Here is a 57,384-nt window from a genome sequence, read left to right as displayed (position 1 = left end):
TTCGAGGATGCGGTCCTGCTCCGCCGGGGTGGCCGCGATCAGGGTCGGGGCTGCGGCGATGACGGCGTCGGGGATGGTGAACTTGGCGATGGCGGCCTTCTGGTAGGAGTAGTAAGCACCTGAGAGCGGTGAGCTGGTCTGCTCGATGTAGTAGTGGAGCAGGCCGGAGTTCAGGACGGCGCTGAGCAAGTCAGTGGTGACCCGTTCATCGGTGGACACGATCGAGCAGCCGTTGAGGAAGAGCCGCTCGGGGTCGGCGTCGAGCAGGAATCGCGGCCGGGCACCGTAGAGCGGGGTGAGCAACTTCGGACCGGTCGGTGCCAGGCCCTGGGTTCGGCCGTAGGCATACCACTGTGGGTAGGTCTTGTTGCCTTTGTCGCGTCGGGCGAGCTCGTCCTTGATGGCGGCCAGGTAGCGGGCGCACTTGGGAAACTCGGCGAGGCGTTCGGTCGACCAGATCACGGCGCGGCCGTCGATGATGTCGTAGGGGTAGATGATCCGGCCGGCGTAGCGGTTCATGTCGGCCTGGTTGGTCACCGAGGATACTCGGACTGCGCGGCGGGTGGCGACTTCCTCGACGGTGTAACGCTTGCCTTCGTGTTCGCGGAGCCACTCCCCTCCCAGGTCGTCGGCGGGGTTGAGGAGGAACAGGTTGTCGCGCAGGGTCGCCGCCCCGAACCGGACACTGGCGAGAGTCTCGAGGGCGGGCCCGGACGTTTCGAGTCTGCGGATGTTGCGCTGGTGTCGATGACTGACCAGCGGCCACGGGTTCGATCCGTAAGTGCGTACGTCGTACAGCGCTGCCGCCTTCGGAAGGCGACGCAGACCTGCTGCTCCAGCCGGGCATTCCTGGTAGGCAGTCTGACCGGCAGGTTCAGCAAGGTCCCCGATGGTGATTGCGGTGTAGGTCGCTGCCGTCGGGAACACCGCCGCGTGGCCGAAGTCGACGATCTTGGTTGCCATCTGGTTGAGAGACATGGCCATCCGCAGCGGTGCGGCGGAAGACGCCCGGAGATAGTTGCTGGGCGTGATGTAGGCGATCGCCCCGCCGGGGGCGCGAAGCTGTGCTGCGAGCTCGAAGAACGCGAAGTACAGGTTGAAGTTGCCCTTGGACGCAGTGACGTAGCTGCGAGCGATGCTCGTGCGTTCGTAATCGCCCAGCTTCTGGAAGCGGACGTACGGCGGGTTGCCGATGACGACGTCGAACGTCCTGGCGGCCGGGAAGAACGTCTCGAAGTCGTCGAGGATGCTGTCGCGACAGACCAGGTTGAAGGAAATGACCTTCGTGTCGTCACCGAGTTCGAGAGCGACGAGTGAGAGCAGGACCTTGACGCGCTCGATGCTGCCGGCGTCGATGTCCGAGCCGTACAACTGTTCGGCGATGATGCGAGAGGCACGGCGGCCGGTGAGCGCGTGCAGGCGCCGCAGTGCAGCGACGAGAAGTGCGCCGCAGCCGCACGACGGGTCCACAACGGTGGCGCGCCCTCGTGCGGGGGTGATGGCCTCGGCCGCCATGAAGTCTGCGACGGACTGGGGCGTGAACACGCTGCCGGTCTCCTTGACGTCGCCGGACGCGAGCTTCTCGAAGGCGAGGACCAGGGTGTCGATGGTGCGCAGCTGAATCTTGGAGACAGCTGCGTCGGCCTCAGGGGTCGACCCAGCGATCTTGGCGAGGATCAGCTTGTTGTTGCGGGGCAGGCAGGCGTTGAGGGTGCAGAACCGTCGGATGAGTGCTCCTTCGACTGCTGCAACGCCACCTAGCTGGTCGCTCTTGGCGACGAGGGTGTCGAGTGCGCTGGCAAGGGCTCGGGCGGCGTGGAGTGTCATGCCGCGGACCGTGTGAGCGGACCGGTCTGCAGCAATAGGGTCAGCTACAGCCGGACGGTCATTTCTGGTCGGTCCTACGGCGGGCCCGGCTAGTCACTTCGGCTCAAGAGCCCTGGCATCTCTGCCGTACTGCCAGTTCCGCGGACCGTCCTGCTACCCGGGCCGAGGCCTAGTTGACGTGACGGAGCGCTTCCGGACGGTGACGGCCATGAATGCCTCTACGCACGCCGGCGACCTCGACGACCCCGCGGAGCTCCAGCGGTTCCTGACCTCCTACCGTCCTTCCGCAGCTTCGGAGTCGACGTGGGTACTGATCGCGCCCGCGGTGGTTGACCTGGTCACCCGCGCCGGCCCGCTGACTCGCCTTCGGGTCGAAAAGGACATCCAGTGCGTGGGTCACGTCGTTGCTCACCTGATCAGCACCGGGCGGCCGGTGACCCTCGAAGAGGTCTTGGACGACCGCACGCTGCTCTCCTACGACCTCGTACTGCAGCGCCGCTCGCCCGGCGGGCGAACCCGGGAGAATCAGCGCGGGATCCTGCGCCGCCTGCAGGCAGTCCACCGCGACCTGCCGTGGCGACAGCCCCGACGGGCCGACGGCGCCCGCGTCGCAGCCATGATCCAGCCCGCGACCCTGGATGCCCTTCGGCACACCGAGGCCAGCGCCCTGCGGCACGCGTCCGACCCGACCTCGACGTTGCACCAGGAGGCTGCAGCCTTCTTGACCGTGCTGGCCCAGGCCCGCACGGAACAAGACATCACGGCGGCGACCACGGCCGCGGGCGGAGACACGACGACGCAGGCGAACGCCCGCTGGCGGGCAGCCCGCAGCTTCGCCGCGTCGCGCTCGATGAACCTGACCAAGCCCGTCCTGGCCGCCGCAATCACCTACGAGGTCCTCGAACAGGACGAGCCGGTCGCCGTACTCATCTCGAACCACGGCCTGACCAGGCGCGACCTCGACCTTGCTCTGACCCGGGCCCAGGGTCTCCCCCTCCACCCCGAGCCCGAGAACTGTCGAATCCTGCGCGGAACTCTGCCCGCCGAAGCACGGGATTCCCGAAGCTCCTAGACCGCCGCCGCAACCAGCTGAAAAAAGTTCCGCGGAATGCCCGCCACCTGATTGCGCCGCAGCCCTCACCCGTCACGTTCCAGTCCGGATCGGCACGCACCCAGCGCGCCGACCGACCACCGAAAGCCAGACAATGCCCACCAAGAAGTCCAAGCGCCCCAACCGGGCCGCGTTCGCGCGCGCCATGGCCGAGGTGCAGGCCCAGCCCCAGGGCCGCGACCTCCCCGACGAGCTCGCCGCGGTGATCGACTCGCACAACCCGGTCGACAAGACCGGCCGGCCGATGGAACTCATCCGCCCGTTCCTGACCGACGTCATCACCGCTTCGACCCTCGTCGGGAAGGACAGCGTCCGCAAGCACTGCACCCACCTGACTGAGCTCGCCCGCTTCGCTCTTTCCCGGGGCTTGGAGCTCACCGTCGAGAACGTCATGACCACCCACGTCATAGACGAGTTCACCCGCATCGACCAGGCCGACAAGGACGAGCACCACCGCGCCGAGCGGCGCCGCCGCCTCCTCGCTCTCGCCGCGAGCACCAACCCCGGCCCCCAGACTCCCGCGAAGCTCACCCCGATCGCGCACGCAGCCATCAAGGCCTGCTACACCCCGGCGGAGAAGGCCGCCATCATTCAGGCCAGCCGCATCCAGCCCACCGAAGCGCGCCGCCGCGACCTGTCCACCGTCGTGGCATGCGGCCTCGGCGCAGGCATGGACAGCATCGACCTGCGACACGCCCACGTCAGCGACATCGAGGACCACGGCCCCGACGGGCTCCTGATCCACATCCACGGCCCCCGTCCCCGCATCGTCCCGGTCCGCGCCGACCTCGAGACCCTCCTGCGGGAGGCCGCCGCCGGTCGCAAGCCTTCCGAGCAGCTGCTCGTCGGGAAGATCGACCGCCGCAACACGGCCGCACGCGCCACCGAACGCGCCGCACTCGTGGGCGTCCCCCACATTGAACCCGCCCGGTTGCGCGCCACCTGGCTCGCCGACCTTATGACCGACACCGTTCCCCTCGCCCTCATCCTTCAGGCCGCGGGCCTGAAGTCGGCACGCACCATCTCCGAGCTCCAACCGCACATCGGCCCCTGGCTCGAGCACAAGGGCCTCAACACCCTCGCCTCGACCGGACTGCGCGGTGAGTCCTGATGGCTGACGTCCAGATCACCCGTTCGATGTTCGAGCGGTCGGTGCACATCATCGAGGCCAGCGGAATCCTCGACCTCATCTGCCCCGAACCTCCGCCGTCTCAGAAGGGCCGTCGCGGCAGCCTGCGGCAGAACACCCACATCTGGCTGGTCGGGGTCATCCTCTGCACCCGCATCGGTCAGGAGACCACCACCGCGAAGATCCACCAGACCCTCACCCAGAACCTGCCTCGCGAGTTCCAGCTCGAGCTCGGAGTGATCCGGCCGCTGACCACCACCGCCCCGCGGCTGCCCGCGGACTACGACCCCGAGAAGCCGCGCCTGACCAGGAACGGCAAGCAGCGCAAGGAGATCTGGGTCGAGGACGGCTACGAGCGAGTCGGATACGACGACCTGGCCAAGGTCGTCACCGCGTTCCGCAAGAAGCTCGACTACGGCCACGGCACGGCACCCGACCTCACCGACCAGGAACGCGAGCAGCGCCGCACGAAGGTCGAGAGCATCGTCGACGCCCTCATCGGTACCACCGTCCTCACCCGTTCCGGGTCGACCGTCGCCATCGACGGGACCGGTATCTGGGCCTGGAACCGCGGCCCCAGCAAGGACCGCGCCGCCGTGGTGAAGAAGCTCAAGGACGGCACCGCCAGGCACGCCAGCGAAGACGGCGAATCCGACGACTCTGGCGTCGCCGACCCCGACCTCCAGGTCGCCGGGATCGGCATCGACGAGGACGGCAACACCGCCCCCGTCGAGGTCCCGGTCGCGCTGCGCGCGGCCGCCGGACGCGCGGACGACGCCGAGTGGGGCTACAAGACCGGCAAGGACGGCAAGTCCGAGGCCGGGTACGGGTTCCACCAGCACACCATCGTCCGCACCGCCGACCCCAACCAGCCCAAGGACTCCGAGCCGCTGCAGGTCGAGGGCCTGATCTGCGTGCCCGCCAACGAGGACGTCGTCACCGCCTCCCTGCGCATGATCGACCGCGCCTCCGAGCGCTCGAAGATCACCCGCGTCATCGGCGACCTCCTGTACACGAACCTCAAGGCCGACCGCTGGGCCGCTCCTCTGGCCGAGCGCGGCATCGAGCAGGTACTCGCCATGCGCTCGGACTCCGCCGGCCTGGTCCTCGTGCACGGCGCGATCATGCAGTTCGGCTGGATGCACTGCCCCTCGGCACCGATGGACCAGCGGCCCCTGCCGGCCACGTTCGCCCGCGACGAGACCGAGGACCACTACGAGGCCGTCGAAGCCTTCCAGGACCACTGGGCTTTCGACCGCAAGGAGACCGGACTGCTCAAGAACCTCGCCTCCAAGTGGATGTGCCCGGCCATGGTCGGCAAGGCCGTCTGCTTCGCCCGCGACCCCGAGCAGTTCGAGGCCAACAAGCTCATGGAGAACCCGCTGCCCTCCATCGTCCCTCCCGACGACTGGAAGACCCGCAAGTGCTGCACCAACAAGACCATCGACTTCACCCCCGACCCCGGCAACTCCCACCACCAGCGCAAGCTCATGCAGCGCTGGTACTACGGAAGCCGCGCCTGGCGCCGCGCCTTCAACCTCCGCAGCTACGTCGAGGGCGCCTTCGGGATCCTGAAGAACCCCAGCCGGCTTCGCATCCGCCGCGGCCACAACCGCATCCCCGGCCTCGCGACCATCAACATCCTCAACAGCCTCAAGGTCGCGCTGTTCAACGAGGAGCAGGCCCGCGCCTGGTACGAGCGGCAGCTCATCAACCCCAAGGGCGTCGACGTCACCCACCTGACCGACCACCCGCTCCTGCAGGCCGACCCCTACGACTGGGGCGTCACCACCCTCAGCAAGGACGAGGCCAAGGCCATGGACCGCAACTACCTGTTCGGCACCCAGGACACCGGCCACGTCCTGCCGAACCAGCCCACCAACCCGGACGCGGGCCAGGAGGGCAACCTCGCTGCCTGACCAGCCGGAAACGGCATCAGGCAGCACTCGCCACTTGAAAACTCAACAGAGAAACGCTGACCCGGATGGTTCACGGTGATCGATGTGCGACGTCGCACATCGACCGCCGGGGGCCGACAGCGGGCTACTGCAGCGCGTGGAATCGCTCGAAGAATGCGACCAGTTTGGTCAGCACGGTCTGCTTCTTCGCGGCGTGGTTGTTGCCGGCTGCGAAGCGTGAGACCGGCGGCAGGATGCCTGTGATTGCTGTTCCGGCCGTCGGGATGGCGCCGTCGCGGAACGCGTTCTCGACGAATGCTCTCGTCTCGTCGGGTTTGAGCCCTTCGGCAGTGATGAGTTCTTCGAGTTCCTGGGCCCGCTTTGTCTCGACGAAGAGACGCCAGTCGGCGCCAGTGTCTGAGCTGACGTTGACCGAGTCGACGAACGCCAGGATCAGGTCGCGCTTGTTGCGCAGAGTGATGCTCGAGTCGATGGCGCGCTGGATGTTCATGAGCGCTTCCATCTCGACATCCGACCCGTTGCCACGCGCTTCGCGCCACTGTTCGACGAGCAGCAAGATGTAGTCGACGTTGACTTCGACCTGCTTGATGAGCTCGATCTCGAAGACGACGTCGTCGTTGATGGATTCCTTCTCAGCAGCGTCGGATGCTCGGAAGTCTGCGTACAGGTTGAGGTAGATGCTGCGGTAGTCCTGGAGGTCTCGCTCGCTGAGAATCTCGTGGCCTGCGAAGTCGTCGAAGGAGACGAGGATGTTTCTCAGCCGCAGTATGGCGCCGAAGAGTGCGATGAAGTCCTTCTGGTTCTGTTCCCCGACGATGACTTCGGTGAGTGGGAACCGAGCGAGCAGGTCGGCGACGAGTTTGGAGTACTCCGTGTAGTAGTCGCCGTACGGCTTGAGGAGCACGATGCCCTTGGCGTCCTTGTTGCCGAACAGCGAGAGCGCGTCGTTGGTTGCCTTCTCTAGGTTTCGGAAGCTGACGATGTTGCCGTAGGTCTTGACCGAGTTGAGGATGCGGTTGGTGCGGGAGTAGGCCTGGATGAGTCCGTGCTGGCGGAGGTTCTTATCGACCCAGAGGGTGTTGAGCGTGGTGGCGTCGAAGCCGGTGAGGAACATGTTCACCACGATGACTAGGTCGAGCTCGCGGTTCTTCAGGCGCTGCGACAGGTCCTTGTAGTAGTTCTGGAACCGCTCGGCGGAGGTGTCGAAGCTGGTGTTGAAGAGCTTGTTGTAGTCCTGGATGGCGGCTTCGAGGAAGTCGCGTGAGCTCTGATCGAGGTCGCTGGTTTCAAACTCTTCCTCGCCGAGGATCCCTCCTTCGAGGTCCTCGTTGGCTGCGTAGCTGAAGATGATGCCGACCTTGAGCCGTTGATAGCTCGGATTGGATTCTGCCAGGGCCTGCTGCTGGGAGTTGAACTCCGCGTAGTACCGCTTGGCTGCGTCGATGGACGCCGTCGCGAACATCGAGTTGAACCCAGCGACGCGCTTCTCGCCTAGCCGGTAGGTGGAGTTTCGTCGGGTCTTCTGATCGAAGTGTTCGAGGATGTACGAGGTCACGGCGCCGACGCGCTCTGTACTAAGAAGTGCTGCCTCCGTGTTGATGGCTGCCACCTGCTTGTCGGTCAGGTGTTCCGGGGTCTTGATGGTGTTGACGTAGTCGATACGGAACGGAAGGACGTTCTTGTCGTTGATGGCGTCGACGATGGTGTAGGTGTGCAGCTTGTCTCCGAACGCCTGCTCGGTCGTTCGGAGCTGGGGGTTGCCGCTGAAACCGGCGTTCTCCGCGAAGATTGGCGTGCCGGTAAACCCGAAGAGGTTGTAGCGCTTGAAGACGTTGGTGATGGCCAGGTGCATGTCGCCGAACTGGCTGCGGTGGCACTCGTCGAAAATGACTACGACGTGCGCGTTGAAAACGTTGTGGCCTCGCTCGTAGCTGACGAAGCGAGCCAACTTCTGGATCGTCGTCACGATGATTCGTGATGAGGGCTCTTCGAGACGCCTCTTCAAGTGAGCGGTGTTGTTGGTGCCGTCGACGGCGCCCTTCTCGAACCGGTCGTACTCTCGTTGGGTTTGGTAGTCGAGGTCCTTGCGGTCCACGACGAAGAGCACCTTGTCGACTGACGGCATCTTGCTTGCCAGCTGTGCGGCTTTGAAGCTTGTGAGGGTCTTTCCAGAACCGGTGGTGTGCCAGACGTAGCCGCCGGCGCCGACCGTTCCGAGCTTCCTGGAGTTCGTGGATGTCTCGATGCGCTGCAGGATTCGTTCGGCGGCGACTATTTGATAGGGACGCATGACTAGCAGGTTGCGGTCGACGTCGAAGACGCAGTACTTCGTCAGAATGTTGAGAAGTGTGTGCTTGGCGAAGAAGGTCTTGGTGAAGCCTGTGAGGTCGGCGATGGGACGGTTGTTGCCGTCTGCCCACCAGCTGGTGAACTCGAAGGTGTTCGACGACTGCTTCTTCCCACGGCGGCCACCTGTCGTCTCGCTGACGTGTCGGTCACGGGTGGTGTTGGAGTAGTACTTCGTCAGGGTGCCGTTGCTGATGACGAAGAGCTGGACGTACTCGAAGAGTCCGGAATCAGCCCAGAAGCTCTCGCGTTGGTACCGGTTGATCTGGTTGAACGCCTCACGGATGTCGACTCCGCGGCGTTTGAGTTCGATGTGAACCATCGGCAGGCCGTTGACGAGGACGGTCACGTCGTAGCGGTTCGACCTTGTCCCATCGGCCTCGTACTGGTTGATGACCTGGAGACGGTTGTTGTGGATGTTGGCCTTGTCGATGAGGTAGATGTTCTTGAAGGTGCCATCGTCGCGCGTCAGGACCTGGACGTGATCCTCCTGAATGCGAGCGGTCTTCTCCGTGATGCCGTCGGCGTTGCCACAAATCGCAGACGAGAAGAAGCGCTGCCACTCGTCATCGGTGAAGACGAACTTGTTCAGTTCGCCCAATCGAGTGCGCAGATTTCGCTCGAGGCCTGCACCTTCTGTGATCGGCAAGTACTCGAACGCCTGACTCTGCAGTAGCCGGACGAGTTCCTGCTCGAGTTCTAACTCGCTCTGGAATCCTGTGTCCTTGACGCTATCCGGCTCGTACGCGGCAACGACTGTGCTCTCTTCGCTAACCGAGATTGTCTCGAAGCGTTTCGCAGTCCCGGGAGCGCCGAGTTCATCGAAGTCCGTCACGCCGCCGGCACCTCGAAACTGAGTAGACGATCGAGGTAGTACTCGAACTGGATGCGGCGTGCCTCAATCTCCGCGGGGATGCCGTCCTGTCGGTCGCCGATGAGCGCGTCCATCCGGTCGAGAACAGCTACGACCTGCTCTTGCACATCAAGCGACGGAACTGGCACCTCTACCTTTGAGAGCCCAGGCATGGACAGGGTCATCACCTTGGTTCGCGCGACATGCTTCGCCTTGTCGGCGTGAAACCTTGCTGTCTGCAAGTAGTAAGCCAGGAACGCTGGGTTCAGAGAGTGTTTGTAGGCAAAGCAGTGGTCATGGATGGCGACGTCCTCGTTTCCGAGCCACGCAACTGCCTTGCCGACGTCGGCCACCGTCTCCCCGACGTCGACTATCACTAGGTCCCCAGGCTTCGCGTACCTAAGCGTGCCGGAAAAGTCTTGTCGAATCCGCGATCGCACGGATGTAGCCGTCGCTCCGTACACCGTGTAGATCTCACCGTAGTGAATGCACGGGGTTCCAACTTCGGCGTAATCCGCCTTCGTGAAACGTCGCCCCCGGGTGAATGTCCCTACGTCACCCATCATTTGCCACCTGACGCTCTCCGAGAGAGAGAGAGAGAGGAGTCGAAGGCAAACAGCGAATCCCTGTAGTGGACGAACTGCTCCCTCCGAGCGCGCAGTTCCGCTTCCAGTTCCGCTTGAAGGGCGCCGAACGCGTTGAGGATTCTGACGATCTCCACCTGCACCGCACGCGGTGGGGCTGGGACGACAATCCTCGCGAGATTCGCACCCGACACCCGAGCCAGCTTCGACTCGGACGCAAGGCGAACCTTCTGCTCCCTAAACGCGGGCGTTTGGAAAATGTAGGCAGCAAACGTGGGGTCCAAGGAGTGACGGAAGATGTAGCAATCGTCGTGCACAGCTACCTCGTCCTCCCCTAGCCATGCGACCGCCTTGCAAACATCCTCAACGTTCTCCCCGGTGGCCGCAATGATCAAATCTCCCTGCCTTGCGAGCCGTAGAGAACCCTTCAACTCAGGACTCACGAATCTATGAACAGACGATGCAGTCGTCCCATAGTCCGTGTAGATCTCGCCGTAATGGATGGTGCCGAGTCCCGCGTCGACATAGTCGCTCTTCGTAAACCTTCGTCCACGGATGAACTCGCCAAGCTCACCCAACGGCCGGTGTTCTACTCCGTCGGGACACATGGTTGCGATGAGGTCATGAACCTGACTCATGCTGCACCACCCTCGAGGCCCGCGATGATCGCATCCACTTCCGCCCTGAGGGCGCTCTGACGAGCGACGATGCCGGCGATCTCAGCGTTGACCGTCGCAATGTCCACGCTCTCGCGGGTGTGGTCAGCGTCAACGTACGAGGTCGCGGACAGGTTGTACGAGTTCTCAGCAATGACCTCGTGCTCAACGACTGCTGCGAAATGCAGCGAATGTTCTCGCCTCGAGATGGCGGCGAGAATCCGCTCCTGATGATCAGCGGTAAGTATGTTCTTGTTGCCGACCCTTGCGAACTCGCCCGAGGCGTCGATGAACAGAACTTTGCTGTCGGGCTTTGATTTCTTCAGCACAATGACGCATGTGGCGATTGTCGTGCCGAAGAACAGGTCCGACGGCAACTGAATCACGGCGTCGACATAGTTGTTGTCGACGAGGTACTTCCGGATTTTCTGCTCGGCACCTCCGCGGTAGAGAACACCTGGGAACTCGACGATCGCCGCCGTTCCGTTGACGGCCAACCAGCTGAGAATGTGCATCGTAAAGGCCAAGTCGGCCTTCGATTTCGGTGCGAGCACCCCAGCGGGAGCGAACCGCGGGTCGTTGATGAGCAAGGGATTCGCGTCGCCGTCCCACTTAGTCGAGTACGGCGGATTTGAAACGATTGCCTCGAATGGCTCGTCATCCCAGTGGGCGGGGTCGAGCAGGGTGTCCCCATGCGCGATCTCGAACTTCTCATATGGGATGTCATGCAAGAACATGTTTATTCGGCACAGGTTGAACGTCGTGAGGTTGACTTCTTGGCCGAAGTAGCCCTGCCGCACCTTCCCGTGGCCGAGGACCTTCTCGAACTTGAGCAGCATCGAACCCGACCCGCAGGCCGGGTCATAGACCTTGTTGACCTCACTCTTGCCGACCACCGTGATCCGAGCCAGTAGCTCAGCTACTTCTTGGGGCGTGTAGTACTCGCCTCCTGACTTGCCTGCAGCAGACGCATACATCTGCATCAGGAACTCGTACGCATCGCCGAACATGTCGTTTGAGTTGTCCTTGAAGGCTCCACCGAGGGGAAGGTCGCCGATAGCGTCAAGTAGCTTCACCAGCTTCTCGTTGCGCTTCGCGACCGTCGACCCCAACTTGCTGCTGTTTACGTCAAGGTCGTCGAACAAACCCTTGATGTCGTCCTCGGACACGGCTCCCGACGCCGACCGCTCTACGTTCCTGAACACGCGGCTGAGGGTCTCGTTTAGGTTCTGGTCACTTCGGGCCCTTGCGCGCACATTGAAAAACAGGTCTTCGGGAAGGACGTAGAAACCCTTCTCGCGAACGGTCTCTTGGCGAGCGCCCTCTGCCTCGTTGTTTGACAGCTTGCGATAGTCGAACCCGGTGTTTCCTGCCAACCGCTCCTGCTCGTTGAGGTACTCCGTCAGGTTCTCAGAGATGAAGCGATAGAACAGCGTGCCGAGAACGTAAGTCTTGAAGTCCCAGCCGTCGACGCTGCCGCGCAGATCGTTCGCAATCCGCCAGATGGTCTTGTGGAGTTCCGCCCGTTCCACGTCTTTGCTTGTCCCGCTCACAAAGGCAGTCTCCCAGCAGGGCCCGTCTGACACGGCAAGACACCCGCTCGTGCGAATCCGAGTGCGGATGGAGCAGAGCCTCCCTGACTTTGGTCAGGGAGGCTCTGGTTCAAGAGGGCTGGAGCCGACGTCCCCGCCGGCCCGGCTATTGTGCGAAGAAGTCGTCGCTATTGTGCGAAGACCTCGTGGTGGAGCTGGCGGGAATCGAACCCGCGTCCTCGAGCGCCGTGCCAGGTCTTCTCCGGGTGCAGTCTGCAATGGTCGCGTTTCTCGGCCCCGGCGCTTGCACAGACACGTGCGCCGACAGGCCCAGTCAGGATTGAGTCCCGATCAACCCTCCCGACGAAGGTTGATCAGCAAGCCTTCTAGATGACGTCAGGATCTGGGACGAAGGCGGATGCCCAGTCTGACGCTTCGATCACTGCTCAGGCAGCGAGAGCGAAGGAACTGCGATTGGTGTTGGCAGTTATTGGTTTCCAACGAACGTTTACGAGATGACGTTGGCTTCTCGACCCGCTTCTCCTGGGACTAACGTCCCTAGTCGAAACCAATCAGCCCCTCTTGAGTTATGCCACCAGTCTACGGGGTGCCACCGACAGGTGCGAACAGGTTGCGCAGGTCCTCGAACCCGGCGGTCACGACCTCGGCAAGGCCAGCCTCCGGGCCCGCAGCCCCGCTGACCCAGCGCTCGTAGCCGACCCGGAAGACGCCGACCCCCGCCTCTGCCGCCAGGCCTGCCTGCGGGTCGGCGACTCCGCGCGCACGCAGTCCGTCGGCGAGCGCGCTCGCGAGACGCTCCATCTTGATCAGCTCTCGTTCCCGCAGCTCGGCGTTGGCGGAGATCACCGACCAGCGGCGCCGGGAGTGCTCCACGTCCTCGCCCACCAGCCGAGCAGCCGCCTGCATCGCAGCGGCGACCACGTCCATCGGCGCGGCGCCGGCCGGAGCGTCCGCCAGCGCACGCTCCATCGCGTCCAGCAGCATCTGCGAACCGCCGAACAGCACCTCCCGCTTGTCGCTGAAGTACCGGAAGAAGGTACGTGCCGTCACGCCGGCCCGGTCGGCGATCTCGGCAACCGTCGTGGCCTCGAAGCCGCGCTCGACGTACAGGGACATCGCTGCATCGTGCAGCCGTCCTGCTGCGTCGGGTTCCCAGCGTGCCATGCGATCCATCCTAGTTGATGACACGGTGTGACATCACCTGCTACGGTTGATGTCATCAAGTGACATCACTATCCCTGGAGGGAACCATGCGCATCTTCGTCACCGGAGCGAACGGCTGGATCGGCTCTGCCAGCATCCGCGAGCTCGTCGCCGGCGGGCACGACGTCGTCGGCCTCGCCCGCTCCGAGGAGGCCGAGCGCACCGTCGCCGACCTCGGCGCCACCCCGCTGCGCAGCGACCTGACCGATCTCGACGGGCTGCGCGCCGGAGCGGCCGACTCCGACGGCGTGCTCCACCTCGGCTACCACCACGACTTCTCGCAGATGGAGGAGGCCGCCCGGATCGACGCTGCGGCGATCGAGACGTTCGGCGACGTCCTGGCCGACGGCAACCGGTTCCTCGCGATCGCGTCAGGCACCGGCGGGCTCGCCCTGGGACGACCGTCGACCGAGGACGACGTGGCCGACCCCGGCGGCCACCCGCGGATCGCCAACTCCCACGCCACCCTTGCGCTGGCCGAGCGCGGGGTGAAGCCGCTGGTGCTGCGGTTCCCGCCCACCGTGCACGGACCGGGCGACCACGGGTTCGTCGCCACCCTGGTCGACGTCGCCCGCAGCCAAGGCGTCTCGGCGTACGTCGGAGACGGGCAGAACCGCTGGCCCGCAGTGCACCGCCTCGACGCTGCAGCACTGGTCCGCAGAGCCGTCGAGAACCCGGACGCCGCGACAGTCCTCCACGCCGTCGCCGAGGAGGGGGTGGCCACCCGCGACATCGCCGAGGCGATCGCGCGGCAGCTGGACCTGCCGACGGTCTCGGTCGAGCCGGACCGGGCCGCAGAGCACTTCGGCTGGCTGGGCGGGTTCTTCAGCTGGGACGTCCCGGCCTCGGGCGCCCGGACGCAGGAACGCTTCGGCTGGAACCCGGCGCAGGCGACGCTGCTCGAGGACCTCGACGCCGGGCACTACACGGGCTGATCGGAGAACAAACCTGCCGCGTTGCCCCAGCACACCTTCCGCAGCCAGTCGTCGTCCAGCCCCGGCGCGCGCCCGAGCAGCCGCGCGAGGCTGTCGAACTGGTGCTCGTAGTCGTACGGGATGGTCGGGAAGTCGCTGCCGTACAGGATCTTGTCGCCGAGCTGCCCCACCCGCGGGAGGAGCTCATCGGGAAAGGACGCGAGGAAGTCGGTGAAGACCATCGTGGTGTCGAGCCGGGTGTGCTCGTACGTCTCGGCCAGGTCCAGGAACTCGGCGAACTCCGGGGCACCGAGGTGCGCCACGACGACAGGTACGTCGGGCTGGCGCACCAGCAGCCGTCGCAGGTGCTCGGGTCCGGTGAAGACGTTGCCGACCGGGCCGGACCCGACGTGCGTCACCACGGGAACAGCGGCCTCGGCGATCGCGTCCCAGGCCAGGTCGAGCAGGGGGTCGTCCAGCAGGAACTCCCCCACCTGGGTGTGGATCTTGAAGACCTGGACGCCGGCGTCGATCGCCGCAGCCACGTAGTCCTCGACGCCGGGCTCGGGGTAGAAGGTCGCGGAACGCAGGCAGTCCGGGTACTGCGTGGAGAACTCGGCTGCCCAGTCGTTGAGGTAGCCGGCAACCCCGGGCTTGTGGGCGTACGGCAACGAGGTGAACCGGCGTACGCCGAACCCGCGCAGCTGCTCGACGCGCTCCTCGATCGTGCCGCGGTAGCGGATCGGCCAGGCACGGCCGATCTTCGGCCCCGCCTCGTCGAACTGGCGCCAGACCGCCGCCTGGATGTTCGGTGGCAGGAAGTGCACGTGCACGTCGAACAGGCCCGGGAGCCCGTACGCCGCCAGCCGCTCGGGTAGCGCGGAAGGTGCCGTCACTCGCGGCCCTTGAGCCGCCTGCCGAGCGCCTGGTCCTTCTCGCGACCCGCCTGGCGCGCCGCCAGCGCGTGCCGCTTGTCGTAGGTCTTCTTGCCCCGTGCCAGTCCGATCTCGACCTTGGCGCGGCCGTCCTTGAAGTACAGCGAGATCGGCACCAGCGTGAACCCGCGCTCCTTGACCTTCGCCTCGATCTTGTCGATCTCGTGGCGGTGGAGCAGCAGCTTGCGCACCCGGCGCGGCTCGTGGTTGGTCCAGGTGCCCTGGGTGTACTCGGGGATGTGCACGCCGTGCAGGAACGCCTCGCCGCCGTGGATCTCGCCGAACCCGTCGCCGAGGGTCGCGCGACCGGCACGCAGCGACTTCACCTCGGTGCCGACGAGGACCAGTCCGGCCTCGAAGGTGTCCTCGATGTGGAAGTCGTAGCGCGCCTTGCGGTTCTGCGCAATCAGCTTGCGCCCCTGCTCTCTGGGCATAGGGAGCAGTCTCTCAGGTCCCGCAACGGGGTTTCGACAGGCGCCGGGGCATCACATGTAGTTCTGCGGGTTCACGGCCTTGCCGTCCAGCAGCACCGTGAAGTGCAGGTGGCAGCCGGTCGTGCCGGCGTACGCGACCACGTCGCCGCGGCCGACCCGGTCCCCTGTGCGCGCCTTGTACGAGCTGATGTGGTTGTAGATCAGCGTCATGTGCTTGCCGTTGACCCTGCCCACGTCGAGGTACAGCCGGTTGCCCCAGACGTCGGAGTAGTACTCCGAGATGACCCGTCCCGAGGCGCCCGCGCGCTCGGGGGTGCCGCACGGGGCGTGGAAGTCGTCGCCGTCGTGCAGCGAGTAGTAGCCGTAGATCGGGTGCACCCGGTAGCCGTACGGCGAGGTGATGTACCCGGGCACCGGGCGGTACAGGAACCCGTCGTTGGCGCCCGAGTAGCTGCCGCCGTTCTTCTGCTTCCGCGCCCGCTCGAGGATCTGGCGCTGGATCTTGGCCTCGCGCTTCTTCGACGCCGCCAGGATCTGCTTGTCGCGGGCACGCGCCTTCGCTGCCGCCGCCGCCAGCCCGCGGCGCTGGGCGACCAGCCGCACCACGGCGGTCCGCGCAGCGACGGCCTTCTTCTCCAGCGCCTGCTTGCGGGCCAGGTTGATGGCCGCGTCCTGGCGCTGGTCGGCGACGGCCTGCTCGGCGAGCTTGACCTTGTCCCGCTGGACCTGGAGCAGGACCTGGGCGGCCTTGTACTCGTCGAGGAGCTGGTTCTCGGCGTCGAGCACGTTGTCGAGAGCGTTCAGCTGCACGACCATGTCGTTCGGGTCGGTGCCCTTGAGGACCACCGCAAGCTTCATCAGGTTCGGGTCGCCGTAGGAGAAGCTCGCCACCGCGGCCTGCGCGAGGGCGTCCTTCTGCGACGCGACCTTGAGCTCGCCGGCCTTGACGTCCGCAACTGCTGCGCTCAGCGCGGCCTGCGCCCCGACGAGCTTCGCCTGCATCTGAGCGTCGAGGGCACGAGCAGCGGTCAGCTCGCCCTGGGTCTTGGCCAGGTTCGCCTGCGCCTTGACCAGCCCGGCCTGCGCTGCACGGAGCCGCTTGGTGGCGTTGGACAACGCCGCGCTGGAGTCCTCGAGGTGGGCCTTGGCGGCCTTGACCGCCCGTTCCGCCTTCTTGTGCTTGTTCTTCAGGTCATCGGCGTGAGCCGGAAGAAGGGCAGGGCCGCCGGCGAGCGCAGCCGCGACCAGCACCGCCACCGTCGCGGTGACGAGGCGTCGGGTTCGGCTGAGGGCAGGGCGAGGCGTGCGGGGAAGAGTGCTGGCCACAAGAAGACCTGTTCAATTGGGGAAGAAGTGAACTCTTGTGACAGTAGTCGACTGAACTCAGACTTTGAGGTATTTGCGTGTCATCACGAGTGTCGGAATCACGGTCAGCACGATCCCGAGCGCGCCGATCATCCAGCCCGCGGTGAGCGCGTCGCTCCACGTGATCCAGGGCATCACCCGACTGTTGTCCCGGAGCCAGCCGTAGACGGCGAATTCCATGAACGCAGCCAGGGCTCCGCCGGAGAGGACGACGGCGATCAGGGCTGCGACCAGCGTCTCCATCAGGAACGGAAGTGCGATGTACAGGTTGGAAGCACCGACCAGGCGCATGATCCCGATCTCCTTGCGCCGCGCGAACACCGCCAGGCGGATGGAGTTGCTGACCTGCAGGACACCAGCGGCGAGCAAGAAGGCCGCGATGCCGATCGCGCCCCACTTGAACATGCCCATCACGAAGTACAGCGGCTTCAGCACGGTCCGGAAGTCCTGGACGTGGTCCACGCCCTGCATGCCCTCCAGCGCTGAGGTGATCCCCTGGAACTTGTTGGGGTCCTCCAGGGTCACCAGGTACGACTCCTGCATGGTCTCCGCGGTGACGGTCTTGAAGACGGCCCTCTCCGCCTCGCTGCGCGGCGTGTCGTAGATCCGCTTCCAGATCGCGTACGCCTCTTCCTTGCTCCGCGTCGTGTAGGACTTCACCTCCGGGTACTTCTTGAGGACGTCCTCGATCGCGGCCTTCTGAGCAGGGGTGGTCTCCCCGGAGGTGCACGGGCCGGTCTGGTTGGCAGCGTCAGCGGCCGGCGCGTTGTTGCAGAGGAAGACGGTCAGCTGGAGCTTGTCCCCCCACGCTTCGCGGGCGCTGTTCGCCTGGGTGTTGAGCAGGATGCCCAGCCCGACCAGGGTGAGCGAGATGAAGATGGTCACGACGAGGGCGACCGTCATGGAGACGTTCCGGCGCAGACCGGTTCGTGTCTCGGACAAGGCGTACTTGATCTGCATGAGTGAATCCCCCGCCTCAGTGCTGGAAGCCGTAGACGCCGCGGGACTGGTCCCGGACGAGGTTTCCGTCGGACAGCTCGATGACCCGCTTGCGCATCTGGTCGACGATGCCGGCGTCGTGGGTCGCCATGATCACCGTCGTCCCGGTGCGGTTGATGCGGTCGAGCAGCTTCATGATCCCGACGCTGGTGTTCGGGTCGAGGTTGCCGGTGGGCTCGTCGGCGATGAGGATCTGCGGACGGTTCACGAACGCCCGGGCGATCGCGACACGCTGCTGCTCGCCACCGGACAGCTCGTCGGGCATCCGGTCGCCCTTGCCCTCCAGGCCCACCAGCTCGAGGGTCTCGGGGACCACCCGGTCGATGTGGCTCTTGGGCTTGCCGATCACCTGGAGCGCGAACGCCACGTTCTCGTTCACGGTCTTGTTCGGGAGCAGGCGGAAGTCCTGGAACACGGTGCCGATCTTGCGGCGGAGCGCCGGCACCTTCCAGCTGGCCAGCCGGTTGATCTCCTTGCCGGCGACGTAGACCCGACCGTGGTTCGGGCGGGCCTCGCGCAGCACCAGGCGCAGGAAGGTCGACTTGCCGGAGCCGGAGGTCCCGACGAGGAAGACGAACTCGCCCTTCTCGATGTCGACGGTGATGTCCGACAGAGCGGCGCGCGACTGACCCGGGTAGGTCGAGGAGACATTTTCGAATCGGATCACAGTGATCGGGTGTGGTCGGTGTCGGGAGCAGGGAAGTCACGCCGTACGGCGCGTAGGTCTTCCGACCACCAAGCCACTCTAGGTCGCAGCACCCAAGGGTTCGGGGACGCCACGGCCCGGTGTGGCGCTAATCTCGCCCGCATGCGTCTTCCCCGGCTCGGCCTCGCCGCGGCGCTCGCCTGTGCCCTGCTCGCTGGAGGCTGCGGCGGCGACGAGGAGCCCGTCGAGAAGGCACCAACCTCGATCGCGGACCTGGACGTCACGGGCATCCGGATCGCCCGGGCTCCGTTCTGCGACCTGGTCCCGACGGAGTCCGTGACCGCGGCGCTGGGCGCGAAGGCCACCTCGTCGCGGACGTGGGGGAACGGCGACCCGGTCCCCGGCTCCCCCTCCGACCTGGCCCACGAGCTGGGCTGCGGTTGGTCGGCGCCCAGCGGGGACAACGCCCGGGCGTGGGTCTTCGCACGCCCGGTCGACCCCGCTTTCGCCCGGTCCACGCTCGCCTCGGTGCAGAAGAAGTCCGGCTGCCGCACCCGCACGGAGGTCGGCTTCGGGACGCCGTCGCTCGTCCAGCGCTGCCCTGCCCCCGGGAACGCGACCCGGATCCGGTACGCCGGCCTGCTCGGCAACAGCTGGCTCACCTGCGAGGTGACCAGCCACGCTCAGCTCGCCACGATCCGGTCACGCACGGACGCGTGGTGCGCCGCCGTGGCGGACGCGCTCGAGGTGGCCTGAGAAGGTCGCCTAGTAGCAGGCCACAGCTCAGTCCTCGAGCGCGGCGCCCCGGCGCCAGCGGATGCCGGCCTCGAGGAACCCGTCGATGTCGCCGTCCAGCACCGCCTGGGGGTTGCCGGACTCGTACTCGGTCCGCAGGTCCTTGACCATCTGGTACGGGTTCAGCACGTAGCTGCGCATCTGGTCGCCCCAGCTGGCCTGGACGTCGCCCTTGAGGTCCTTCTTGAGGGCGGCCTCCTCGGCCTTCTTCAGTGCGAGCAGCTTGGCCTTGAGGACGACCATCGCGGAGGCCTTGTTCTGCAGCTGCGACTTCTCGTTCTGGCACTGGACAACCGTGCCGGTGGGGATGTGGGTGAGCCGGACCGCGGAGTCGGTGGTGTTGACCGACTGTCCCCCCGGACCTCCCGACCGGTAGACGTCGACGCGGATGTCGTTCTCGTCGATCTCGATGTCGTCGGTCTGCTCGAGCTGCGGGATGACCTCGACCGCTGCGAAGCTGGTCTGCCGACGGCCCTGGTTGTCGAACGGGCTGATCCGGACCAGGCGGTGCGTCCCGGACTCGACCGAGAGCGTGCCGTAGGCGTAGGGCGCCCGGACGGCGAACTCGGCCGACTTGATGCCGGCCTCCTCGGCGTAGGAGACGTCGAAGACCTCGACGCCGTACTTGTTGCGCTCGGCCCAGCGGGTGTACATCCGCATCAGCTGCTCGGCGAAGTCGGCGGCGTCGACGCCACCGGCGCCGGAGCGGATCGAGACGATCGCCTCCCGGGCGTCGTACTCACCGTTGAGCAGCGTGCGCACCTCGAGCTGCTCGATCGACTTGCTGATCCGCTCGAGCTCGGCCTCCGACTCGGCGAGCGCCGTCTCGTCGCCCTCCTCCGCAGCCATCTCCACCATCAGCTGGACGTCCTCGAGACGACCCTCGAGCGAGGTGAACCGCTCCATCTCCCCCTGCAGGGTGGAGAGCCGACCGGTCACCCGCTGTGCGTTGGCCTGGTCGTCCCAGAGGTTGGGGTCGGCGACCTCCTCGCCGAGCGAGGCGATCTCGCGGCGCATGTCGTCGAGGTCGAGCACCTTGCCGATGGTGACCATCGTCGCCTGGAGCTGCTTGATCTCGGAGTCGTAGTCGCGGGTAGCCACAAGGGGGAAGGTTACCGGGTGCGCAGGTGCTTCGCCCGTTTGCGGGTGCGCCACACGACGTTTCCACGCACGCCACCCACCGTTTCGATCGCGTCGTGACCATCGAGGCGTGAGCACAGCCCTGGCACGTTCCGAGGTGCCGTCGGTCGCGCGCCGCCGACGTGAACCCGAGCGTGAACATCGGGCGACGCCTGAGCAGCCCGTGCTGCTCGCACGCGTCAGCTACCTGGTCGTCCTCGCCGGCTCGACGATGGCCGTCCTCGGAGCGTTCCGCACCGGGGTGTCCTGGGACGAACCGTTCCACGTCATGCGGTTGAACAACTACTTCGACCACGGCTGGTTCGCACTGGACTGGGCGGTCGACGGCGACAAGGCCGCGTCGGGCGACTCCAACACGCTGGTCTACGGCCCGGTGACGATGCTGCTGCTGCACGGGCTCGGGGTCCTCACCGGGGTCGAGAGCTGGGGAACCGTCGGAACCACCCCGGCGGCGTACGACGTGCACCACCTCGGGGTGGTGCTGATCGGCCTGGTCGGCACTGCTGCCGCGGCCGGCATCACCACGGTCCTGACCCGGTCGCGTCGTTGGGGCGCCTTCACCGCCGCAGCCCTGCTGGCGCTGCCGATGTGGACCGGCCACCTGATGTTCAACATCAAGGACGTCCCGGTCGCGACCGGCTCCACGCTGGTCACCCTCGCCCTGGTCACGATGGTCTCCCCGGTCGCCGGGCGGCGCTGGTTGCGGGTGACGTGCCTGGCCGCCGGCTGCCTGCTGATGATCGGTACCCGGCCAGGCATGATCGCCGCGCTCGCGGCCAGCCTGGTCGTGCTCGGCGTCGGGCTCGCCGTGCAGCAGCGGATCTTCGGTCGCTTCGGGACCCGGCGCAGCACCTTGGTCGAGGTCGGCTCCGGGCTCGTCCTCGCTGCGGCCGTCCTGGTCGTGGTCTACCCGAACGTTTTCCTGCGGCCGTGGAAGCTGGTCACCTCGGCCGAGCAGTCCGCGAACTTCCGCGACGGCCGCGACGTCACGGCTGCCTACATCCCGTTCCACGTGCTCGCCCAGGTCCCGCTGCTGCTGCTCGTGTTCTCGATGATCGGTCTGGTCACAGCGTTCGGGTTCGTCCGCAGTGGCTGGGACGCCGACACGTCGCACGCGACCAGGCTCACCCTCGTCGGCGCCCAGCTGCTCGCGCTCCCGGTGGTGGCGGTGCTCCGCAACTCCGACCTCTACAACGGGTTGCGGCAGCTGCTCTTCGCGACACCAGCCTGGGCGGTGCTGGTCGCGCTCGGTTGCGCCCGGGTCCTCGGGTGGGCGCGGGAGAAGGGACGCGTCCGCGTCGTCGGCGCGGTCACGCTGGTCGCCCTCGCGGCACCGGTGCTCGACCAGGTGACGCTGTTCCCGTACCAGTACACGTACTACAACGTCGCGATGGATGCGACGGGCATCCGGGTCCCGTCGGACTACTGGCGGGTGAGCGCTCCCGAGCTGCTCGCCGACATCCCCACCGACGCCCAGGTCGTCTGCGGACCGACCCGGTCGAGCCAGCTCGGCGACCTCGCCGGATCCCCCGGTGCCGACGGCGTCGATCCGGAGGCGATGCGGGCCGGCCGGTACAGCTCGGACTCCAGCGTCGACTGCCGCACCGACCCGCTCGGACCGCTGGCCCCGGCCTGGAAGGCGCACGGCCTGCCGGTGACGCAGACCCAGCCGCACGACGTCTTCTACGCACTCGTCGACCGCGGGCACCCGGTGCCGACCAACTGCACCCGGCTGGATGCCGTCACCCGCGAGCGGCACCTGCGCACGATCACGATGACCTACGTCGCGAAGTGCTTCCAGGGCGCGCCCGAGCTGGGTAGCGAGACGGTCACCCTGCGCCGCGACGCCCTCGACGTCGGCATGCTCCCAGCCCTGTGGGCCTACGCCCCGCAGGGCTGGGTGATGCGCACCTCGACGGTCGGCCTCGACGCCGCCACCGGCTCCCCCACCCTCGCGTTCCGCGCCGGGGAGTCCTGCCGCACCGGGTGCCGCCTGGTGATGGGCGCGACCGCACCGGTCGGCCTGACCGCCGCGCTCGACGGGACTCCCGTGCCCCTCGAGGTCGGGACCACCAGCACCACCGTCCGCCTCCCACCCGGCACCGACGCCGCGTGGCTCACCTTCCGGGTCCCCCGGTCCCGACCCCTGCACGTCCGCTCGCTCCGCATCGAAGAAGGAGTCGCACCATGACCACCAACCTCTGGGTCGTCGTACCCGCCTACAACGAGGTCGAGAACCTCCCGGTCGTGATCCCCGGGATGCTCGCCGAGATGGCGCTCATCGACGTCGACGGCCACGTGCTCGTCGTCGACGACGGGTCGACCGACAAGACCTACCCGGTCGCCGTCGACCTAGCCGACCGGCACCGCCGCGTGCACGCGATCTCCCTGGGCCGCAACCAGGGCAAGGCCACCGCTCTGAAGCACGGTTTCGAGTACGCCCTGGCCGAGGGTGCCGAGGTCGTCGCGATGATGGACGCGGACGGCCAGGACGACCCGGCCGAGCTCGGCATCCTGCTCGCCCGGCTCGCCGACGGGGCCGACCTCGTCACCGGTGCCCGCAACCACGACCGCAAGGAGCGTTTCGTCAAGCGGGTGACCTCGAAGCTCTACAACGGCGTGACCGCCCGACTCTCCGGCGCGCCGGGCAAGGACTTCAACTCCGGCTTCAAGGTGATGCGGGCCGACGTGGCCCGGCAGGCTGCCCCGATGATGTACGGCGAGCTGCACCGCTACCTGACCGTGATCGCGCACTGGTTCGGGTTCCGGACCGCCGAGGTGGCTGTCCAGCACCACGAGCGGCTGCACGGCAAGAGCAAGTACGGCCTGGCCCGGTTCTGGCGCGGGTTCGTCGACCTGGTCACGGTGCGCTTCCTGATGACCTACGAGAGCCGACCCTCGCACCTCTTCTCCGGCCTCGGCCTCGCGAGCTTCGCCGCCGGCGCGCTGGCGATGGGCTACCTGATGGTCGAGAAGGTCTCCGGCGAGGCGATCGGCGGCCGGCCGCTGCTCATCGCCGGGGTCGTCCTCGCGCTCGGCGGACTGCAGCTGGTGCTGTTCGGGCTGCTCGCCGAGCTGCAGGTGTACTCGCGGAACCGCGAGCGCACGTGACCGGACGCTCGACTCCCCGGGACCGGCGTCCGCCACCGCGGGTCCTGGTCGTCGCCGGCGGACTGGTCCTGACGACCAGCCTGGTGCTGGCGGTGCTCGGGGCGTTCCGCACCGGGATCACCACCGACGAGCCGATCCACGTGATGCGGCTCGACAACTTCTTCCACACCGGCTGGTTCGCCCTGGACTGGGACTACCCCGAGGTGGGGTCCAGCGAGGGTCCCGGCAGCGACGGCACCAACACCTTCGTCTACGGGCCGGTCGCGATGCTGCTGCTGCACGGCTGGTCGGTGCTGTGGGGCGTCGAGGGCTGGAACCAGGTCTCCACCACCCCGCACGCGTACGACGTCCGGCACCTCGGCGTCGTCGTCCTGGGCACGGTCTGCCTGCTCGCGGTCGCCGCCCTCGGTCGGGCGCTGCTCCGGAGCTGGCGCTGGGGCCTGGTGGCCGCCGCGGTGCTCGCCGCCGTACCGATGTGGACCGGGCACGCGATGTTCAACGTCAAGGACGTGCCGGTGGCCACCGGCTACACGCTGGCGACGCTGGGGCTGGTGCTCCTCGTCCGGCAGCGCGGTGCCGGACGAGCGCTGCGCGTCGGTCGCTTCGTCGCACTCGCCGCCGGCCTGGTGCTGGCCCTCGGTACCCGGCCCGGCATGTGGCCCGGCCTGCTCGCGGTCCTGGTCGTCGCCGCCGTCGCGAACTGGCTCGGCTCGGAGGAGCGCACGGTCGCACTCGTCGAGATCGCCGGCGCCTGCGCTGCCGCGGCCGCGGCACTGATCGCGATCTACCCGAACCTGTTCGGCCACCCGGTCCGTGCCCTTCCGGGGACCAGCGAGTCCTCCTCCAGCTTCCTCGAGGGCCAGAAGTCCGACCGCCTCTACGTCCCTCGGCACGTCGCCGAGGAGATGCCGACGCTGCTGCTGATCTTCGTGCTCACCGGCATGGTGGTCGGGGTCGCGCTGCTGCTGCGTCGCTGGCGGGACGAACCCGTCGAGGCCGGGCGGATCGCGCTCGTCGGCGTCCAGGCCGCGGCACTGCCCGTGGTCGCGATCCTGATGGGCTCGGACCTGTACCACGGGCTGCGCCAGCTGCTCTTCGCCGCGCCCGCGGTGGCGGTGCTCGGGGCGCTCGGGATGGCCTGGTGGCTCGAGCACGTCCGCCCGTCGCGGGTCCGCTGGGTCGGAGTCGCGGCTGCCGCTGCACTGGTCCTGCCGATGATCGACCAGATCACCCTGCAGCCGTACCAGACCACCTACGCGAACCTGGCCACCGACCTGATCGTCGCACCGGGTGCCGCACCGGACGCCCGCCCGGGCGGGGACTACTGGCGGGTCAGCATCCCCGAGCTCGTGAACGGTCGCGACGTCGACGGTCAGCTGCTGTGCAAGGCGATGGAGACGCCCGACAGGAGCCGGGCGCTGCGCTTCGTCAACGGCGGCCTCTTCTCCACCACCCGGAGCCTGGACTGCCGCACCGAGCCGAACGGCCCGCTCGCCCCGGAACGGCTCCCCGTCTCCCCTGCCGCCGCGAGCGCGTTCCGCGCGGTCTTCATCGACCGGCCGCCGAAGTCCTGCACGGTCGAGGACCAGGTGACCCGGCGACGGCACGGCTTCACGATCGTGCTGACCTCGTTGGCCCGCTGCGACCTCCAGCCGTCGGTCCTCGGCACCCGCCCGGTCACGGCCGACGACCCCGCGCTCGGCACGGCCGCCGACGGGGACCTCTGGCGGTACGCCGTGGACGGCTGGGAGCAGTGGCCCGGCGACCACCGGCTGCACACCCGCGGGCCCTCCGCCGCGATTGCGTTCCGCCCGGCAGCCCCGTGCCCGCGCGGGTGCGACCTGGAGGTCACCGGCGATGCCGCCGAGGGACTGGTCGCCCACGTCGGCGACAGCGAGGCGCCCCTGTCCGTGGCGGCGCCCGGCGTCCTGCACGTCCGCCTCACCGCCGAGCAGGCAGCCGCCTCCGGCGTCGTCGTCGTCCTGGACCGACCCGACGGCAGCCCCGCCGGACTCCGGATCACCGGTCTCTCCCTGGTCCCGGCAGCACCGCCGGGCCGGCTCCTGGAAGGAAAGAAATGAAGTCGATCTACGTCACCGCGATCCGTGCCCTGCGGCGCGCCCTCGCCGCCGTCGGCATCCTCGGCCTGCTGGACCGCTGGGCCGCACGCTCGCGCCGGGGCCTCTGGTTCCGCTCCCTGTTCTCGATCTACGACCTCGAGGACCTGCTCCCCTACGACGTCCCGTGGTGGACCTTCCGCGCCTCCGACGAGGTGGAGACCTTTCTCGCCGCGAAACCGGACGCCCGGGTCTTCGAGTGGGGCTCCGGCGCCTCGACCGCCTGGCTGTCGCGTCGCGCAGGCTCGGTGACCTCGGTCGAGCACGACGCCGCCTGGGCCCGGATCGTGCGACCGGTGCTGCCGGACAACGCCGTCGTCCAGGTCGTCGAGCCTGCAGCGGCATCAGGGGGCGCGACGGACGTGCTGTCCGCGAAGGACGGCTTCGAGGGCCTCGACTTCGGCGACTACGTCCAGGCGGTCGACCACGTCGACGGCACCTTCGACGTCATCGTCGTCGACGGCCGCGCCCGCGGCGCCTGCTACGACAGGGCGATCAGCCGGCTCGCCCCCGGCGGTGTGCTGGTCTTCGACAACGTCGACCGGCAGCGCTACCGGGACGCGATCGCCGACTCCCCCGTCCCGGTCGACGTCGAGTGGACCCGCGGCATGACCCCGGCCCTGCCGTACCCGACCCGCACGGCTCTGGTGAGACTGCGTGCCTGAGTCGCGCTGGACCGTGGCGCTGCGAGGCCTGTTCCTCGTGGCGGTCCTCGGGTTCGCCTGGCTGGGCCTGCGCGGACGCTGGGAAGAGATCGGGGCCGCGCTCGGCGACACCTCGGGGCCGCGCCTGCTGGTTGCGTTCGCCGCCGTGGTCCTCGGCCTGCTGGTCACGGGGCGCCTGTGGCAGCGGCTGATGAGCATCCTCGGCGCCTCGCTCCCGTACGTCGACGCGCAAGCCACCTTCTTCGTCGGTCAGCTCGGCAAGTACATCCCGGGCTCGGTCTGGTCGATCGGCGCCCAGGCCGACCTGGCCCGGCGGTACGACGTCCCCGCTCGCTCGACCGTGACGGGAGGACTCCTGTTCCTCGGCTACCACGTCGCCACCGCCGTGGCTCTCGGCGCCGCCGTGCTGCTCTCGGGCGCGTTGGACGCTCCCTGGCCGACCTGGCTGACCGTGGTCGCGCTCGGGGTCGCACTGATCGGGCTGACGCCACCCCTGGTACGCCGGGTGGCGGTCGCGATCGCGACGCAGGACGTGTCGCTCTCGTGGGTGCGCACGCTCGAGGTGCTCGCGTTGATGGCGCTTGCCTGGCTCACCTACGCCGTGGCACTGGTGCTGCTGGTCCCGGGTGCACCGTGGTCCGACCTCGCCGCGCTCGGCGGTGCCTTCGCCGCGGCGTACGCGGTCGGCGTGCTGGTCGTCCTCGCGCCGGCCGGCGTCGGTGCACGGGAGACGGTGTTCGTGCTGCTGCTCACTCCCCTGCTGGGCGTCGGTCCCGCCACAGCCCTGGCCCTGCTCGCACGGGTGCTGCACACCCTGGCCGACGGGGCGCTGGCCCTGGTCTGGTGGTCGCTGCGACGGAGCACCCGGAAACGCCAGACCGGCCGCGAGGTGCAACTCTCGCGACCGGTCCGGGCACTCTGAACCGTGGTCGGTCTTGCCGGAACCAGGGGTTTCGACAAGCCCGACCAACGACTACTTCTTCTTCTTGGACACGATCGAGCCGCCCGCGGCGGTCGACCCCAGGTACCGGCTGTCGCCGGCGTAGGAGACCGTCACCTTCCAGGTGCCCTTGGGCAGCTTGGGCACCGTGACGGTGACCGCACCGAGGGAGTTCAGCGTCCCGACGACGACCTTCTTGGTCGAACCCTTGGTCAGGGTGAAGGTGACCTTCCCGGTCGCCTTCGCCAGTCCGGTGGGCGTGGCGATGCTGGCCTTGTACTGACCGGCCTTCTTCGTGGTCGGCGCCTTGACGACACCGCCCGCGACCTTGACGACCTTGGCCTTGGTCACGGTGACGTTGCCGGTCTTGGTGAAGCCGACGATCTGGTCGTCACCGGTGTAGGTGATCGTGTACGGGTACGTGCCCGGCGCCAGCTTGGCGAGCGTGAAGACCGCCGCGTTCTGGGCCACCGCGACCGTGTGCTCGGTACCGGCAACGGTCAGCTTGGCGTTGCCTGCCGGGATACGGCCGTACTTGTTCGCTATCGCCAGGGTCACCTTGGGGGCGACGCCGTACGCGACGGCGGGAGCTGTCACGGTCTGGGTCGACACCACGGCGCCGGGCAGGCCACCGAAGAAGTCGTCCAGCTTGGCCAGACCGTCCTGGGCGAAGGCGACGTTGGCGCGAGCCTGGGCGAGCTGCGTCTTCTGCGCCGGGTCCAGGGTGCTCTCGTCCGCGGGGATGGCGAAGCCGAGGCCGATCTGGGCGGACGGCTTCGCGAACCACCACTCGGTCATGTACTCCCGGAAGGTCGGCAGACCGGTCGAGGAGTCGGTGTTCTGCTGGATCCACTGCCGCTTGATCGCCGTGCTCGACGGGTTGGTGCCGTCACCGCGCTGGTAGTTGATCAGGAACGGGACCTGCAGCTTGCGGACGACGTCCGGGAACGCGGTCAGGTCGCCGTTCGGGAAGTAGGAGACCCGGGTGCCGGTGTTGGGGTCGTACTCGGTGACCAGGTTCTTGAAGTACTTCCGGACGACGTCGCCGTAGACGTAGGACGGGCGGAAGTTCGTGGTCGCGCCGCTGTTGGCGTTGTCACGGACGTGGATCGGGTTGGAACCACCGTTGGTGCCGTTGGTGGTGCCGCCGTCCAGGACCAGGTCGAAGTTGTAGACCGTGGTGACGTCGTTCTCCTGCGCCTCTTGGTTCACGTGCTTGAGGACGGCCCGGGTGTTGTGGCACCAGGTGCCACCGAACAGGATCACGAAGTTCTTGCTGGCGCTGTCCTTGACGTCGAGCAGGTGCACCAGCTCGGGGTAGGTGATCTGCTTGACCCGGAAGGTGTCTGCGTCGTCGGAGTCCTCGAGGATGTCGCCGCCGTAGCGGGCGTCGTCGGGGTAGGCCAGGTCGTGCTTCTTGTTGGCCGCGGACTTCCACCACTGGAACTGCGAGATCTGGTCGATGCCGGCCGCGCCGCCACCGGCGGTCAGGGCCGCGGTGACCGCGGATCCGACGTTGGCGGTGTCGGTGGTCGACAGGTTCACCGAGGACCGGATCTTGTCGGGGGCACCGCCCGTGCCGGTGCCGGCCTTGTCGTAGACGAAGAAGATGTCGTCAGCGGCTCCGACCGGCGCCTGCGTCGGCGAGGTGCGGTAGTCCCACAGAGGAGCGTCGACGTCGTTCACGACCGTGTCGTCCGCGGTCACCGTGACGGCGGTGCCGCCCGCGTTCGGGACCGACTTGATGCCGTTGCCGAGGTACTGACCGAGCAGGTTCTTCCAGGTGTTGCCGAAGATCGTCTGCGAACCGGCGACCAGGTTGATGCCTCCGGGGTTGCGGGTGTTCAGGTTCCGCACCCCGGTCAGGCCGGTCAGGTTCGGGTCGAACCAGTAGACCTTGGCCGCACCGGCTGCCTTGGCCGCGGCCTCCGCCGCGACGACCTTGGCCGGGAAGTCGGTGTCGCTCGCCGAGCCGATGACGAAGGCGAGCTGGCCGGACTGCTGGAGCAGCCACTGGAACCGGTCGTAGGTGACCGTCTCCAGCACGGGGTTCGCCGACAGGCCCGGGAAGGTGTCGGACAGGTAGGTGGTGTCGACCGCGGTCGCCGCCGTACGGACGGGAGCCGCGCTCGAGGAGCCGTTGACGGCACCGACGGCGAGCGGGCTGACCGCCACCGCGAAGGCTGCAGCCGCGGCGACCAGGCGGCGCCGGGTGGTGAGCGTTTTCATGACAAGGAGTTCCTTTTCTCGAGGGTTTGCTGGTCGTGGAGTCGGATGAGGGCGCAGCCGACCTGCCGAGGGAGCAGGTGCTCCCCCGGAGGTGTGCGGTGCGCGGGTCAGGTCAGCGGCGACATCGGTGGCTCATGACGTCGCTGCTCCCTTCTTGGCGGCCGCGCGCTTGCGGCCGAGGACGGAGTACCCGGCGAAGGTGAGGAGACCGGCACCGGCGAGCCCGCCGAGGATCAGCAGGCCGGCGGAGCTGCCGCCGCCCTCGGTGGAGCGGGAGCCGGAGTCGTCGGAGGCCAGGCTGACCTCGTCGACCGGACCGCCGGCCGCGAGCGCGGTCGCGCCGTCGGTCGGGGTCGAACCGGCAGTCGCCTTGCCGGCGGCATCGGTCGCGCCGGCGGTCGGCCCGCCCGTGACGCCGGGGGTAGCACCTGCGGTGGCGCCGGCGCTGGGCGAGGTCGAGGAGCTGGAGCCCTTCGAGCCGGTCCCCTTCGAGCCGTTGCTGCCCGAGCCCTTGGTCCCCGAGCCGGACGCCGAGCCGGAGCCCGATCCCGAGCCCGATCCCGAGCCGCTGCCCTTGGTGGGCGACTTGGTCGGCTTCGTGGTGCCGGGCTGGTTGCCCTTGTCCTTGTTGGCCTTCCACTCCTCGTAGCCGGTGGCGCGCTCCCACTCGGTCCACGGGATCGACTGGCCGTCGGCGTACCGGACCCGGTTGTTGTCGAAGTCGAAGTACGCGCCCGGGATGTAGGTGCAGAGCTCGTCATCGTAGCCGGGGAGGGTGTCCTCGCCGTCGTGGTAGGTCTGGCCGTCGTCACCCTTGACGGTGATCGGGCGCGGGTTGTCCGCCGGGTTGGTGATCGCCTGCGCCGACGGCGCGAACGTGAGGGTGGCCAGGGCCAGGCCGACGGTGCTCCCGAGGGCAGCGATGGTGCGCTTCATGGTTGTTCTCTCTCCTAGGTGAGGGTGTGACGGTTCGGATCAGGCAGGGGTGAGCTGGTCGGCGGCGCGGTCCTCGAAGACGTCGTCGTCGAGCAACCCCGTCTGGCGGGCCACGACGGTCGCGCTGACGGCGGCCGCGGTGACGTTGGTGGCGGTGCGGGCCATGTCCGCGATCGTGCTGATCGGGAGCGTGACCGCGATGAACTCCAGCGGCAGGCCCGCGGCGGCGAAGACGGTCGCCGCGGCGACGGTCGCCGTGCCCGGGACGCCGGCCGTCCCGATCGAGACCACGGTGCCGAGCAGCGCCAGCACCAGGTAGTCCTGGAGGGAGTAGTCGATCCCGTAGGCGTTGATCCCCCAGACCGCGATCAGCATCGGCCAGATGCCGGCGCAGCCGGGCATGCCGATCGTGGTGCCCAGCGGCGCGGTGAAGTGCGCTATCTCCGGGTGCACGCCGACCTTGGTGGTCAGGACGTCGGTGGTCACCGGCAGCGTGCCGACGCTGCTCTGGGTGGTGAAGGCGGTCACCTGAGCGGGCAGGAGCTTGCGGAAGAACCGCAACGGCGAGACGTCGGCGAAGACCCGCAGCACGATCGCGTTGAACCCGAACGTGTGCACGAAGCAGGTGGCCCAGGCCAGGCCCAGCAGACCGAGCAGCGACCAGAACTTGTCACCGAGGTCGGCCGTGTTGGCCACCGTCGTCGTGGTCAGCGCCACGATCGCGTACGGCGTCAGACCGATCACGAACCCGACGGCCTTGAAGATCACCAGCTTGGCGGCCTCGACCAGGTCGCCGAACGGCTGGACCTTGGCGGCGTCCTTCTCCAGCAGCACGAGGTAGGCGACCGCGAGGGCGACCGAGATCATGATGATCGGGATGATGTGGTTCGCACCGAAGTCGCCGACGACGTTGGAGGGGAAGAAGTCCACGACCACCGAGGTGAAGTCCTGGACCGAGTTCTGCAGCACCGAGAGCTGCTCCCCGCCGAGGGTCTCGTTGACCCCCGTACCCGTGCCGACCGCGAGCGCGGCGCCGAGCGCCAGCACGACGGCGATCGCGTTGCTGAGCAGCAGCCAGCCGGCCGAGCGCAGACCGATCGTGCGGAGCTTCTCGATGCTGCCCAGCGAGACGATGCTGGAGATGATCGCGACCGCGATCAGCGGACCGACGACGGCGAGCAGCACGTTGATGTAGATCCGACCGATCGGCGCGACGTACTCGACGTGGCCGCGGGCGGCGAGACCGACGGGGATGCCGACCACGAGAGCGAGCAGGGTGAGCAGGCTGAAGTTGAGCTTGCGCCGCCGCAGCAGGTGCACGCCGACGAACACGACGAGGACCGCGGCAAGGGCTGCCAGTTCTGGCCACTTCACGGGTGGGACTCCTTGATAGGTGAGTTTTTCGACTTGATTACTGCAGTTTTGAGGCCGCCGAGACGTTGAGGGCGGTGGAGGTGCGGGACTACGCCTGACAGGCGCGCAGGGGCTGGGAGTCGCTGGCGATCCACGGCGGGAGCGGCCGCGGGTCCGGCGAGGGCAGACCGTCTGTTCCGTAGGTCCACAGCGGCCCGGTCGTGACCAACGAGCTGATCGCTGCGACCAGCCGGTCGACGTCCTCGCCGCTGGAGCCCAGGCCGAGGCTGGCGCGGACCGCCGTCCGCCCGCCGTTGAGCCGCTCGAGCAGCGGGTGGGCGCAGAAGCGCCCGTCCCGGACACCGATGCCGTGCTCGGCGGAGAGGTAGTGCGCCACCACCTCGGCGGAGTAGCCGTCGACGGCGAAGCTGACCAGCCCGACGGCCGGCACCTCGCCGTGCCAGAGCCGGAGCAGCCGGACGCCGTCGATCGCACCGAGACCTGCCGACAGCCGGTCGAGCAGCACCGCCTCGTGCGCCTCGAGCGCACCGTCGGGCAGCGCCGCGATGGCCTCGCAGGCAGCCGCGAGTGCGACGGCGCCGACCACGTTCGGCGTGCCGGCCTCGTGACGGGCCGGGGTGGGCGCCCAGGTGGTCGCCTCGAGGGTGACCTGCCGGACCGCTCCCCCACCGGCCAGGTACGGCGGCGCCGCCTCCAGCCAGTCGCGGCGACCGATCAGCACGCCGGCACCGTACGGCGCGTAGAGCTTGTGGCCCGAGAACGCCAGGTAGTCCAGGTCGAGAGCCGCCAGGTCGGTCCGGCGGTGCGGCACCAGCTGGGCGCCGTCGACCGCGATCCGGGCGCCGTGGGCGTGCGCCAGGGCAGCGAGCTCGGCCAGCGGCAGGATCTCGCCGGTGACGTTGGACGCGCCGGTGACCGTCAGCAGGGCTGCCGGCGTACGGGCCAGCTCGGCTTCCAGCGCGGCGAGCGTCCCGACGAGCGTGTCGGCAGCCGCGACCACGCGACCACGGGTGGCCCAGGGCAGCAGGTTGGCGTGGTGCTCGAGGTCGAGGTGGACGACGTCCTGACGTTCTGGGGTGGCGGGAACCGCCGTGGCCAGCAGGTTGAACGCGTCGGTCGTGTTGCGCACGACCTGGACCACGTCGGCTTCCCGGGCACCGACGAAGGCACCGATGGTGACCCGCGCGGCCTCGTACGCCGCGGTGCTCACCATCGAGGCGTACCCGGCGCCACGGTGGACGCTGGAGTACGACGGCAGGAACTCGGAGACTCGGTCGGCCACCGAGGCGAGAGCCGGGGCGCTCGCGGCGAGGTCGAGGTTCACGTAGCGGGCGTAGCCGTCGGTGACCAGCGGCACCTTCTCCTCGGCCCCGACCAGCTCGGCCAGGGGTCGTACGTCCGTCGGCGGCGCGGCGGCAGTCATCAGGTCCTCCATGGTTCGGGACCCGAGAGTCCGCACTTGCCCGGCTGCACCTCGCAGCGGGCCACGTCTTCACCCGGGGCACCCCACCGCGGAGGAGGGTTGCCGACTGGCCAGCCGGGGCTTCGCACCAGTACTCGTGACAGAAAGAACACTAACACACTCGACTTAGGTGTCAATTCGCCACCTGGCATGCTCAGCCGCATGAGTACGCACCAGTCCCCGGCGTACGGGACCCTGGCCTGGGCCGAAGCCGTCAACGGCCGGCTCACCGCTGCCGAGCAGGTCCGCGAGTCCGCGAAGGCGTTGCGCACGATCGCCGTCTCGACGCCGGGCGCGGTGCGCGCGCTGCGGGGGCGAGCCCGCCCGGACGCCTCGGTCTTCGACGTCGACGCGATCGAGGTCCCGGACTCGGCGATCGCGCGGGCCGCCGAGGAGGAGGCGCGCGACAGCGTCGCCGACCCGGTCGTCCAGCACTCGCAGCGGATGTACTACTGGGCGATGATGCTGGCCGGGCGCGACGGCCTCTCCCCCGACCCGGAGATCACCTACGTCGCCTGCCTGCTGCACGACATCACGTGGGGCGAGAAGTACGCCTCCTCCACAGCGATGCCGTGCTTCGCCGCCCGCGGCGGTCAGGTCGCGCGCGACTGGACGCGTGCGCAGGGCTGGCCGGACGACCGCGCGACCGTCGCCGCGGATGCCATCTCGCTGCACGTCAACATCACGGTGGGCCCCGAGCACACCGACGAGGCTCGGTTGTTGCAGGCGGCCGCCGGGCTCGACGTCATCGCTCAGCGGTACGACGAGATCGACCCCGCGGCGATCGCCGCCGTGCTGGCCAAGCACCCGCGCACCGGCTGGCTCGAGAGCCTGCACCACTTCCGCGACGAGTCCCACCCGGGGACCCGCGCCGGACTGATGCGTCGACTCGGGATGATGCAGATCGCGCGGCGTACCGCCTTCAAGGATTAGCCGTCCCGCTCCAGCACGTCCTCGAACCGGAGCTGCTCCAGGCCCAGCGGGTCCTCGGCACCCGCCTCGATCTCGTCCCAGGTACGCGGTGCTGCCACCGTGGGGAACTCCCGCCCACGCAGCGAGTACGGCGCGATCGTCGTCTTCGCACCGACGTTCTGCGACCAGTCGAAGAACACCTTCCCGCTGCGGCGGGCCTTCGCCATCTGGCTCACGACCAGCTTCGGGTGCTCGGCCTCCAGCTCCTCCGCGATCCCCTTCGCGTAGTCGCGGACCTCGTCGCTGGTGCGCTTCCCGTCCAGGTCGGCGTACAGGTGGACGCCCTTGGAGCCGCTGGTGACGGCGCGCGTCTCCAGCCCGTCGGTGGCCAGGCGCTCGCGGACCATGAGCGCGACCTGGGAGCACTCCATCAGTCCGGCCGGCTCACCCGGGTCGAGGTCGATCACCATCCGGTTCGGGTTCACCGGCCGCCCCTGCGCGTCGACCGTCCACTGGTGCACGTGCAGCTCCAGGGCGGCGAGGTTCACCAACCACGTCAACGTCGCCAGCGAGTCGACCACCGGGAACCGCAGCTCGCCGTCCTCGCGGTCGGCGGTGCGCGACCCCGACGTCGGCACGGTCACGACGCGGACCCACTTCGGGGTCCCGCCGGGCACGTTCTTCTCGAAGAAGCTCTTGTCGCCGGTGCCGTGCGGCCACCGGATCCGCGTGACCGCCCGGTCCTCGAGCACCGGCAGCAGCCGGGGCGCGATGCGTGCGTAGTAATTGAGCACCTCACCCTTGGTGGTCCCCGTCCTCGGGTACATCACCTTGTCGAGGTTCACCAGGGTCAGCACCCGCCCGTCGACCTCGACCTGGACCTCGACCCGCTCGTGCGCCGGCATCAGAGGTCGCCCCCGAGATCAGCGACCGTCAGGTCCGTGCGCACACCCCTGTACGCCGGCTGCCGCAGGCGGCCGTCGTTGGTCAGGGTCAGGTACTGCACGTCCACGATGATCTCGGGCCGTACCCAGACGGTGCCGGTCGCATCCACCCGCGGGACGTCGTGGGAGAACGGAGAGGCCTCGGCCACCAGGTCTGCCAGCAGTCCACCGAGTGCCTGACCGGCCTTCCCCGCGATGCCCGACCCGACCCGGCCGCGGAAGGCGAGACCGTCAGCGGTCGGCTCCCCCACCAGCACCGCTCCCAGGCGCGAGCTGCTCCCGGTCTCGTAGCGGAAGCCGCCGACCACGTAGGAGCCGGTAGGCCTGATCGGGAACTTGAGCCAGTCCTTGCTGCGGCGGTCGGGGTGGTAGCGCGCGGACACCCTCTTGCTCACGATGCCCTCGAGCCCTTGGGCCTCGGCGGCCTCCAGCAGCACAGCCCCGTCGTCGTACGTCGGCGGGACCTGCCAGGCCGGGTCGTCGAGACCTAGCGCCTCGAGCGCTGCGCGGCGCTCGGACCAGGGCCGCCCGGTGAGGTCCTCCCCGTCGAGGCGGAGCAGGTCGAAGGCGAGCAGCGTCACCGGGTTGCGTTGCGCGAGCCGGGCCGCCTTGGCGGCGTCGCGCACGTGCATCCGGTCGGCGAGGTCGCTGAAGGACGGCACCCCGGACCCGAGCGCCACGATCTCCCCGTCCAGCAGCAGGTCGTGGCCCAGCCGACCCAACCCGGCGAGCTCGGGATAGGCGACGGCCACCTGGTTCTCGTTGCGGGTGGTGATGCGGACCTGGCCCCGGGCGACGTCCACCAGGGCACGGATGCCGTCCCACTTCACCTCGTGGACCCACTCGCGACCCGTGGGGACGTGGTCCCCCCGGGTTGCGAGCATCGGCTTCATGCGGACCATCTTGCCCGCTGGTGACACTCAGCGCTGGATGCTGGTCCTCGGGCCGCCTCCGCTGCCACCGCCGTTGCGGAAGGTGAAGGTGCCGCCGCCCGGGGGACCACCGAAGTTCCCGCGCTGGTTCAGCTCGGAGCTGGCGCCCGAGATCGCCTGGTCGACATCGGCGAGGACGACCTCCGTGCCCGCCTCGATGCCGTCGACCTGGGCGGTGCGCGCACCGACCGCTCCGAGGGTCACCCGGGTGCTGGTCAGCTTGGTGCCGTTCCAGACCCGGACCACGGCGCTGTCCCCGTTCCTGGTGATCGCCGAGATCGGGACCGTGACGACGTCGTCGACCGTCGAGAGGACCACGGCGACCTGGGCCCGCGATCCGCTCGGGAGAGCGATCGCCGGATCCTCGACCGTGACGGTGACCGGGTACGTGGTGCTGCCGCTGGAGCTGTCCGCGGTCATCCCGATCGCCGTCACGGTGCCCTGCGTCGTGGTGGAGGACCCCGCGACACTGATCCGCGCGACCTGGCCGACCTGCACCTTCTCGACGTCGGTCTCCGCGACCGTGCCGGTCAGGGTGACCGACTTCCCGCCGACCACGACGGCGACCGCGGTGCCGGCCGCGACCTGGTCACCCTTCGTCAGGTCGAGCGAGGCGACCGTCCCGCTCCGGGTGGAACGAAGCACGGCCTGGGCGCGGTCGGCCTTCGCGCTGACCAGGTCGGCCTCGGCCTGGTCGATCTGCGCCTGGTCGGATGCGAGCCGTGCGGCCGTCACGGTGCCGCCCTGCGAGGACCCGTTCGACGACCCGTTCGAGGAGGGGGTGTCCGTCGTCGCCGCCGTCGTCGTCGCTGCGGTCTTCGCCGAGGTCCTGGCCGCGACGGCCGGCGTGCTGGACACCGTCCCGAGCGCGCCGCCGAGCGTCTTCGTCAGGGTCGCCAAGGCGTCGGCCAACGCGTCCTGGGCGTCCTTGACCGCGTCCTGCTTCGCCTGGACGTCAGCCAGGGCCGCGTCGCAGGCGTCGTTGGCCGTCGAGTCGGTCGCCGCATCGGTCGCCGCATCGGTGGTCGGGGTACCGGTGCCGTCGGTCGGTTGGCCTGACGGCTCCTGGTAAGCGTCGGCACATGCAGAGGTCTGGGCAGCAAGCGCGTCGTGTGCCGCTGCCAACGCGGCCGACGCTGCGCTCTGGGCCTCGAGCACGGCCTGCTGCTGCTCCTTGAGCTTCTTCAGCACCGCGGTTGACGTGCCCGAGGTGTTCCCACCCCCGCTGCTGCCGCTGGGCTTGCTGCTGCCGCTGGGCTTGCTGCTCCCCGACGGCTGCGGCGAGCCCGCCTGCTCGACGCTGGAGGTCTGGGCGTCCTGGTCGGACTCCAGCTGGGCCTTCGCCTTGGCCAGCGTCGCCTTCGCCTCGGTGACGGCAGCGTCGAGGTCACCGGTCTCCAGGGTCGCGATGACCTGGCCGGCCTTCACCGTGTCACCCTGCGCCACCTTGACCTTGGCCACGGTGCCGTCGGTGCCGAACGCGAGGTCGGCCCGCTGCGCCGCGTCGACCAGCCCGGTCAGCGACAGGGTCTGCTCGACGTCGCCCTCGGTCGCCCGCACCGTCCGGTACGACGGGGTGTCCTCGGCGCCGGCGACGGCGTACACCGTGCCGCCGCCGGCCAGGATCACGCCGGCCGCGACCACCGCCGGCAGCTTCAGCCTCTTCGGGAGTCGCACGTCAGGACTCCTGGCTGTTCTGCTCGGGGCCGTCACCGGCGGTGCCGCGGCGGAAGCCGGAGGTGCACTCGCCGTCGACGGCCGGGCTGAGCGCGATGGTCTTCGCGGTCACCGCTCCGGTGTCGTCGGTCTCGCCCTGGGCCCGCAGGCAGCTGCCGACCTTGACGTCCGCTGCCGTCGCCTTGCCGGTGGTGGTGTAGGTCGTCGCACTGCTGACCGTGACCGCAACGCTGGTCTCGCTGACCTTCGGCGTGCTCCCTGCACTCGGCGCGCTCCCGTCGAGCTGCGGCACCGAGGACTTCACCGTGAATCCGCCGGCGCTCACCGCGGTGACCTCGCCGACCGCGCCGCCGAAGGCGCGCATCCGCGGGCCGCCGTTGCCGCCGCCGGGTACGTCCGTGGGAGCACCCGAGGGGAAGCCGGACGGCGGCTGCCCGCCGTTGGTGCTCAGCCGCGGGCCACCCCCGCCCAGACCTGCGGCGCAGGTGCCGTCGGCCCCCTTCGGGGCGATCCGGACGGACGTCGCGGCCGCCTCGGTCGGAGCCTCGGAGCTGTCGTCCGCCGCGCTGCTCGCGGACTGCACGACGACGCAGGTGCCGACCTCGACGTCGGCCAGCCGGGCCTCGACCTGCTGGGTGAAGGTCGTCGAGCCGTTCCAGGTGACGGCGACCTGCCCGTTCTGGCCCTGGACCTGGGCGGTGGTGTCGACGACGGCGGCGACCTTGCCGTCCGCCCCCGGGAGCTGACCCTGGCCGGTCGGGCCGCTGCCGTTCTGGCTGGTCTGCGCACCCTCGTTCTGGGTGCTACCGGTCGGCGTGCCGCTGTCCGAGCTGCCGCAGCCGGCCGCGCCGACGAGCAGGACACCGGCTCCGCACGCGGCCGCGATCCGGCGGGCCACCGCCGGGCTCATCTTCGGGGACAGGGACATCAGCTGGTTCGGGCTCATCGGGTTCTCCTCGGGGTGGATGCAGGTGGGATGGACGGGAGGTCGGTGGGGACGCGCATCACTCGCTCCTGAGCGCGTCGATCGGAGTCAGCCGAGCGGCCCGGTCGGCCGGGTAGACCCCGAAACCGACGCCAAGTCCGAGGGCGACGGCCAGTGCGGCGACGATCGCGACCGCTGAGATGCTGACCGGCTGGTCGATCATGCTCGGCAGGACCAGAGCCCCGACCACGCCGACCGCCGAGCCGATGACGCCGCCGGTGATGCCGAGCAGCGAGGCCTCGATGAGGAATTGGCGACGGATCGCCGACGGGGTGGCTCCGAGCGCTTTGCGAAGGCCGATCTCGCGGACCCGCTCGGTCACCGAGACCAGCATGATGTTCATGACGCCGATGCCGCCGACCAGCAACGAGATCGCGGCGACCCCGGCGAGCAGGATCGTCATCGTCCGGTTGGTCGAGTTGGCGGTGTCGAGCAGCGCGTCCTGCGTCGCGATCGAGAAGTCCGCCTCGCTCGCGCTCACGTCGTGCGCCGTCAGCAGGGCCGCGTTGACCTCCTGGTAGGCGGCGGACAGCGTCTCAGCACTCCTCGCCTCCACGTAGATGGAGGCGACCGCGGTGCTGGTCGCGCCGGAGAGCCGCTGCGCGGTGGTGATCGGGACAACCGCGAGGTCGTCCTCGTTGGCGTCGTCCGAGCTGGCGCCCGAGACGTCGAGCACGCCGATCACCGTCAGCGCGGTGCCGTTGACCGTCACGGTCTCGCCCACCGGGTCGCGGCCGTTGAACAGCTCATCGACCGTGTCCGGGCCGAGCACGGCCACGTCGGCGGCCCGGTCGATCTCGTCCTGGGTGAAGAACCGGCCCGAGGACAGCTTGCGGGCGCGGACGTCCTGCCAGCTGACCGTCGTGCCGACGACCTTGGAGGTCCAGTTCGTGGTGCCGTTGGTCAGCGACGTCGACGTCGAGGTCGCGGGGGCGACCGCGGCGATGTCCGGCGCCACGTCCGCATCGGCCAGCGCCTCGGCGTCGGCCAGCGTCAGCGTGGTCGAGGAACCGAAGCCACCGCGGACGCCGCCGCTCCCGGTGCTGCTGCCCGGGGAGACGATGAGCAGGTTGGAGCCGAGCGAGTCGATCTGCGAACGCACCTTGTCCTGCGCGCCCAGGCCGAAGCCGACGGTGAGCACCACCGAGGAGATGCCGATGACGATGCCGAGCAGCGTCAGCAGCGAGCGCAGCCGGTGGGCCAGCACCGCGAAAGCGGCCGTGCGAAGTGTCTCGACCCAGCTCATGCGATCGCGCCTGCCGTTGCAGCCTCGGTCACGAGCCCGTCGCGGAGGGTGATGACCCGGTCGGCGACCTCGGCGACTTCGTGGTCGTGGGTGATGAGCACGATCGTGCGGCCCGCGTCGTGCAGCTCGCGGAACAGGCCGAGCACGTCCTCGGTCGAGACCGAGTCCAGGTTCCCGGTCGGCTCGTCGGCGAGGATCAGCGACGGCTCGGAGACCAGCGCCCGGGCCACGGCCACCCGTTGCTGCTGACCGCCCGACAGCTCGCCGGGCCTGTGATCGGCACGGTCGGCCAGGCCGACCCGCTCCAGCGCGCGCCGGGCGCGCTCCTCCCGCTCGGCCGCCGGTACGCCGGCGTACACCAGCGGGAGGGCGACGTTGCGCAGCGCGGTGGAGTCGGCGAGCAGGTTGAACTGCTGGAACACGAACCCGATCTCCCGGTTGCGGATGAGCGCGAGCTCGGACTCCTCGAGGTCGCTGACGTCGCGCCCGGCGAGCTCGTAGCGGCCCTCCGTCGGGACGTCGAGGCAGCCGAGGATGTGCATCAGGGTCGACTTGCCGGAACCCGAGGGCCCGATGATGGCGACGTACTCGCCCGCGGAGATCTCGATGTCGATGCCGCGCAGGGCCTCGACCGACACCGCTCCGGTGGCGTACGTCTTCCGCACTCCCTCCAACGAGATGACGGCACTCCGCCCACCCGACTGCCGGGGGCTCATCCGGGGTTCCCCTGGATGACGACGGGGCCGCCGCCGGGGGCGCCGCCCGCCGGAAGCTGGAAGTTGCCGCCGCCGGGGAACTCACCCCCGCCGTTCCGGTTGCCTCCGCCGCTGCCGGTCCCGCGCCGCCCGGTGATCGAGATGACCTCGATGACGTCGCCCTCCTTGATCCCGGAGGTGACCTCGGTCTGGGCGCCGTAGACCTCGCCCAGCGCGACGGTGGTCTTGGTGCGCTTGCCGCTCTTGACGACGTACACGTAGGCCTTGCCGGCGTCGTCGGTCCGCACCGCGGCCGTCGGCACCGCGATGATGTCGGTCGCCTGCTTCACGGTGATCTCGACGGTGGCGCTGGCGCCCGGGTACAGACCCGTGGTCTCCCCGGTGACCTCGACGGTCACCGGGAACTGCGCCGCGCCCGTGTCCGAGGCGGTGGCGATGACGCCGACCTCGGTCACCACGCCGTACGCCGTCTCGTTGCCCCCGGTCGGGGTGATCTCGGCCTGGAGGCCCTTCTTGAGCCGCGTGACGTCGGAGGAGGACACGTTCGCGTCGATGAGCAGCTTCTTCGGGGAGATCACGGTGATCGCCGCGGTCGTGTCCGACCCGGACGGGTCCGCCCCGCCGCCGGAACCCCCGACCTGGTCACCGACCTCGTAGCCGACGGCCGAGACGGTGCCGCTGAACGGCGCCCGCAGGGTGGCGTTCTCGACGGCGTCCTCGGCGTCGGCCAGCTGCGACCTCGCGCTCGCCAGCGACGCCTCGTCTGCGGCGACCTGGGTCGAGGAGCTCCCGGAGTCCTCGTCGAGCTGCGTCTGGGCCGCGGTCACCTGGGACTCCGCGGCCTCGCGCTGGGCGATCAGGGCGTCGTCGTCGATCTTCGCGAGCACGTCCCCCTTGACCACCTTGTCGCCGACCTCGACCTGGACCGAGGTGACGGTGCCCGAGGAGGTGAAGGCGACGTCCTCGTCCCGCTTCGGGGTGATGGTGCCGGTGGCGGAGACGGTGGTCTTGTAGGTCCCCTTCGCGACCGTGGAGGTGATCGTGGTGGTGTTGTCGTCCTCGCTGGCGCCCGCGGTCATGAACCACGTGCCCGCGCCGGCCAGCACGAGGACCAGCGCGGCCAGCGCCGCCCACCACCGTCGACGGACCGCGCGCAGCCGCGCGCCGAAGCCCTGCTTCTCTCTCGTACCCATGGCCCCGACCCTGGTCGGGCCGCCTGTGCGGTCGGTCGGCGGAGAATGTGAGGAGCCTGTGAGGTGGCGCGCCTTGGCTGCGCGGTCCATCCTTGGGACATGCGCGCAATTTGGAAGGGTGCCGTCTCCTTCGGGCTGGTGAGCGTCCCGGTCAAGCTGTACTCGGCGACCGAGAACAAGGACATCTCCTTCCGGCAGGTGCACGCCAAGGACGGCGGCCGGATCAAGTACCAGCGGATCTGCTCCCTGGACGGCGAGGAGGTCGCGTACGCCGACATCGCCAAGGGCTACGAGACCGAGGACGGCGAGATGGTCATCCTCGACGACTCCGACATGGCCGAGCTGCCCGCGACGAGCAGCCGGGAGATCAGTGTCGAGAAGTTCGTCCCCAGCGAGCAGATCGACCCGATGCTCTTCGAGAAGTCCTACTACCTCGAGCCCGAGAAGACCGGCGCCAAGCCCTACGCACTGCTGCGCCAGGCCCTCGAGGACGCCGACCGGATGGCGCTGGTGACCGTCTCCCTCCGCAACCGGATGTCCCTGGCCGTCCTGCGGGTGCGCGAGGACGTCATCGTGCTCCAGACGATGATGTGGCCCGACGAGATCCGGAAACCCGACTTCGGAGCGGTCGACGTCGACGACGCGCAAGCCCGCCGAGGCCAAGATGGCCTCGATGCTGGTCGAGACGCTGGCCGGCGACTTCGACCCCGACGAGTACGAGGACGACTACCGCGAGGCGGTCGAGGCGCTGGTGAAGGCCAAGATCGAGGGCGGCGAGGTGAAGTCCGCCCCGGCGGCGAAGAAGAGCACGGGCGAGGTCATCGACCTGCTCGCCGCGCTCCAGCGGAGCGTGGACGCGGCGAAGACCGCCCGCGGCGAGAGCACCGACGACGCGCCCGCCGCCAAGAAGTCAGCTCCGCGGGCCGCGAAGAAGACGGCCAAGAAGGCATCGACAGCGGCGAAGAAGGGCACTGCTGCCAAGAAGACCTCGAAGACGGCGAAGAAGGCCGTCAAGAAGTCTGCGAAGAAGGCGTCCTGACCGAATCAGCACCAAAATCCGGTTACCAACGCTTTTGGCGTGATTTAGACGTGTAACCTGCGTCATATTTTGCAACACCAGTGCCAAACACCCTACGATCAGGCCAGAATGGCGGGTGCTCAAAGAGGAGCACCAGCAGTTCATCATCACGGCGTCGCGACGAGTGCGGTGCCCTGCCGGGAGGAACCATCTTGAACCGACGAGTGCTGCGATTCGGCGCGATCATGGGGGCGGCCACCGTCTCGATGCTCGCCATCGCTCCAGTCTTCGCCGCGGCCCCTGTGTCGCAGGCGAGCTCGAACGCCCTGACGCTGGCCATCGGCGGAAGCCCGATCAGCTCGGGCACCGTGAAGGCCACCAACGACGGAGATGACGAGACCAAGACGGGCGAGACCAACCCGGTCGTCGGCGTCCTGGGCAACCAGAACCTCCTCAACATCGGTGTCCTCGCCCAGGAGGCGCAGGCCAAGGTCGCCGACAACGGCGACGGCACGTCCGCCGCGTGTGGTGGTGTCGCAGGTGAGGGTGCCGGCTTCGGCGCCAACGTCGGTGACTCCAACTGCCTCACCCCGGGCGACCCGGTCGGCCTGAACATCGCCAACCTGGACCTGACCGGCACCACGGTCATCGACCCGACCTCCGCGATCGGCGGGCTGTCGGCCCTCAACGGTCTCCTCGGCGACCTGCTGGGTCCGATCACGAGCGCCATCTCCGGCGCGCTGGCTCCGCTGGGCAACACCGGTCTCGGTGGCTCGCTCGGCGCCGTCTACGCGCACTGCACCGCTGCTCCGGGTACCGCTGAGGGTGGCGCGAACATCGTCGACTCGAAGCTCACGCTGAGCGTCGCGGGCACCGACATCGACCTGGTGAACCTGCCGGCCAACCCGCCGCCGAACACCCACGTCCTCACCGACCTGGACGCCGTGCTCAACGCGGTCCTGGACGGCGTGAAGGTCGACCTGAACGAGACCCTCGACGGTCTGGCCGCCCCGCTGGCCACGGTCGTCGACACCGTTCAGACCCAGCTGGTCAACACGCTGGTCGCCCAGGTGGCCGACGCGCTGTCGCCGCTCGAGGACAACATCCTCGACATCACGCTGAACAAGCAGACCAAGACCGCTGACACGATCACCGTGACCGCCCTCGACCTGGACCTGCTGCCCGCAGCGGCCCAGTTCACCGGCAGCTCGCTGATCGCCGCCCAGATCGGCACCGTGTCCTGCGGCCCGAACGGCAAGAAGGCGGCCACGCCGTCCCCGACGCCGACCGACGACCCGACCCCCGACGTGCCGACCGTGGTCGACTCGGGTGTCTCGGGCCAGGGCAACAACACCGCTCGCGACGTCCTCGTGGCCACGGCCGCGCTGATGATGCTGGCGGGTACGGCGGGCCTCATCGGCTACCGCCGGATGCTCACCAAGTGACACTGCTTAACTAAGTGAAGCAAGGCAAAGCCGGCGATCGCGTCGGAGGACTGAGCAAACGACTCTTCGTTCTCATCCTCACGATGGTGATCGCCGGCTTTGCCATTCCCTCACCGGGAGCCGGCACCGACGGCCCCGGCTACGGGGACTCCTCGCAGTACCACCCGCTCGGCAAGCCCGCGAACCCCGAGCAGCTGATCGTTCCCTCGATCGACCTGAAATCCCCGATCGTCCCGATCGAGATCGCCACCGACGGTGTCCTCAGCCCGCCGGAGGACGTCCACGAGGTCGGTTGGTGGAAGCGCAGCGCCCGTCCGGGAGCGACCTCGGGCCAGACCCTGGTCACCGGCCACACGGTGCACACCGGTGGCGGCGTGATGAACCGGCTCGGCGACCTGCGCCCGGGAGCCCTGGTCCAGATCAAGACCAAGCTCGGCACGATCGACTACGCGGCCACCAAGATCTTCGTCTACACCAAGGCCCAGCTGGCCAAGCACAAGCAGGAGCTGTTCAGCCAGGACCGCAAGGACTACCGGCTGGTGCTGGTCACCTGCACCGGCTGGACCGGCACCGAGTACACCAGCAACATCATCGTGTTCGCCGACGAGCTCGGGGTCCGCAACGGCTCGGGCGACAAGGCCGACAGCGACTCAACGTTCTCCGCGCGCCGCTGAGGAGTCCGGGAACCGGCTCGAGCCGACCCAGGCCACCGCGTCCATCAGGCGCGGCGCCACCAGGTTGAGCACCTCCGCGATGCTGCCCACGGCCGTGCTGATCGTCAGCGGGCGGTCCTCCAGCGCTCGCACGACCCACGCCGCGGCCTGCTCCGGCGTCCTCGCGGGCGAGCGGTCGTAGGCGTCGGTGGCCGCGATCATGCCGGTGCGCACCAGCGAGAGCCGGATGTTGGTGAACGTGACGTTGTCGGCGTACGCCTCGCGCCCGGCGATCCGGGCGAACGAGTCCAGCGCCGTCTTCGAGGCGATGTACGCCGCGAACCGCGGCGCCTTGATCTGCACGCCCCAGGTGACCACGTTGACCACGTGGCCGAACTTCTGGGCGCGCATGGCGGGCAGCAGCCCCAGGGTCAGCCGGACCGGGCCGAAGTAGTTGACCGCCATGGTCCGCTCGAAGTCGTGCATCCGGTCGTAGGAGTACTCCAGCGACCGGCGGATCGAACGGCCGGCGTTGTTGACCAGCATGTCCACGCTGCCGTGCTCGGCCAGGACGGCCGCGACCAGCGCGTCGACCGAGTCGCCGTCGGTGAGGTCCGCGGGGTACGCCGACGCCGCTCCCCCGGCGGCCACGACCTCGTCTCGCACGCGCTCCAGCTCGTCGGTCCGTCGGGCGACCAGCAGCACGTGCGCGCCCCGGGCCGCGACCGCGTGCGCCGCGGCCTCACCGATGCCCGAGGAGGCACCGGTGATCATCACGGTCCGCCCCGCCAGCGGGCTGGGCAGGTCGACGACGCGGGAGAGGACGTGCCGGCGCACGAACGCGCGCGGCGTGATCAGCAGGTTCCCAGGAAGGCTCACTGCTGCGCCTGCGGGGGGAGCAGCGGCCACGGGCGGACCTGCTCGAGCTGGGCGGAGAGCGAGAGCAGGGTGGTCTCGTCGCCGATCCGCCCGACCAGCTGGACCGCGACCGGGAGGCCGTCCTCACCGATCCCGGTGGGGACCGAGGCGGCCGGGTTGCCGGTGACGTTCCACAGGGCCGTCCAGGCCACCACCGGGCGCGACCTCAGCGTCATCGCGATGGTGCCTCCCCGGGCGAGCGCACCGACGCGGCGAGGTCGCGGGCCGATCGTCGGCGAGAGGACCACGTCGAGGTCGTCGAAGAGACGGTTGGCGCGCTCGGCCACCCGGTCCCCCGCAGCGAGCGCCTTCTCCAGGACCTGGGGGGTCACCCAGGTGCCCAGCCGGTAGGTCTCCCGGGTGCGCGGCTCCAGGTCGGCGTACCGCTCCACGGCGTCGGCCTCGGTCCGGACGCCGGCGAGGAACTGCGGGACGAAGGCGGCCGTCGGGTCCGGGTAGCGAGGGTCGATCTCGCGGACCTCGTGGCCCAGGTCGGCGAGCAGCCGAGCGGTGTCCTCGACCGCCCGGGCGTGCGCCCGGGCCGGCTTCACGCCCTTGGTCACCGGCACGTTGGACCAGCCGATCCGCAGGCGCCCGGGCGCCGTGCCCGCGGCGGCGCTGAAGCTGGTCGCGGGCTCCTCGAGCCGGTACCGGTCGCCCGCGACGTTGCCGCGGATGACGTCGTAGACCAGCGCGGAGTCGGCCACCGTCCGGGTCAGCGGGCCGGTGGTCCCCAGGGCCCACCACAGGTGCGGCACCGGGTTGCTGCTGACCCGACCGCGGGACGGCTTCAGGCCGAACAGCCCGCAGTACGCCGCCGGGATCCGGATCGAGCCGCCTCCGTCGCCCCCGATCGCAACCGGGACCATTCCCGACGCCACGGCGGCGGCCGTACCGCCGCTGGAGCCGCCCGGGGTGTGCGCCCGGTCCCACGGGTTCCGGGTGATGCCGCCGTCCAGGGACTCGGTGAACGGCCACTGCCCGAACTCCGGCATCCGGGTCTTGCCGATGATGACCGCGCCCGCGGCGCGCAGGCGGCGTACGACCTCGCCGTCGGCGGCCGCCGGGGTGACGTTGCCGCGGCCTCCGAAGGTGGTCACGCAGCCCTCGACGTCCAGCTCGTCCTTGATGCCGATCGGTACGCCGTGCAACGGGCCCAGCGCGGCCCCGGCGGCCCGCTGAGCGTCGAGCTCACGGGCCCGGGCGCGGGCCTGCTCGGCGAGCACGGCGGAGAACGCGTTCAGCCCGGGGTTGCGGCTCTCGATGCGCGACAGCGCGGCCTCGGTCACCTCGGCGGCGGTGACCTCACCGGAGGTGGTGAGCCGGACGGTCTCGGTGGCCGAGGAGTCAGCGTCGAACATGGGGCAAACCTAGCGGCCCGCCTCAGGGTGTCGCCTCACGGTGTGCTCAGCAGCGACCGGAGCACCCGCAGCGCGACCGACATCCGGGCCAGGTCCGCGTCGTCGTCGTTGCAGATCTCCGCGAAGACCTCACCCGCCCGCTCCAGCGCCGACTCCTCCTCCGCGGTCCAGCTCGCGACCATCGTCGCGACGTCGCTGCCCGGGTCCGCCCCGCCGAGCACCTGCGCGGTCAGCTGGGCGTGCACCGTGTGCAGGTCGTCGCGCAGGGTGGCCCGCGCCATCGTCTGCCAGCGGTCGTGCCGCGGCAGCGCCAGGATGCGGGTGACCAGCGCGGGCAGGCCGAGCACCTCCCCGATCGCGAAGTGCAGCCGGGCCACCTCGATCGGGTCGGCGTCCGCGCGGGAGGCGTTCTGGACGATCCCGACGACCATGTACGCCGGCGGGCAGACGGCCACCCGCACGGCGAGCTCGACCGGGACGTCGGCCTTCACCAGCGCGTCCCGACGCGCCTCGAAGGCGGCCAGCTCGGAGCCGGTCATGACGTCGGGGAGCGCGGCCATGACCCGCTCGGCGGTGACCTCGAACTCGCCCACCACGGCCTCGCTGTCCAGCGGCAGCCGACGGTTGTTCACCAGCCAGCGGCTGACCCGCTCGACCAGGGTGCGGACCTCGATCCGCATCCGGGTCTGCAGCCCGGCGTCGAGCCGGTTGTCGAAGGTCGCGATCTCGGCCAGCACCGCCTTGGCCCCGAAGATCTCGCGGGACAGGAAGTGCGCCATGGTCAGCTCCCGGACGCCGGCCCCGGTCTCCCCGCCGAGCCGGTGCAGGTACGTCGTCCCGGCGTCGTTGACGAGCTGGTTGACCAGCTGGGTCACGACGATCTCGCGGCGCAGCGGATGGTCCTCCATCTGCCGGCGGTAGTCCTGGTGCAGCGGCTGGGGGAAGTAGGAGAACAGGTCGCCGCGCAGGAACGGGTCGTCGGAGAGGTCCGTGGTGAGCAGCTCGTCGGCCAGCACGATCTTGGTGTAGGCCATCAGCACCGAGAGCTCGGGTCCGGAGAGGCCCTCACCGCGCTCGATTCGGGCCGCCACCTCGCGGCGGGTCGGCAGCGCCTCCAGCTCGCGGTTCAGCAGGCCGCGCCGCTCCAGCGCCCGCATCCAGTCCTCGTGCACGTGCAGCAGGGCGGGCGCCTGCGCCTCCCCGTTGGCCAGCGCCAGGTTCTGGGCGTCGTTGTCGGCCAGCACCAGGGCGGCGACCTCGTCGGTCATCGAGGCCAGCAGGGTGTTGCGCTGCTCGGTGTCGAGGTCTCCCTGCCGGACCACCCGGTCGAGCAGGATCTTGATGTTCACCTCGTGGTCGGAGGTGTCCACGCCGGCGCTGTTGTCGATGAAGTCGGTGTTGATCCGACCGCCCTCACCACCGCAACCCTCGGTCGCGTACTCGATCCGGCCGCGCTGGGTGAAGCCGAGGTTGCCGCCCTCCCCCACGCAGCGCGCCCGGAGCTCACCGCCGTTGACCCGGATGGCGTCGTTGGCCTTGTCCGCGGCGTCCGCGTCGGTCTCCGCCGCGCCCTTCACGTAGGTGCCGATGCCGCCGTTCCAGATCAGGTCGACCGGCGCGAGCAGGATCGCTCGCATCAGCGCTGCCGGGGTCATCGCCTCCTCGGTGACGCCGAGGGCGGCGCGGACCTGCGGGCTCAACGGGATCGACTTGGCCGAGCGCGGGAAGACGCCGCCGCCCTCGGAGATCAGCGCGGTGTCGTAGTCCTTCCACGAGGACCGGGGCAGGTCGAAGAGCCGGCGGCGCTCGGCGTACGACGTCGCGGCGTCGGGATCGGGGTCCAGGAAGATGTCGCGGTGGTCGAACGCGGCCACCAGCCGGGTGTGCTCGGAGCACAGCATCCCGTTGCCGAAGACGTCGCCGGACATGTCGCCGACACCCACGCAGGTGAAGTCTTCGTGCTGGCAGTCGATGCCCATCTCGCGGAAGTGCCGCTGCACCGAGACCCAGGCACCGCGGGCGGTGATGCCCATCGCCTTGTGGTCGTACCCCACCGAGCCGCCCGAGGCGAAGGCGTCACCGAGCCAGAACCCGTACTCGGCGGCGACCTCGTTGGCGATGTCGCTGAACGTGGCCGTGCCCTTGTCGGCCGCGACCACCAGGTAGGTGTCGTCCGGGTCGTGGCGGACCACGTCGCGCGCGGGGACGACGGTGCTGCCCTCGGGCCCTTCGGCGAGGTTGTCGGTGACGTCGAGCAGCGCCGCGATGAAGGTGCGGTAGCAGGCGATGCCCTCGGCCATCCAGGCCTCGCGGTCACCCGGGTCCGGGAGGTTCTTGGCGTAGAAGCCGCCCTTGGCCCCGACCGGGACGATGACGGTGTTCTTCACCATCTGCGCCTTGACCAGGCCGAGCACCTCGGAGCGGAAGTCGTCGCGCCGGTCCGACCAGCGCAGGCCTCCCCGGGCGACCGACCCGAACCGCAGGTGCACACCCTCGACGCGCGGGGAGTACACGAAGATCTCGAACTTCGGTCGAGGCTCGGGCAGCTCGGGCATGGCCTGGGGGTCGAACTTCAGGGCGACGTACGGGTGCTGCCGGCCCTCGGCGTCGTTCTGGAAGAAGTTGGTGCGCAGGGTCGCGTTGATCGCGGTCAGGTAGCCGCGCAGGATGCGGTCGTCGTCCAGGCTGGTGACGTCGTCCAGGGCGGTGGTGACTCGCTCGGTGAGCTTGGCGCTGGCTTCCTGGCGACCCTCCTCGGCGGCCGGGTCGAAGCGCGCCTCGAACAGGGCGACCAGCGACCGCGCGATGTCGACGTTGCCCGCCAGCGCGTCCGACAGCGTCTCCTGGGCGAACGGCGTCCCGGCCTGGCGCATGTGCCGGGCGTAGGCGCGCAGCAGCATCGCCTGGCGCCAGGTGAGCCCGGCCGCGAGCACCAGCGCGTTGAAGCCGTCGGACTCGGTGCGACCGTGCCAGACAGCCTCCACGGTGTCGGCGAAGAGCTCGTGCGCGCCGTCGGGCAGACCCTGGCCGTAGCGCAGTCCGAAGTCGTAGACGTGCGAGGGCCGCGGCACCTCCTCGAGCTCGTAGGGACGCTCGTCGACCACGTCGGCGCCCATCGCGGCGAGGATCGGGAGCATCCGCGACAACGAGATCGGGGGTCCGATCCGGTAGACCTTCAACCGGACCTCGCCGGTCGCGGCGTCCGGCTCGCGGTAGAGCGACAGCGCGATGCCGTCCTCCCCCTCGATCTCCTCCAGCCGTCCGAGGTCGACGGCGGCGACGTCGGCCGGGTAGTCGTCCTTGTAGGACTCGGGGAAGCTGTGGGCGTACTTCCGGGCGAGCGCCGCACCACGCTCGTCGCCGTACCGGGTCGCGACGGCGGCCGCCAGGTCGTCGCGCCAGGAGCGCGCGATCGCGGCGCAGCGACGCTCCAGCTCGGCCTGGTCGACCTCACTCAGGGGGACCCCGGGGGCCGGGCGCACGGTGAAGTGCAGCCGCGCGGCGAAGGAGTCGCCGACCTGGGCGGTGAACTCGATCGAGTCGCCGTCCAGCGCATCGAGCAGGGTGGCGGCGATCTTCTCGCGGACGGCGGTGTTGTAGCGGTCCCGCGGCAGGTACACCAGGCAGGACCAGAACCGCCCGTAGACGTCGGGCCGCACGAACAGCTTGAGCTGACGGCGCTCGCGGGTGTGCATCACCGTCTCGGCGATCGGCACCAGCTCGGCCACCGGCGTCTGGAACAGCTCGTCGCGCGGGTAGCTCTCCAGCACGTCCATCATCGTCTTCGCCGCGTGGCTCATCGGCTCGAACCCGGCAGCCTCGATCACCTGGCGGGCCTTGACCCGTGCGAGCGGGATCCGGGTGACCGACTCGGCGTACGCGGCGGAGGAGAACAGGCCGAGGAACCGGCGCTCGCCGGTGACGCGCCCGTCGGCGTCGAACGTCTTCACCCCGACGTAGTCGAGGAACACCGAACGGTGCACGGTGGCCCGGCTGTTGGCCTTGGTGAGCACGAGGAGGGTCTGCTCACCGGCCTTCTCCGCGACCGGCCCCAGGAGCGGGCGCGGCGCTGCCGGGTCGGCGCGCAGGATGCCGGTGCCGGTGCCGGTGACCGCGACGAGACGGGCCCCGCTGTCGTCGCCCTCCAACCGGTACTCGCGGTAGCCGAGGAAGGTGAAGTGGTCCTCGGCCAGCCAGCGCAGGAACGCGATGCTCTCGGCGACCTCGGCGGTCGCCAGCGGCGGCGGGGACTGCTCCAGGTCGGCGATCACGTCGTGGAGCTGGTGCTTCATCCGCGGCCAGTCCTCGACGGCCTCGCGGACGTCGGTGAGCACCTTCTCCAGGGTGCGGGTCAGCGGCTCGACCTCGTCCTCGGCGACCCGGTCGATCTCCAGGTGCATCCAGGACTCCCGGGCCAGCTCGTGCGCACTGGTGTCGGTCCGGTCGGCGCTGTCGTCGAGCACGTCGACCAGGTCGCCCGCGGGATCACGTCGTACGACGAGCTGGGGGTGCAGCACCAGGTGCACCGCGCTGCCGGCCCGGTCGAGCGCCATCATCACCGAGTCCACCAGGAACGGCATGTCGTCGGTGACGACCTCGACCACCGTCCGCCCGGTCGCCGACCAGCCGTCGGTCGCCGCCGACGGGGTGAAGATCCGGACCGTCGCGGTGCCCTCGCGGCGCTGCGCACCCGTCTGCAGGTGGTGCGCGACCGCGCCGTACAGGTCGGCCTCGGTGCGGTCCAGCAGGTCCTCGGGCGCCGCGTGCCGGTAGTACGCGCGGGTGGCCACGGCCAGCGAGACCGGGACGCCGGCGTCGGGTTGGGACCGGGCGTAGTCGCAGAGCCGCGCGAGCAGGTCGGCCTTGCTGTCGTCGGTGGACATGGGCACTCCGAGTACCGCCTCCAGAGATCCGGTGGCACGCCGTTGTGCCATCCCCTTCGAGGCTAGGACCACCGGCGTTCCCGAACAACCACCGGGGGGTCCCTGCGGGTCGCCGGAGACTGGCGGACACCGGTCTGCTCTCAGAGGGCCGAGCGCAGCTCCCACAGCAGGGGGTAGTACTTCATCGGCAGGCGGCTGCGCAGGTAGCCGGCACCCGAGGAGCCGCCCGTCCCGGACTTGGCGCCGATCATCCGCTCGACCATCACCACGTGCCGGGCGCGCCAGGCGGCCGCGAGCTCGTCGTGCTGGAGCAGCGCCTCGGCCAGGCCCCAGATGTCGGCGTACGACGACCGGTCGTGGGCGACCCGGCGCAGGGAGGCCGTGATCGCCTCGTCCGAGGAGGTGTCCAGGCCCGCCTCGCCGAGGACGTGCACGAGGCCGTCCCACAGCGACGGCTCGGCCAGCCGGCGGGCCAGCCGGTCGTTCTCCTCGGGGGTGAGCCCCTTGAACCGGTCGACGTACCCGCCGTCCTTGGCGCCGGAGAGGAACTCCAGCTCGCGGAACTGCACCGACTGGAAACCGCTGGCCGGGGCGAGGCGCTGCCGGAACTCCAGGAAGTCCTGCGGCGTCATCGTCTCCAGCACGTCGACCTGCTGCACCAGCACGCGCTCGATGACGTGCATCCGGGTCAGCAGGTGCCGCGCGAACCAGAGGTCGCGCCCGCCGCTGGCCGCCGCCGTGCCGATCAGCGCGTCCCGGACGGTCTCCGCCTCGTGCAGCAGCTGCTTGAACCAGAGCTCGTAGACCTGGTGGATCGTGATGAACAGCAGCTCGTCGTGCGCGGGCGGGTCCGACTCGAGGTGCTGGGAGTCCAGCAGCTGCGGGAGTCGCAGGTAGGAGCCGTAGGTCAGCAGCGCGCCGTCCTCGCCGAAGCTGACGAAGTTCTCGGGGGTGTTCACGTCGTCCAACGTAATCCCCCATGATGTGTCCATGAAGCTTCGCCACGAACTCGCCTACGACGCCGCGCCCGCCGCCGTGCTCGCCATGCTCACCGACCCCGCGTACTGGGACAAGGTGGCCGTCGCCACCGGTGCCATCTCCAGCGTGGCCACCGTCGAGGCCGACGGTGCTGCCACCCGGATCCGGATCGACCAGGAGCAGGCTGTTGCCGGCGTGCCGTCGTTCGCGAAGAAGTTCGTGGGCGACTCCACCCAGGCGATCACCACCACGGTGTGGAGCGGTGCGAGCGCGTCGCACACCGTGGACACCCCCGGGAAGCCGACCAGCATCAACGGCACGGCGACCGTGACCGAGAAGGGTTCCGGCAGCGTGCTGACCTACGACCTGGACGTGAAGGCCAGCGTCCCGCTGATCGGCGGCAAGCTGGAGAAGCTGGTCCTGGAGCTCTACAAGGAGGGCCTGGCCAAGGAGCAGGCTGCCGGCGCCGCGTGGCTGGCGGGCGAGCGATGAGCAAGCGGGTCCGCCACGAACTCCGGTACGACGGCGCCACCTCCGAGGCCGTCTACGCGATGCTGTCCGATCCTGCGTTCCGCGACGCGGTGTGCGAGTTCCAGCGCTTCCCCCGTCGCGAGGTGACGATCACCCCGACCGCCGTGGGCATGGACGTCACGGTCGACCAGCACCGTCCGGCGACCGAGGTGCCGTCCTTCGCCCGCAAGTTCGTCGGCGAGGAGATCAACATCGTCCAGTCGGAGTCGTGGACGTCCCCGACGCTGGCCAGCCTGCACGTGACCATCCCGGGCAAACCCGGGGACATGAAGGGCACGGTCACGCTCACCGAGGTCGACGGAGGCGTCACCGAGGTCGTCGAGGTCGAGGTCAAGGCCTCGATCCCGCTGGTCGGCGGCAAGATCGAGGGCCTCATCGGCGACATGCTCGGCAAGGCCCTGCGCGCCGAGAACAAGGTCGGACGGGACTGGCTCGCCCGCTAGTCGTCCTCCTCGGCCCGCTTGCGCGCGATCCTGATCGTGATCGCCAGCAGCAGGATCGGCCCGAACGCCAGGACGAGCACGACCGCGTGCTCGAACGGGTGCAGCTTGCCGAGGTGCTCAGCGGTCACCAGAGCGATCTGCGGGGCGGTCATCCCCCCAGTATCCCCGCTGCCCGTCCTCAGCCCTGTTCTGGGGCCTGCTCTGGGTCCTGCTCTGGGGCCTGGTGCGGGTAGCCCACCGAGGTCGGCGGCACGAACGTCTCCTTGATCGACCGTGGCGAGGTCCAGCGCAGCAGGTTCGCCGCCGAGCCCGCCTTGTCGTTGGTGCCCGAGGCCCGGCCGCCGCCGAACGGCTGCTGGCCGACCACCGCGCCGGTCGGCTTGTCGTTGACGTAGAAGTTGCCTGCCGCGAACCGGAGCCGCTCGCTCGCCCACGCGATCGCCGCCCGGTCCTGCGCGATCACCGCGCCGGTGAGCGCGTACGGCGCGAACGACTCGAGCTGGTCGGTGACCCTCTCGAAGCGGGCGTCCTCGTAGACGTGCACCGCCAGGATGGGCCCGAAGTACTCGGTCGAGAACATCGCGTCGGTCGGGTCGGTCGAGGTGACCACGGTGGGCCGGACGAACCAGCCGACCTTGTCGTCGTACTGGCCGCCGGCAACGACGTCGAGCTTCGAGGACCGCTTGGCCCGGGTGATCGCCGCCTTGTGCTTGGCGAAAGCGCGGTCGTCGATGACGGCGCCGAGGAAGTTCGAGAAGTCCCGGACGTCGCCCATCGCCAGGCCCTCGACCTCGGCCACCAGCGGGTCGCGCAGCTTCTTCCACAGCGACCGCGGCACGTAGGCGCGCGACGCGGCCGAGCACTTCTGTCCCTGGTACTCGAAGGCGCCGCGCACCAGCGCGACCCGGAGCACGTCGAGATCGGCCGAGGGGTGCGCGAGCACGAAGTCCTTGCCGCCGGTCTCCCCCACGATCCGCGGGTAGGACCGGTAACCGGGCAGGTTCTCCCCGACGGTGGCCCACAGGCGCTGGAACGTGGGGGTGGAACCGGTGAAGTGGATCCCGGCGAGGTCCGGGTGGTGCAGCAGCACCTTCGAGACGTCCAGCCCGTCACCGGGGAGCATGTTGATCACCCCCGGGGGCAACCCCGCCTCCTCGAGCAGCTGCATGGTCAGGTGTGCGGCCAGCTGCTGGGTCGGCGACGGCTTCCAGATCACCGTGTTGCCCATGAGCGCCGGCGCGGTCGGCAGGTTGCCGGCGATCGCGGTGAAGTTGAACGGGGTGATCGCGTAGACGAAGCCCTCGAGCGGGCGGTGGTCGGTGCGGTTCCAGATCCCCGGGCTGTTCGCGAGGGGCTGCTCGGCCAGGACCTGCCGGCCGAACTCGACGTTGAACCGCCAGAAGTCGATGAGCTCGCAGGCGGCATCGATCTCGGCCTGCCAGGCGGTCTTCGACTGGCCGAGCATGGTGGCGGCGTTCAACCGGGCGCGCCACGGTCCGGCGAGCAGGTCGGCGGCCTTGAGGAAGATCGCGGCCCGGTCGTCGTAGGACAGCGCGCGCCAGCCGGGAGCCGCCTTCGCGGCGGCCCGGACCGCAGCCTCGGCGTCCTGGGTGCTCGCGTGCCGGGAGACCCCGAGCACGGACGCGTGGTCGTGCGGCTGGACGACGGAGAACTCGGCACCGCCGCCCATCCGGCGGCGCCCGCCGATGGTGGCCGGCAGGTTGATCGTGCGGGTGGACTGGCGGGTCAGCTCTGCGGTCAGGGCGGCCCGTTCGGGGCTGCCCGGCGCGTAGTGCAGGGTCGGCTCGTTGGTGGGAGCCGGCGGGTGGGTGATGGCATCCATCGCCCCAGGTTGCCACAGGGCCGGGGTCCTCGAGCGGCCCCGGTCGTCGAGCCTGCCGAGACGCCCTCAGCCGATCAGGTCGGGGATCTCCTGGGTCGCGAACCAGCCGAGGTCCGGCAGGTCGTCCTCACCCGGGTCGACGTCCTCGGTGTCGGCGTGGACCGCCTCGACCTGGCTGAGGGGGAACGCGGCGTCCTCGTCCTCGACGTCGGCCACGATGACGACCCGACGGCCGTCCTCCTCGAGGAGACCGGTCGCGACCTCGGCCGCCTCGGCCAGCGCCTCGTACTCGGCCTCCTCGGAGTCGTCGACCGGCACGAAGCGCTCGGCCGTCGAGGGCACCGAGCCGGAGCGGACGTACGCCGCCAGACCGGCGACGGTGGTCGGGACGTAGACCCTCATGTCGTCTTCTTCCTCCCCCGCGGCGCCCGCGGACGGGTGTCGCTGGCGCTGTCGACCAGCTCGTCGAGGGCTTCCTTCACGCACTGACCGAGCACGTCGACGTCGGGCAGGATGTCGCGGTCCGCGGTGATGCCGTAGTAGACGCCCCCGTCGTAGGAGGTGACGCCGATGGCCAGCGAGAAGCCCTTCTGCAGCGGCGGGACCGGGTAGGTCTCGATCATCTCCGCGCCGGCCATGAACATCGGGAACTGCGGACCGGGCACGTTGGTGACGACCAGGTTGACCCCGGCGGACTCGTCGACAGCCACCCGGGACCCGAGCGCGTGGAAGGTGGTCGGCGCGAAGCCCGCGACCCCCGCGATCCGGTCCGCGGCCAGCGCTCGACCCGTCTCGCTGTGGGCCTTGAACGCGTAGGACACCTGGTGCAGCCGGATCACCGGGGACGCCTCCCCGATGGGCAGGTCCAGGCGGTGCCCGACGACCTGGGAGCCGAGCGAGGTCGGCTCCAGGTCCTCGTCGATGACGCTCATCGGTACCAACGCCTTGATCCGCCGGCCGCTGCCGACGGACTCGGCCCGGGTCATCAACCAGGCCCGGATCGCGCCGGTAAGGGTGGCCAGGATGACGTCGTTGACGGTGCCGCCGTGGACCCGACGAACCCGGCGGTAGTCCTTGAGAGCGGTCCGCACGAGTACCACCCGGCGCTGCTCGTTCGGGTCGACGTTGAACGGGCTGTCGGGCGCCGTACGGCGGTTCGACAGTGCGCCGGCGATGGACCCCACCCGGTTCAGCACCGACCCGGCCGCCCTGCCGGCCGCACCGACCGTGCCGCGGGCGGTGGTGAGCGCCGTGAGCGGGTCCTTGGCGGTCTCGGCGAGGGCGTCCAGGACCAGCGCGGTCGAGGACGGCTCGGCCGCCGGACGCCAGTCCTCGGGGACCAGGTGCCGCGGGCCGGGGTCGACGTCGAGCAGCACCTGGCCCAGGTCGACCGTGCCGATCCCGTCGACCAGGATCTGGTGGGACTTGGAGAGCACGGCGACGCGTCCCCCCTCGAGCCCCTC

Annotated in this window: 47 protein-coding genes, 1 other RNA gene, 1 pseudogene and 1 riboswitch (2 of these 50 only partly in view); of the genes and pseudogenes, 17 read left to right on the top strand and 32 right to left on the bottom strand. The window is 69.2% G+C overall.

Annotated features, from left to right (window positions below; translation table 11 throughout):
* Positions 1-1,827, bottom strand: partial view of an N-6 DNA methylase family protein gene (locus tag ABIE44_RS15130; protein ID WP_209715804.1) — the 5' portion only. The gene continues 42 nt to the left of window position 1, outside the view; 1,827 of the gene's 1,869 nt are visible here — the first part of the coding sequence; it begins with the start codon at positions 1,825-1,827; the stop codon falls past the left edge of the window.
* A 208-nt stretch (positions 1,828-2,035) separates the two neighbouring features.
* Between ABIE44_RS15130 and ABIE44_RS15125 the strand changes: the two genes are divergently transcribed.
* From ABIE44_RS15125 to ABIE44_RS15115, 3 genes are all read left to right on the top strand, one after another.
* Positions 2,036-2,899, top strand: coding sequence for a hypothetical protein (locus tag ABIE44_RS15125; protein WP_209715807.1), 864 nt, complete (start codon positions 2,036-2,038; stop codon positions 2,897-2,899).
* Between the two features lie 133 nt (positions 2,900-3,032).
* Positions 3,033-4,049: a hypothetical protein gene (locus ABIE44_RS15120; RefSeq protein ID WP_209715809.1), complete on the top strand. Its 1,017-nt coding sequence runs from the start codon at positions 3,033-3,035 to the stop codon at positions 4,047-4,049.
* The gene (locus ABIE44_RS15115) at positions 4,049-5,986 is read left to right on the top strand and encodes a hypothetical protein (RefSeq protein WP_209715812.1); all 1,938 of its coding nucleotides are present in this window, start codon (positions 4,049-4,051) and stop codon (positions 5,984-5,986) included. Before ABIE44_RS15120 ends, ABIE44_RS15115 begins: the two co-directional genes overlap by 1 nt.
* A gap of 124 nt (positions 5,987-6,110) precedes the next feature.
* Here ABIE44_RS15115 and ABIE44_RS15110 read toward each other — a convergent pair whose 3' ends face one another.
* The 6 genes from ABIE44_RS15110 to ABIE44_RS15085 all read right to left on the bottom strand — a co-directional run bounded on the left by ABIE44_RS15110 (position 6,111) and on the right by ABIE44_RS15085 (position 13,142).
* Entirely contained in the window at positions 6,111-9,167 is a 3,057-nt protein-coding gene (locus tag ABIE44_RS15110; protein ID WP_209715814.1) for a type I restriction endonuclease subunit R, read from the bottom strand.
* The gene (locus ABIE44_RS15105) at positions 9,164-9,748 is read right to left on the bottom strand and encodes a restriction endonuclease subunit S (protein WP_209715818.1); all 585 of its coding nucleotides are present in this window, start codon (positions 9,746-9,748) and stop codon (positions 9,164-9,166) included. Before ABIE44_RS15105 ends, ABIE44_RS15110 begins: the two co-directional genes overlap by 4 nt.
* Positions 9,748-10,407, bottom strand: a complete 660-nt coding sequence (locus ABIE44_RS15100) for a restriction endonuclease subunit S (RefSeq protein ID WP_209715821.1) — start codon at positions 10,405-10,407, stop codon at positions 9,748-9,750. Before ABIE44_RS15100 ends, ABIE44_RS15105 begins: the two co-directional genes overlap by 1 nt.
* Complete coding sequence (locus tag ABIE44_RS15095) at positions 10,404-11,978, bottom strand: type I restriction-modification system subunit M (RefSeq protein ID WP_209715824.1); 1,575 nt, start codon at positions 11,976-11,978, stop codon at positions 10,404-10,406. The genes ABIE44_RS15100 and ABIE44_RS15095 overlap by 4 nt, the downstream gene beginning before the upstream one ends.
* A 186-nt stretch (positions 11,979-12,164) precedes the next feature.
* Positions 12,165-12,537, bottom strand: a transfer-messenger RNA (tmRNA) gene (gene ssrA, locus ABIE44_RS15090).
* Between the two features lie 20 nt (positions 12,538-12,557).
* Positions 12,558-13,142: a TetR family transcriptional regulator gene (locus tag ABIE44_RS15085; RefSeq protein ID WP_209715827.1), complete on the bottom strand. Its 585-nt coding sequence runs from the start codon at positions 13,140-13,142 to the stop codon at positions 12,558-12,560.
* 86 nt (positions 13,143-13,228) lie between these two features.
* On the opposite strand from ABIE44_RS15085, the gene ABIE44_RS15080 reads away from it, so the two are divergent.
* Positions 13,229-14,116 carry an SDR family oxidoreductase gene (locus ABIE44_RS15080; RefSeq protein WP_209715830.1) on the top strand — a complete coding sequence of 296 codons (888 nt, stop codon included), beginning with the start codon at positions 13,229-13,231 and terminating at the stop codon, positions 14,114-14,116.
* Here the strand turns inward: ABIE44_RS15080 and ABIE44_RS15075 are convergent.
* The 5 genes from ABIE44_RS15075 to ftsE all read right to left on the bottom strand — a co-directional run bounded on the left by ABIE44_RS15075 (position 14,104) and on the right by ftsE (position 18,495).
* On the bottom strand, positions 14,104-14,991 hold the full coding sequence (locus ABIE44_RS15075; RefSeq protein ID WP_209715833.1) for an amidohydrolase family protein: 888 nt from the start codon (positions 14,989-14,991) through the stop codon (positions 14,104-14,106). The genes ABIE44_RS15080 and ABIE44_RS15075 overlap by 13 nt on opposite strands.
* The gene (gene smpB / locus ABIE44_RS15070; protein WP_209715835.1) at positions 14,988-15,464 is read right to left on the bottom strand and encodes an SsrA-binding protein SmpB; all 477 of its coding nucleotides are present in this window, start codon (positions 15,462-15,464) and stop codon (positions 14,988-14,990) included. The genes ABIE44_RS15075 and smpB overlap by 4 nt, the downstream gene beginning before the upstream one ends.
* Positions 15,465-15,515: 51 nt before the next feature.
* Positions 15,516-16,715, bottom strand: coding sequence for a peptidoglycan DD-metalloendopeptidase family protein (locus tag ABIE44_RS15065; RefSeq protein ID WP_354438130.1), 1,200 nt, complete (start codon positions 16,713-16,715; stop codon positions 15,516-15,518).
* A 132-nt stretch (positions 16,716-16,847) separates the two neighbouring features.
* Positions 16,848-17,789, bottom strand: coding sequence for a permease-like cell division protein FtsX (gene ftsX / locus ABIE44_RS15060; protein WP_209715842.1), 942 nt, complete (start codon positions 17,787-17,789; stop codon positions 16,848-16,850).
* Positions 17,790-17,805: 16 nt separating this feature from the next.
* Complete coding sequence (gene ftsE, locus ABIE44_RS15055) at positions 17,806-18,495, bottom strand: cell division ATP-binding protein FtsE (protein ID WP_209715845.1); 690 nt, start codon at positions 18,493-18,495, stop codon at positions 17,806-17,808.
* Positions 18,496-18,636: 141 nt separating this feature from the next.
* Here ftsE and ABIE44_RS15050 point away from each other — a divergent pair, with 141 nt between their 5' ends.
* Positions 18,637-19,230, top strand: a complete 594-nt coding sequence (locus tag ABIE44_RS15050; protein ID WP_209715848.1) for a hypothetical protein — start codon at positions 18,637-18,639, stop codon at positions 19,228-19,230.
* Between the two features lie 27 nt (positions 19,231-19,257).
* Here ABIE44_RS15050 and prfB read toward each other — a convergent pair whose 3' ends face one another.
* Positions 19,258-20,370: a peptide chain release factor 2 gene (prfB, locus tag ABIE44_RS15045; protein WP_209715851.1), complete on the bottom strand. Its 1,113-nt coding sequence runs from the start codon at positions 20,368-20,370 to the stop codon at positions 19,258-19,260.
* 109 nt (positions 20,371-20,479) lie between these two features.
* Between prfB and ABIE44_RS15040 the strand changes: the two genes are divergently transcribed.
* The 5 genes from ABIE44_RS15040 to ABIE44_RS15020 are packed head-to-tail and all read left to right on the top strand — an operon-like array spanning position 20,480 to position 27,224.
* Positions 20,480-22,600 carry a hypothetical protein gene (locus ABIE44_RS15040; protein ID WP_209715854.1) on the top strand — a complete coding sequence of 707 codons (2,121 nt, stop codon included), beginning with the start codon at positions 20,480-20,482 and terminating at the stop codon, positions 22,598-22,600.
* A complete protein-coding gene (locus ABIE44_RS15035) occupies positions 22,597-23,520 on the top strand; it encodes a glycosyltransferase family 2 protein (RefSeq protein WP_209715857.1) in 924 nt (307 codons plus the stop codon). Before ABIE44_RS15040 ends, ABIE44_RS15035 begins: the two co-directional genes overlap by 4 nt.
* The gene (locus tag ABIE44_RS15030) at positions 23,517-25,601 is read left to right on the top strand and encodes a hypothetical protein (RefSeq protein WP_209715860.1); all 2,085 of its coding nucleotides are present in this window, start codon (positions 23,517-23,519) and stop codon (positions 25,599-25,601) included. Before ABIE44_RS15035 ends, ABIE44_RS15030 begins: the two co-directional genes overlap by 4 nt.
* A complete protein-coding gene (locus ABIE44_RS15025; protein ID WP_209715863.1) occupies positions 25,598-26,302 on the top strand; it encodes a class I SAM-dependent methyltransferase in 705 nt (234 codons plus the stop codon). The genes ABIE44_RS15030 and ABIE44_RS15025 overlap by 4 nt, the downstream gene beginning before the upstream one ends.
* Positions 26,295-27,224, top strand: a complete 930-nt coding sequence (locus ABIE44_RS15020; protein ID WP_209715867.1) for a lysylphosphatidylglycerol synthase domain-containing protein — start codon at positions 26,295-26,297, stop codon at positions 27,222-27,224. The genes ABIE44_RS15025 and ABIE44_RS15020 overlap by 8 nt, the downstream gene beginning before the upstream one ends.
* Before the next feature lie 51 nt (positions 27,225-27,275).
* Here ABIE44_RS15020 and ABIE44_RS15015 read toward each other — a convergent pair whose 3' ends face one another.
* The 4 genes from ABIE44_RS15015 to ABIE44_RS15000 all read right to left on the bottom strand — a co-directional run bounded on the left by ABIE44_RS15015 (position 27,276) and on the right by ABIE44_RS15000 (position 33,204).
* Positions 27,276-29,471, bottom strand: coding sequence for an Ig-like domain-containing protein (locus ABIE44_RS15015; protein ID WP_209715870.1), 2,196 nt, complete (start codon positions 29,469-29,471; stop codon positions 27,276-27,278).
* 132 nt (positions 29,472-29,603) lie between these two features.
* Positions 29,604-30,407 (bottom strand): hypothetical protein, encoded by an 804-nt coding sequence (locus ABIE44_RS15010; protein ID WP_209715873.1) that lies wholly within the window; start codon positions 30,405-30,407, stop codon positions 29,604-29,606.
* A 39-nt stretch (positions 30,408-30,446) separates the two neighbouring features.
* Entirely contained in the window at positions 30,447-31,781 is a 1,335-nt protein-coding gene (locus ABIE44_RS15005; protein ID WP_209715876.1) for a dicarboxylate/amino acid:cation symporter, read from the bottom strand.
* 88 nt (positions 31,782-31,869) lie between these two features.
* Positions 31,870-33,204: an aminotransferase class V-fold PLP-dependent enzyme gene (locus ABIE44_RS15000; RefSeq protein ID WP_354438128.1), complete on the bottom strand. Its 1,335-nt coding sequence runs from the start codon at positions 33,202-33,204 to the stop codon at positions 31,870-31,872.
* Positions 33,205-33,231: 27 nt separating this feature from the next.
* Positions 33,232-33,346, bottom strand: a riboswitch (SAM riboswitch).
* A gap of 59 nt (positions 33,347-33,405) precedes the next feature.
* Between ABIE44_RS15000 and ABIE44_RS14995 the strand changes: the two genes are divergently transcribed.
* Positions 33,406-34,176: an HD domain-containing protein gene (locus tag ABIE44_RS14995; protein ID WP_209715883.1), complete on the top strand. Its 771-nt coding sequence runs from the start codon at positions 33,406-33,408 to the stop codon at positions 34,174-34,176.
* Here the strand turns inward: ABIE44_RS14995 and ligD (ABIE44_RS14990) are convergent.
* Genes ligD (ABIE44_RS14990) through ABIE44_RS14960 form a run of 7 tightly spaced genes read right to left on the bottom strand, consistent with a single transcriptional unit; the run spans position 34,173 to position 41,848 of the window.
* Complete coding sequence (ligD, locus tag ABIE44_RS14990; protein WP_209715886.1) at positions 34,173-35,060, bottom strand: non-homologous end-joining DNA ligase; 888 nt, start codon at positions 35,058-35,060, stop codon at positions 34,173-34,175. The two genes, ABIE44_RS14995 and ligD (ABIE44_RS14990), sit on opposite strands and share 4 nt — an antisense overlap.
* On the bottom strand, positions 35,060-35,992 hold the full coding sequence (gene ligD / locus ABIE44_RS14985; protein ID WP_209715889.1) for a non-homologous end-joining DNA ligase: 933 nt from the start codon (positions 35,990-35,992) through the stop codon (positions 35,060-35,062). Before ligD (ABIE44_RS14985) ends, ligD (ABIE44_RS14990) begins: the two co-directional genes overlap by 1 nt.
* Before the next feature lie 27 nt (positions 35,993-36,019).
* On the bottom strand, positions 36,020-37,708 hold the full coding sequence (locus ABIE44_RS14980; RefSeq protein ID WP_209715892.1) for an HlyD family efflux transporter periplasmic adaptor subunit: 1,689 nt from the start codon (positions 37,706-37,708) through the stop codon (positions 36,020-36,022).
* A gap of 1 nt (position 37,709) precedes the next feature.
* Positions 37,710-38,654, bottom strand: a complete 945-nt coding sequence (locus ABIE44_RS14975; RefSeq protein WP_209715896.1) for a hypothetical protein — start codon at positions 38,652-38,654, stop codon at positions 37,710-37,712.
* A gap of 58 nt (positions 38,655-38,712) precedes the next feature.
* A complete protein-coding gene (locus tag ABIE44_RS14970; RefSeq protein ID WP_209715899.1) occupies positions 38,713-39,939 on the bottom strand; it encodes an ABC transporter permease in 1,227 nt (408 codons plus the stop codon).
* On the bottom strand, positions 39,936-40,655 hold the full coding sequence (locus tag ABIE44_RS14965; protein ID WP_209715901.1) for an ABC transporter ATP-binding protein: 720 nt from the start codon (positions 40,653-40,655) through the stop codon (positions 39,936-39,938). The genes ABIE44_RS14970 and ABIE44_RS14965 overlap by 4 nt, the downstream gene beginning before the upstream one ends.
* Entirely contained in the window at positions 40,652-41,848 is a 1,197-nt protein-coding gene (locus ABIE44_RS14960; protein ID WP_209715904.1) for an efflux RND transporter periplasmic adaptor subunit, read from the bottom strand. Before ABIE44_RS14960 ends, ABIE44_RS14965 begins: the two co-directional genes overlap by 4 nt.
* 99 nt (positions 41,849-41,947) lie before the next feature.
* Between ABIE44_RS14960 and ku the strand changes: the two are divergent.
* From ku to ABIE44_RS14940, 4 genes and pseudogenes are all read left to right on the top strand, one after another.
* A pseudogene (gene ku, locus ABIE44_RS14955) lies at positions 41,948-42,421 on the top strand (non-homologous end joining protein Ku); the annotation flags it as partial.
* A 91-nt stretch (positions 42,422-42,512) separates the two neighbouring features.
* Complete coding sequence (locus tag ABIE44_RS14950) at positions 42,513-42,887, top strand: hypothetical protein (RefSeq protein ID WP_354438417.1); 375 nt, start codon at positions 42,513-42,515, stop codon at positions 42,885-42,887.
* Positions 42,888-43,078: 191 nt separating this feature from the next.
* Positions 43,079-44,311, top strand: a complete 1,233-nt coding sequence (locus ABIE44_RS14945; protein ID WP_209715910.1) for a hypothetical protein — start codon at positions 43,079-43,081, stop codon at positions 44,309-44,311.
* A gap of 86 nt (positions 44,312-44,397) precedes the next feature.
* Positions 44,398-44,985, top strand: coding sequence for a class F sortase (locus ABIE44_RS14940; RefSeq protein ID WP_209715913.1), 588 nt, complete (start codon positions 44,398-44,400; stop codon positions 44,983-44,985).
* On the opposite strand, the gene ABIE44_RS14935 is transcribed toward ABIE44_RS14940, so the two are convergent.
* The 4 genes from ABIE44_RS14935 to ABIE44_RS14920 all read right to left on the bottom strand — a co-directional run bounded on the left by ABIE44_RS14935 (position 44,962) and on the right by ABIE44_RS14920 (position 53,085).
* Positions 44,962-45,843, bottom strand: a complete 882-nt coding sequence (locus ABIE44_RS14935; RefSeq protein ID WP_354438124.1) for an SDR family NAD(P)-dependent oxidoreductase — start codon at positions 45,841-45,843, stop codon at positions 44,962-44,964. The two genes, ABIE44_RS14940 and ABIE44_RS14935, sit on opposite strands and share 24 nt — an antisense overlap.
* Positions 45,840-47,243, bottom strand: coding sequence for an amidase (locus tag ABIE44_RS14930; RefSeq protein WP_209715917.1), 1,404 nt, complete (start codon positions 47,241-47,243; stop codon positions 45,840-45,842). The genes ABIE44_RS14935 and ABIE44_RS14930 overlap by 4 nt, the downstream gene beginning before the upstream one ends.
* Positions 47,244-47,278: 35 nt before the next feature.
* On the bottom strand, positions 47,279-52,126 hold the full coding sequence (locus ABIE44_RS14925) for an NAD-glutamate dehydrogenase (RefSeq protein ID WP_354438122.1): 4,848 nt from the start codon (positions 52,124-52,126) through the stop codon (positions 47,279-47,281).
* 140 nt (positions 52,127-52,266) lie between these two features.
* Positions 52,267-53,085 (bottom strand): tryptophan 2,3-dioxygenase family protein, encoded by an 819-nt coding sequence (locus ABIE44_RS14920; RefSeq protein ID WP_354438120.1) that lies wholly within the window; start codon positions 53,083-53,085, stop codon positions 52,267-52,269.
* Positions 53,086-53,116: 31 nt separating this feature from the next.
* Here ABIE44_RS14920 and ABIE44_RS14915 point away from each other — a divergent pair, with 31 nt between their 5' ends.
* Both ABIE44_RS14915 and ABIE44_RS14910 read left to right on the top strand, forming a co-directional pair.
* Positions 53,117-53,596, top strand: a complete 480-nt coding sequence (locus ABIE44_RS14915; protein ID WP_209715928.1) for a DUF2505 domain-containing protein — start codon at positions 53,117-53,119, stop codon at positions 53,594-53,596.
* Positions 53,593-54,078: a DUF2505 domain-containing protein gene (locus tag ABIE44_RS14910; RefSeq protein ID WP_209715931.1), complete on the top strand. Its 486-nt coding sequence runs from the start codon at positions 53,593-53,595 to the stop codon at positions 54,076-54,078. Before ABIE44_RS14915 ends, ABIE44_RS14910 begins: the two co-directional genes overlap by 4 nt.
* On the opposite strand, the gene ABIE44_RS14905 is transcribed toward ABIE44_RS14910, so the two are convergent.
* The 4 genes from ABIE44_RS14905 to ABIE44_RS14890 all read right to left on the bottom strand — a co-directional run.
* Positions 54,075-54,230 (bottom strand): hypothetical protein, encoded by a 156-nt coding sequence (locus ABIE44_RS14905; protein WP_209715934.1) that lies wholly within the window; start codon positions 54,228-54,230, stop codon positions 54,075-54,077. The genes ABIE44_RS14910 and ABIE44_RS14905 overlap by 4 nt on opposite strands.
* Before the next feature lie 26 nt (positions 54,231-54,256).
* Positions 54,257-55,921, bottom strand: a complete 1,665-nt coding sequence (gene pruA, locus ABIE44_RS14900; RefSeq protein ID WP_209715937.1) for an L-glutamate gamma-semialdehyde dehydrogenase — start codon at positions 55,919-55,921, stop codon at positions 54,257-54,259.
* 66 nt (positions 55,922-55,987) lie between these two features.
* Complete coding sequence (locus ABIE44_RS14895) at positions 55,988-56,323, bottom strand: DUF6912 family protein (RefSeq protein WP_209715940.1); 336 nt, start codon at positions 56,321-56,323, stop codon at positions 55,988-55,990.
* A protein-coding gene (locus tag ABIE44_RS14890; RefSeq protein WP_209715942.1) for a WS/DGAT/MGAT family O-acyltransferase crosses the window boundary here: on the bottom strand, positions 56,320-57,384 show its 3' portion. The gene runs 366 nt beyond the window's last position; 1,065 of the gene's 1,431 nt are visible here — the last part of the coding sequence; its start codon lies beyond the right edge, outside the window — the gene reads right to left on this strand; it ends in the stop codon at positions 56,320-56,322. The genes ABIE44_RS14895 and ABIE44_RS14890 overlap by 4 nt, the downstream gene beginning before the upstream one ends.

Source organism: Marmoricola sp. OAE513 (assembly GCF_040546585.1).
In the GTDB taxonomy this organism is placed as follows: Bacteria; Actinomycetota; Actinomycetes; order Propionibacteriales; family Nocardioidaceae; genus Marmoricola.
Note: the sequence above shows the minus strand (reverse complement) of the source record. Positions and strands in the feature narration are given on the sequence as shown.

Bases quoted from the DNA above. Each gene is read 5' to 3' on its own strand.
- ABIE44_RS14905 (WP_209715934.1), bottom strand. From the start codon at position 54,230: ATGACCGCCCCGCAGATCGCTCTGGTGACCGCTGAGCACCTCGGCAAG.
- smpB (WP_209715835.1), bottom strand. From the start codon at position 15,464: ATGCCCAGAGAGCAGGGGCGCAAGCTGATTGCGCAGAACCGCAAGGCG.
- ABIE44_RS14925 (WP_354438122.1), bottom strand. From the start codon at position 52,126: ATGTCCACCGACGACAGCAAGGCCGACCTGCTCGCGCGGCTCTGCGAC.
- ABIE44_RS15120 (WP_209715809.1), top strand. From the start codon at position 3,033: ATGCCCACCAAGAAGTCCAAGCGCCCCAACCGGGCCGCGTTCGCGCGC.
- ABIE44_RS15015 (WP_209715870.1), bottom strand. From the start codon at position 29,471: ATGAAAACGCTCACCACCCGGCGCCGCCTGGTCGCCGCGGCTGCAGCC.
- ABIE44_RS14995 (WP_209715883.1), top strand. From the start codon at position 33,406: ATGAGTACGCACCAGTCCCCGGCGTACGGGACCCTGGCCTGGGCCGAA.
- ABIE44_RS14950 (WP_354438417.1), top strand. From the start codon at position 42,513: ATGGCCTCGATGCTGGTCGAGACGCTGGCCGGCGACTTCGACCCCGAC.
- ABIE44_RS14930 (WP_209715917.1), bottom strand. From the start codon at position 47,243: ATGTTCGACGCTGACTCCTCGGCCACCGAGACCGTCCGGCTCACCACC.
- ABIE44_RS15105 (WP_209715818.1), bottom strand. From the start codon at position 9,748: ATGGGTGACGTAGGGACATTCACCCGGGGGCGACGTTTCACGAAGGCG.
- ABIE44_RS15125 (WP_209715807.1), top strand. From the start codon at position 2,036: ATGAATGCCTCTACGCACGCCGGCGACCTCGACGACCCCGCGGAGCTC.
- ABIE44_RS14965 (WP_209715901.1), bottom strand. From the start codon at position 40,655: ATGAGCCCCCGGCAGTCGGGTGGGCGGAGTGCCGTCATCTCGTTGGAG.
- ABIE44_RS14895 (WP_209715940.1), bottom strand. From the start codon at position 56,323: ATGAGGGTCTACGTCCCGACCACCGTCGCCGGTCTGGCGGCGTACGTC.
- ABIE44_RS15115 (WP_209715812.1), top strand. From the start codon at position 4,049: ATGGCTGACGTCCAGATCACCCGTTCGATGTTCGAGCGGTCGGTGCAC.
- ABIE44_RS15025 (WP_209715863.1), top strand. From the start codon at position 25,598: ATGAAGTCGATCTACGTCACCGCGATCCGTGCCCTGCGGCGCGCCCTC.
- ABIE44_RS15050 (WP_209715848.1), top strand. From the start codon at position 18,637: ATGCGTCTTCCCCGGCTCGGCCTCGCCGCGGCGCTCGCCTGTGCCCTG.
- ligD (WP_209715886.1), bottom strand. From the start codon at position 35,060: ATGCCGGCGCACGAGCGGGTCGAGGTCCAGGTCGAGGTCGACGGGCGG.
- ABIE44_RS15000 (WP_354438128.1), bottom strand. From the start codon at position 33,204: ATGACTGCCGCCGCGCCGCCGACGGACGTACGACCCCTGGCCGAGCTG.
- ABIE44_RS14975 (WP_209715896.1), bottom strand. From the start codon at position 38,654: ATGAGCCCGAACCAGCTGATGTCCCTGTCCCCGAAGATGAGCCCGGCG.
- ABIE44_RS15010 (WP_209715873.1), bottom strand. From the start codon at position 30,407: ATGAAGCGCACCATCGCTGCCCTCGGGAGCACCGTCGGCCTGGCCCTG.
- ABIE44_RS15035 (WP_209715857.1), top strand. From the start codon at position 22,597: ATGACCACCAACCTCTGGGTCGTCGTACCCGCCTACAACGAGGTCGAG.
- pruA (WP_209715937.1), bottom strand. From the start codon at position 55,921: ATGGATGCCATCACCCACCCGCCGGCTCCCACCAACGAGCCGACCCTG.
- ABIE44_RS15080 (WP_209715830.1), top strand. From the start codon at position 13,229: ATGCGCATCTTCGTCACCGGAGCGAACGGCTGGATCGGCTCTGCCAGC.
- ligD (WP_209715889.1), bottom strand. From the start codon at position 35,992: ATGAAGCCGATGCTCGCAACCCGGGGGGACCACGTCCCCACGGGTCGC.
- ABIE44_RS14910 (WP_209715931.1), top strand. From the start codon at position 53,593: ATGAGCAAGCGGGTCCGCCACGAACTCCGGTACGACGGCGCCACCTCC.
- ftsX (WP_209715842.1), bottom strand. From the start codon at position 17,789: ATGCAGATCAAGTACGCCTTGTCCGAGACACGAACCGGTCTGCGCCGG.
- ABIE44_RS14970 (WP_209715899.1), bottom strand. From the start codon at position 39,939: ATGAGCTGGGTCGAGACACTTCGCACGGCCGCTTTCGCGGTGCTGGCC.
- ABIE44_RS14915 (WP_209715928.1), top strand. From the start codon at position 53,117: ATGAAGCTTCGCCACGAACTCGCCTACGACGCCGCGCCCGCCGCCGTG.
- ABIE44_RS14960 (WP_209715904.1), bottom strand. From the start codon at position 41,848: ATGGGTACGAGAGAGAAGCAGGGCTTCGGCGCGCGGCTGCGCGCGGTC.
- ABIE44_RS15100 (WP_209715821.1), bottom strand. From the start codon at position 10,407: ATGAGTCAGGTTCATGACCTCATCGCAACCATGTGTCCCGACGGAGTA.
- ABIE44_RS15085 (WP_209715827.1), bottom strand. From the start codon at position 13,142: ATGGCACGCTGGGAACCCGACGCAGCAGGACGGCTGCACGATGCAGCG.